The organism is Photobacterium sp. AWH4_225, from assembly GCF_056158405.1.
Genome location: NZ_JBSWTF010000004.1, coordinates 1,095,757 through 1,153,427 on the forward strand (window position 1 = coordinate 1,095,757; position 57,671 = coordinate 1,153,427).

Annotated in this window: 53 protein-coding genes and 1 riboswitch (2 of these 54 only partly in view); of the genes, 32 read left to right on the top strand and 21 right to left on the bottom strand. The window is 49.2% G+C overall.

The window, feature by feature from the left end; genetic code table 11:
- On the bottom strand, window positions 1–735 hold the 5' portion of the coding sequence (locus ACXAD4_RS22200; protein WP_475244160.1) for a carbohydrate ABC transporter permease. Its footprint begins 549 nt before the window's first position; only the first 735 of its 1,284 coding nucleotides appear in the window; the start codon lies at window positions 733–735; the stop codon falls past the left edge of the window.
- A 19-nt stretch (window positions 736–754) separates the two neighbouring features.
- The gene (locus ACXAD4_RS22205; RefSeq protein ID WP_475244161.1) at window positions 755–1,981 is read right to left on the bottom strand and encodes a sugar ABC transporter substrate-binding protein; all 1,227 of its coding nucleotides are present in this window, start codon (window positions 1,979–1,981) and stop codon (window positions 755–757) included.
- Window positions 1,982–2,388: 407 nt separating this feature from the next.
- On the opposite strand from ACXAD4_RS22205, the gene ACXAD4_RS22210 reads away from it, so the two are divergent.
- The 5 genes from ACXAD4_RS22210 to ACXAD4_RS22230 all read left to right on the top strand — a co-directional run bounded on the left by ACXAD4_RS22210 (window position 2,389) and on the right by ACXAD4_RS22230 (window position 8,056).
- Window positions 2,389–3,414 (top strand): hypothetical protein, encoded by a 1,026-nt coding sequence (locus ACXAD4_RS22210; protein ID WP_222551123.1) that lies wholly within the window; start codon window positions 2,389–2,391, stop codon window positions 3,412–3,414.
- Window positions 3,415–3,433: 19 nt separating this feature from the next.
- Window positions 3,434–4,456 (top strand): UDP-3-O-(3-hydroxymyristoyl)glucosamine N-acyltransferase, encoded by a 1,023-nt coding sequence (gene lpxD / locus ACXAD4_RS22215; RefSeq protein WP_222551124.1) that lies wholly within the window; start codon window positions 3,434–3,436, stop codon window positions 4,454–4,456.
- Between the two features lie 17 nt (window positions 4,457–4,473).
- The gene (locus ACXAD4_RS22220) at window positions 4,474–5,595 is read left to right on the top strand and encodes an ABC transporter ATP-binding protein (RefSeq protein ID WP_187460990.1); all 1,122 of its coding nucleotides are present in this window, start codon (window positions 4,474–4,476) and stop codon (window positions 5,593–5,595) included.
- 208 nt (window positions 5,596–5,803) lie between these two features.
- On the top strand, window positions 5,804–7,717 hold the full coding sequence (locus tag ACXAD4_RS22225) for a beta-L-arabinofuranosidase domain-containing protein (protein ID WP_475244162.1): 1,914 nt from the start codon (window positions 5,804–5,806) through the stop codon (window positions 7,715–7,717).
- A gap of 6 nt (window positions 7,718–7,723) precedes the next feature.
- Window positions 7,724–8,056, top strand: coding sequence for a SemiSWEET transporter (locus ACXAD4_RS22230; protein WP_475244164.1), 333 nt, complete (start codon window positions 7,724–7,726; stop codon window positions 8,054–8,056).
- Between the two features lie 95 nt (window positions 8,057–8,151).
- On the opposite strand, the gene pflB is transcribed toward ACXAD4_RS22230, so the two are convergent.
- On the bottom strand, window positions 8,152–10,449 hold the full coding sequence (gene pflB, locus ACXAD4_RS22235; protein WP_475244165.1) for a formate C-acetyltransferase: 2,298 nt from the start codon (window positions 10,447–10,449) through the stop codon (window positions 8,152–8,154).
- Between the two features lie 521 nt (window positions 10,450–10,970).
- On the opposite strand from pflB, the gene ACXAD4_RS22240 reads away from it, so the two are divergent.
- The 3 genes from ACXAD4_RS22240 (at window position 10,971) to ACXAD4_RS22250 (ending at window position 14,978) form a co-directional block, all read left to right on the top strand.
- Window positions 10,971–11,948 carry a LacI family DNA-binding transcriptional regulator gene (locus ACXAD4_RS22240; protein WP_475244166.1) on the top strand — a complete coding sequence of 326 codons (978 nt, stop codon included), beginning with the start codon at window positions 10,971–10,973 and terminating at the stop codon, window positions 11,946–11,948.
- A gap of 169 nt (window positions 11,949–12,117) precedes the next feature.
- Window positions 12,118–13,527, top strand: a complete 1,410-nt coding sequence (locus tag ACXAD4_RS22245; RefSeq protein WP_475244168.1) for a PTS transporter subunit EIIC — start codon at window positions 12,118–12,120, stop codon at window positions 13,525–13,527.
- Window positions 13,528–13,538: 11 nt separating this feature from the next.
- Complete coding sequence (locus ACXAD4_RS22250; protein ID WP_475244170.1) at window positions 13,539–14,978, top strand: glycoside hydrolase family 32 protein; 1,440 nt, start codon at window positions 13,539–13,541, stop codon at window positions 14,976–14,978.
- A gap of 80 nt (window positions 14,979–15,058) precedes the next feature.
- Here ACXAD4_RS22250 and ACXAD4_RS22255 read toward each other — a convergent pair whose 3' ends face one another.
- Together ACXAD4_RS22255 and ACXAD4_RS22260 are read right to left on the bottom strand one after the other, a co-directional pair.
- Window positions 15,059–15,472: a DUF2799 domain-containing protein gene (locus tag ACXAD4_RS22255; RefSeq protein ID WP_475244171.1), complete on the bottom strand. Its 414-nt coding sequence runs from the start codon at window positions 15,470–15,472 to the stop codon at window positions 15,059–15,061.
- A 390-nt stretch (window positions 15,473–15,862) separates the two neighbouring features.
- A complete protein-coding gene (locus ACXAD4_RS22260) occupies window positions 15,863–16,960 on the bottom strand; it encodes an alcohol dehydrogenase family protein (protein ID WP_475244172.1) in 1,098 nt (365 codons plus the stop codon).
- Window positions 16,961–17,144: 184 nt separating this feature from the next.
- Between ACXAD4_RS22260 and ACXAD4_RS22265 the strand changes: the two genes are divergently transcribed.
- The 4 genes from ACXAD4_RS22265 (at window position 17,145) to ACXAD4_RS22280 (ending at window position 20,624) form a co-directional block, all read left to right on the top strand.
- Window positions 17,145–18,047: a LysR family transcriptional regulator gene (locus ACXAD4_RS22265; RefSeq protein WP_475244174.1), complete on the top strand. Its 903-nt coding sequence runs from the start codon at window positions 17,145–17,147 to the stop codon at window positions 18,045–18,047.
- A 50-nt stretch (window positions 18,048–18,097) separates the two neighbouring features.
- Entirely contained in the window at window positions 18,098–19,000 is a 903-nt protein-coding gene (gene murQ / locus ACXAD4_RS22270; RefSeq protein ID WP_475244175.1) for an N-acetylmuramic acid 6-phosphate etherase, read from the top strand.
- 420 nt (window positions 19,001–19,420) lie between these two features.
- Window positions 19,421–19,972: a porin family protein gene (locus ACXAD4_RS22275; RefSeq protein WP_475244177.1), complete on the top strand. Its 552-nt coding sequence runs from the start codon at window positions 19,421–19,423 to the stop codon at window positions 19,970–19,972.
- Between the two features lie 172 nt (window positions 19,973–20,144).
- Window positions 20,145–20,624: a DoxX family protein gene (locus tag ACXAD4_RS22280; RefSeq protein WP_475244178.1), complete on the top strand. Its 480-nt coding sequence runs from the start codon at window positions 20,145–20,147 to the stop codon at window positions 20,622–20,624.
- An 8-nt stretch (window positions 20,625–20,632) separates the two neighbouring features.
- Here ACXAD4_RS22280 and ACXAD4_RS22285 read toward each other — a convergent pair whose 3' ends face one another.
- From ACXAD4_RS22285 to ACXAD4_RS22295, 3 genes are all read right to left on the bottom strand, one after another.
- Window positions 20,633–21,463: a hypothetical protein gene (locus ACXAD4_RS22285; RefSeq protein ID WP_475244180.1), complete on the bottom strand. Its 831-nt coding sequence runs from the start codon at window positions 21,461–21,463 to the stop codon at window positions 20,633–20,635.
- A 119-nt stretch (window positions 21,464–21,582) separates the two neighbouring features.
- Window positions 21,583–22,782: a hypothetical protein gene (locus ACXAD4_RS22290; protein WP_475244182.1), complete on the bottom strand. Its 1,200-nt coding sequence runs from the start codon at window positions 22,780–22,782 to the stop codon at window positions 21,583–21,585.
- Between the two features lie 341 nt (window positions 22,783–23,123).
- Window positions 23,124–23,324: an MbcA/ParS/Xre antitoxin family protein gene (locus tag ACXAD4_RS22295; protein ID WP_475244183.1), complete on the bottom strand. Its 201-nt coding sequence runs from the start codon at window positions 23,322–23,324 to the stop codon at window positions 23,124–23,126.
- 189 nt (window positions 23,325–23,513) lie between these two features.
- Between ACXAD4_RS22295 and ACXAD4_RS22300 the strand changes: the two genes are divergently transcribed.
- Window positions 23,514–24,860 (top strand): magnesium transporter, encoded by a 1,347-nt coding sequence (locus tag ACXAD4_RS22300; protein ID WP_475244185.1) that lies wholly within the window; start codon window positions 23,514–23,516, stop codon window positions 24,858–24,860.
- Window positions 24,861–24,952: 92 nt separating this feature from the next.
- On the opposite strand, the gene ACXAD4_RS22305 is transcribed toward ACXAD4_RS22300, so the two are convergent.
- Window positions 24,953–25,549 carry an HD domain-containing protein gene (locus ACXAD4_RS22305; RefSeq protein WP_475244186.1) on the bottom strand — a complete coding sequence of 199 codons (597 nt, stop codon included), beginning with the start codon at window positions 25,547–25,549 and terminating at the stop codon, window positions 24,953–24,955.
- A 145-nt stretch (window positions 25,550–25,694) separates the two neighbouring features.
- Between ACXAD4_RS22305 and ACXAD4_RS22310 the strand changes: the two genes are divergently transcribed.
- The 8 genes from ACXAD4_RS22310 to gluP all read left to right on the top strand — a co-directional run bounded on the left by ACXAD4_RS22310 (window position 25,695) and on the right by gluP (window position 34,958).
- Window positions 25,695–27,062 (top strand): extracellular solute-binding protein, encoded by a 1,368-nt coding sequence (locus ACXAD4_RS22310; RefSeq protein ID WP_475244187.1) that lies wholly within the window; start codon window positions 25,695–25,697, stop codon window positions 27,060–27,062.
- 65 nt (window positions 27,063–27,127) lie between these two features.
- On the top strand, window positions 27,128–28,438 hold the full coding sequence (locus ACXAD4_RS22315) for a carbohydrate ABC transporter permease (RefSeq protein WP_039466308.1): 1,311 nt from the start codon (window positions 27,128–27,130) through the stop codon (window positions 28,436–28,438).
- An 8-nt stretch (window positions 28,439–28,446) separates the two neighbouring features.
- On the top strand, window positions 28,447–29,271 hold the full coding sequence (locus tag ACXAD4_RS22320; protein WP_475244188.1) for a carbohydrate ABC transporter permease: 825 nt from the start codon (window positions 28,447–28,449) through the stop codon (window positions 29,269–29,271).
- Window positions 29,271–30,362: an ABC transporter ATP-binding protein gene (locus ACXAD4_RS22325; protein WP_475244189.1), complete on the top strand. Its 1,092-nt coding sequence runs from the start codon at window positions 29,271–29,273 to the stop codon at window positions 30,360–30,362. The genes ACXAD4_RS22320 and ACXAD4_RS22325 overlap by 1 nt, the downstream gene beginning before the upstream one ends.
- On the top strand, window positions 30,328–31,866 hold the full coding sequence (locus ACXAD4_RS22330; RefSeq protein WP_475244191.1) for a glycerophosphodiester phosphodiesterase family protein: 1,539 nt from the start codon (window positions 30,328–30,330) through the stop codon (window positions 31,864–31,866). Before ACXAD4_RS22325 ends, ACXAD4_RS22330 begins: the two co-directional genes overlap by 35 nt.
- Window positions 31,863–32,867 (top strand): LacI family DNA-binding transcriptional regulator, encoded by a 1,005-nt coding sequence (locus ACXAD4_RS22335; protein WP_475244193.1) that lies wholly within the window; start codon window positions 31,863–31,865, stop codon window positions 32,865–32,867. The genes ACXAD4_RS22330 and ACXAD4_RS22335 overlap by 4 nt, the downstream gene beginning before the upstream one ends.
- Window positions 32,868–32,877: 10 nt before the next feature.
- Window positions 32,878–33,642 carry an inositol monophosphatase family protein gene (locus tag ACXAD4_RS22340; RefSeq protein WP_475244194.1) on the top strand — a complete coding sequence of 255 codons (765 nt, stop codon included), beginning with the start codon at window positions 32,878–32,880 and terminating at the stop codon, window positions 33,640–33,642.
- 83 nt (window positions 33,643–33,725) lie between these two features.
- Complete coding sequence (gene gluP / locus ACXAD4_RS22345; protein WP_475244196.1) at window positions 33,726–34,958, top strand: glucose/galactose MFS transporter; 1,233 nt, start codon at window positions 33,726–33,728, stop codon at window positions 34,956–34,958.
- Window positions 34,959–35,192: 234 nt separating this feature from the next.
- Here the strand turns inward: gluP and ACXAD4_RS22350 are convergent, their stop codons facing one another.
- Both ACXAD4_RS22350 and ACXAD4_RS22355 read right to left on the bottom strand, forming a co-directional pair.
- Window positions 35,193–37,007, bottom strand: coding sequence for a CocE/NonD family hydrolase (locus tag ACXAD4_RS22350; RefSeq protein ID WP_475244198.1), 1,815 nt, complete (start codon window positions 37,005–37,007; stop codon window positions 35,193–35,195).
- Window positions 37,008–37,016: 9 nt separating this feature from the next.
- Window positions 37,017–38,435, bottom strand: coding sequence for a YfcC family protein (locus ACXAD4_RS22355; RefSeq protein WP_475244200.1), 1,419 nt, complete (start codon window positions 38,433–38,435; stop codon window positions 37,017–37,019).
- A 130-nt stretch (window positions 38,436–38,565) separates the two neighbouring features.
- Between ACXAD4_RS22355 and ACXAD4_RS22360 the strand changes: the two genes are divergently transcribed.
- Entirely contained in the window at window positions 38,566–39,486 is a 921-nt protein-coding gene (locus ACXAD4_RS22360) for a LysR family transcriptional regulator (protein WP_475244202.1), read from the top strand.
- Window positions 39,487–39,597: 111 nt separating this feature from the next.
- Here the strand turns inward: ACXAD4_RS22360 and ACXAD4_RS22365 are convergent, their stop codons facing one another.
- From ACXAD4_RS22365 to ACXAD4_RS22385, 5 genes are all read right to left on the bottom strand, one after another.
- Entirely contained in the window at window positions 39,598–40,662 is a 1,065-nt protein-coding gene (locus tag ACXAD4_RS22365) for a saccharopine dehydrogenase (RefSeq protein WP_475244203.1), read from the bottom strand.
- Between the two features lie 45 nt (window positions 40,663–40,707).
- Entirely contained in the window at window positions 40,708–42,201 is a 1,494-nt protein-coding gene (locus ACXAD4_RS22370) for a Na+/H+ antiporter NhaC family protein (protein WP_475244205.1), read from the bottom strand.
- Between the two features lie 123 nt (window positions 42,202–42,324).
- A riboswitch (Lysine riboswitch) is annotated at window positions 42,325–42,502 on the bottom strand.
- Between the two features lie 428 nt (window positions 42,503–42,930).
- Window positions 42,931–43,140: a transcription antiterminator/RNA stability regulator CspE gene (cspE, locus tag ACXAD4_RS22375; protein ID WP_107298781.1), complete on the bottom strand. Its 210-nt coding sequence runs from the start codon at window positions 43,138–43,140 to the stop codon at window positions 42,931–42,933.
- Window positions 43,141–43,452: 312 nt separating this feature from the next.
- On the bottom strand, window positions 43,453–44,700 hold the full coding sequence (locus tag ACXAD4_RS22380) for a NupC/NupG family nucleoside CNT transporter (RefSeq protein WP_475244206.1): 1,248 nt from the start codon (window positions 44,698–44,700) through the stop codon (window positions 43,453–43,455).
- Between the two features lie 95 nt (window positions 44,701–44,795).
- Window positions 44,796–46,007 carry an adenosylhomocysteinase gene (locus tag ACXAD4_RS22385; protein WP_475244208.1) on the bottom strand — a complete coding sequence of 404 codons (1,212 nt, stop codon included), beginning with the start codon at window positions 46,005–46,007 and terminating at the stop codon, window positions 44,796–44,798.
- A gap of 283 nt (window positions 46,008–46,290) precedes the next feature.
- Between ACXAD4_RS22385 and ACXAD4_RS22390 the strand changes: the two genes are divergently transcribed.
- The 4 genes from ACXAD4_RS22390 (at window position 46,291) to ACXAD4_RS22405 (ending at window position 49,939) form a co-directional block, all read left to right on the top strand.
- Window positions 46,291–47,163 (top strand): substrate binding domain-containing protein, encoded by an 873-nt coding sequence (locus ACXAD4_RS22390; protein ID WP_475244209.1) that lies wholly within the window; start codon window positions 46,291–46,293, stop codon window positions 47,161–47,163.
- 11 nt (window positions 47,164–47,174) lie between these two features.
- Window positions 47,175–49,055, top strand: coding sequence for a bifunctional 2',3'-cyclic-nucleotide 2'-phosphodiesterase/3'-nucleotidase (locus ACXAD4_RS22395; RefSeq protein ID WP_475244210.1), 1,881 nt, complete (start codon window positions 47,175–47,177; stop codon window positions 49,053–49,055).
- A gap of 154 nt (window positions 49,056–49,209) precedes the next feature.
- Window positions 49,210–49,530, top strand: coding sequence for a hypothetical protein (locus tag ACXAD4_RS22400; RefSeq protein ID WP_475244212.1), 321 nt, complete (start codon window positions 49,210–49,212; stop codon window positions 49,528–49,530).
- 190 nt (window positions 49,531–49,720) lie between these two features.
- Window positions 49,721–49,939: a hypothetical protein gene (locus tag ACXAD4_RS22405; protein ID WP_475244213.1), complete on the top strand. Its 219-nt coding sequence runs from the start codon at window positions 49,721–49,723 to the stop codon at window positions 49,937–49,939.
- A 74-nt stretch (window positions 49,940–50,013) separates the two neighbouring features.
- Here ACXAD4_RS22405 and ACXAD4_RS22410 read toward each other — a convergent pair whose 3' ends face one another.
- Complete coding sequence (locus ACXAD4_RS22410; protein WP_281028179.1) at window positions 50,014–50,349, bottom strand: winged helix-turn-helix transcriptional regulator; 336 nt, start codon at window positions 50,347–50,349, stop codon at window positions 50,014–50,016.
- A 104-nt stretch (window positions 50,350–50,453) separates the two neighbouring features.
- Between ACXAD4_RS22410 and ACXAD4_RS22415 the strand changes: the two genes are divergently transcribed.
- Entirely contained in the window at window positions 50,454–51,221 is a 768-nt protein-coding gene (locus ACXAD4_RS22415) for an SDR family NAD(P)-dependent oxidoreductase (RefSeq protein WP_475244215.1), read from the top strand.
- Between the two features lie 42 nt (window positions 51,222–51,263).
- A complete protein-coding gene (locus ACXAD4_RS22420) occupies window positions 51,264–51,914 on the top strand; it encodes a cupin domain-containing protein (RefSeq protein WP_475244217.1) in 651 nt (216 codons plus the stop codon).
- An 18-nt stretch (window positions 51,915–51,932) separates the two neighbouring features.
- On the opposite strand, the gene ACXAD4_RS22425 is transcribed toward ACXAD4_RS22420, so the two are convergent.
- Together ACXAD4_RS22425 and ACXAD4_RS22430 are read right to left on the bottom strand one after the other, a co-directional pair.
- Window positions 51,933–52,406 (bottom strand): arsenate reductase/protein-tyrosine-phosphatase family protein, encoded by a 474-nt coding sequence (locus tag ACXAD4_RS22425; RefSeq protein ID WP_475244219.1) that lies wholly within the window; start codon window positions 52,404–52,406, stop codon window positions 51,933–51,935.
- Between the two features lie 115 nt (window positions 52,407–52,521).
- Entirely contained in the window at window positions 52,522–53,010 is a 489-nt protein-coding gene (locus ACXAD4_RS22430) for a GNAT family N-acetyltransferase (protein WP_475244221.1), read from the bottom strand.
- Window positions 53,011–53,180: 170 nt separating this feature from the next.
- On the opposite strand from ACXAD4_RS22430, the gene ACXAD4_RS22435 reads away from it, so the two are divergent.
- Both ACXAD4_RS22435 and ACXAD4_RS22440 read left to right on the top strand, forming a co-directional pair.
- Window positions 53,181–54,593, top strand: coding sequence for a hemolysin family protein (locus ACXAD4_RS22435; protein WP_475244223.1), 1,413 nt, complete (start codon window positions 53,181–53,183; stop codon window positions 54,591–54,593).
- 175 nt (window positions 54,594–54,768) lie between these two features.
- The gene (locus ACXAD4_RS22440; RefSeq protein ID WP_475244224.1) at window positions 54,769–55,146 is read left to right on the top strand and encodes a DUF2541 family protein; all 378 of its coding nucleotides are present in this window, start codon (window positions 54,769–54,771) and stop codon (window positions 55,144–55,146) included.
- 87 nt (window positions 55,147–55,233) lie between these two features.
- Here the strand turns inward: ACXAD4_RS22440 and ACXAD4_RS22445 are convergent, their stop codons facing one another.
- Entirely contained in the window at window positions 55,234–56,415 is a 1,182-nt protein-coding gene (locus tag ACXAD4_RS22445) for an MBL fold metallo-hydrolase (RefSeq protein WP_475244225.1), read from the bottom strand.
- Between the two features lie 120 nt (window positions 56,416–56,535).
- Here ACXAD4_RS22445 and ACXAD4_RS22450 point away from each other — a divergent pair, with 120 nt between their 5' ends.
- Entirely contained in the window at window positions 56,536–57,144 is a 609-nt protein-coding gene (locus tag ACXAD4_RS22450) for a TetR/AcrR family transcriptional regulator (RefSeq protein ID WP_475244226.1), read from the top strand.
- A gap of 65 nt (window positions 57,145–57,209) precedes the next feature.
- Window positions 57,210–57,458 (top strand): CG2 omega domain protein, encoded by a 249-nt coding sequence (locus ACXAD4_RS22455; RefSeq protein ID WP_475244227.1) that lies wholly within the window; start codon window positions 57,210–57,212, stop codon window positions 57,456–57,458.
- A 79-nt stretch (window positions 57,459–57,537) separates the two neighbouring features.
- Here the strand turns inward: ACXAD4_RS22455 and ACXAD4_RS22460 are convergent, their stop codons facing one another.
- On the bottom strand, window positions 57,538–57,671 hold the end of the coding sequence (locus ACXAD4_RS22460; protein ID WP_475244228.1) for a tetratricopeptide repeat protein. It continues 388 nt past the right edge of the window; only the last 134 of its 522 coding nucleotides appear in the window; its start codon lies beyond the right edge, outside the window; its stop codon occupies window positions 57,538–57,540.

Below are 57,671 nucleotides of genomic sequence, written 5' to 3' on the forward strand. Positions count from 1 at the left end.
TACGAATGCCGGTATAGCGTAAGGCAAGATAAAAATAAGGCGCCAGGCTTTCTTAAACTTGATGTCCTTGTTTTCAACGGCAAGCGCAAGCAGGAAGCCAAAACCAAACGTCGCCACTGTTGCACATACAGCCCAGGTGACGGTCCATGTTGCCACCCCAAAGAAAGTGCCGGACCAAATATCAAGTTCGAAGAGGGCAACAAAATTCCTGAAGCCAACCCAGTCCACCAGGTTCCGTGGTGGGATATGGTTCGGCGCAGAGTAGTTGGTAAACGCCACCATTACCGTAATGGCAATTGGCAGGATGATGAACAGCAAAGTTGCCGCGGCAGCCGGTGACAGCATCATAAAAGCAAAGTGCTTTTCATAGGCCTTTACCAGTTGCTGCTTGAGGCTCAATGTCTCTGGCACCAAATGGCGAGCATCTTTGACGTTGGCAACGTACACCAAGGCAAACAGCCCAATTAAGAGCAGTGACACAACCCCTTCTACCAACATAAAGATGGAATTGTCACCTTGGATAATATCGAACCCTTTACGCTGCTGGGCCACTTCGCCCAGAGTGATCAGCCCTTTTGCTGCCGCCAATAAATCCACGGCAAAATACAGAAAGGCCAATTGGATAAGCAGGAATGTGAACCCCCGTAAATAGGCACCATTTTTTATTTGGCTCCCCCCCATCACAAGGAGGGAGATAGGCGCATTGAGCGCCTCAACTCTCGCAGTTAATTGCATACCGGCTACCTAAGGTTAGTTATTGCTGCATTGAAATCTGCTGTTCGATAATTCTTTCAGCACGGTTCAAAGCACCTTCAACATTGCCGCCGTTATTCCAAATATCAGTGACTGCCGCAGCCATTGGCTGCCAGATGTAGCCCATTTCAGGAATAGATGGCATGGCATCTGAATAGAAACCCTGCTGGATCATCGCCTGGGTAAGCTCATCGGCTTCGTCTGCAACATCATTCATCACAGTTTCAACCGGCGGAATAGCCCCAGTCATCTCAAAACGTTTCTTGGCCATCTCCTCGGAAGAGACGAAGTCAGCAAATAGCTGGGCCGCTCGAGGGTACTCGGTGAAAGCAGAGACAACCGCTAGGCGGACAGTAGAGAATGTGCGCGGGTGGTGGCCATCAAGGGTCGGGATTGGAGCAACACCCAGGTTGATACCGGACTTTTCATAACCAGGCGCGGCCCACGGACCATCGATAATGGCCGCCACTTTACCTTCCTGGAACAAACCACGACGCACCTGCGGGTCACGGATATCGGCAGGGTTTGCGCCATTGGCCGCTTTTAGCTTGAGCATTGAGGTTAAACCGGCAACTGCCCCTTCGTTGGCAATTCCCAAGTCTTTAGCATTGGCACCATTGTCACCGAACTCATAGCCGCCCTTCATGGCAAAAAACATTCGTGACTCGTAATAGTTCTGAACATCCCACAGCAAGCTATATTGCTGTCGGCCAGGCTGATTAAATTCTTTCGCAAACTCAATAAGCTGCTCGAAAGATGTTGGGGTTTCTGCTAACAAGTCCTTGTTATAAAACATAGTGACTGTTGCAAACGAGACAGGGAAGCCATAACTCTCTCCATTGATCTTGGCGGCTGCAGCGGCACTGGAGATAAAGTCGCTTTCGATACGCTCAGCGCTAACTAGGTTTTCCATTACGCCACCGGCAACAACTAGGCGTCCCAGTGTATCGTGCTCGACTTCAACCACATCGCCGACGGCTGTCGTACCGCCATCTTGGATAAGGCGGGTTGTCGTATCAACAGGTGAGAGCGAGCGGAAGGTGAACTCCACATCATAATCATTTTGCTGGTTGAACTGTTCAGCGGCGTACTGCATGAACTGAGAGCTGGCACCATGGTCCGCCCAAATCATCAGTTTTGCATCAGCTTCAGGGACAATCTCCTGGGCCAGTACCGATCCGCTTATACATACTGAGGCAATTAATGCGGGTAAGATGGCTTTATTCATTTTTAGTTCCTTTCTGCATTTCACGATTAGTAGTACACCCTGTACTTCCAATTAGAGCGTATAGGTGAAATAAAGGTCAACCACTCTCTGATAGTGATTTTCTCTTTTTGTGACTGCAGTCATTAATTGGGTGTTTTTTTATATAGGCGGATAAAAGAAGGGCTGCCTATTTACATCGATATTTTCAGTACGCCCCGACAATTTAAATTCCACTTATTCGATAACTCTTAAAAATACCAACGCGAAGAATTATTGAGATCTCGCTCAAACTTCGTAGCCAACAGAAAAGATATAGATCACAGAATTCACAACATTGCAGTGACTAAAAAACCAACATCAATAAACATAGTAGTACACCCTGTACCACCACCAAAAAATTACATTTGTCTAGCAAGGAACTAAACAGAATGAACAAGACAATCTTGTCCGTACTCGTTGCAAATGCGATGTTTGCTTCAAATGCAGTGGCTGATACTTTTTCAACCAGTCCAGACTCTGCAGAGCAAGACTTTTTTGCAACCATCGTTGACGGTACAGGGGGTAGCATTGGGGCTTTCTTCGAGAAAGAAGACAAAAAAGCCTACAACGAAGACGGTAGCCTGATCGGGAAAAATGAATACACCGAGAACAGCATTATTACCGGTTTCCTCTACAACAAAGAACTTCCGGTATCGCTGAACTACTCGCTGAAGCAAATCCAGAATAAATGGCGCACCGCAGACGGCTCCTTCTCCCAAATCGATGACGGCTTCCAGGTATCAACCAACCTGCGCTATAACCGGGGCCTTGGCCGTGGTTTCAGTACCGGCTTGGGCTGGGCGACGGAATTTGAACGCAGTGACCGCAACCAGGGCAACACCAAAGGTGACCTGACACAGGACCAGCATGAGCTCTACACCTTCCTCGGTTATTGGAACAATGACTGGAAAGGGGGTTTCTACTCTGAATTGAGCTACGGCATGACCAACGAGACTAACTCGCTGGACGCCGGGTTATGGGGCGACAAAGATACCACCTACTACAAAGTCCTATTCAAGCCCTACAAAAGCTTCGGTAAGTTCTTCGCTGGCGTTGAATTCTATTACGAAGACAAAGATACCGATGGCCGAGACGGTTCCTTCCTAGAGAACTTTGAAGAGTGGTACATTGAGCCAGAGCTAGCCTATAGCTTCGATTTTGGTGGTCGCCTATTCGTGAAACAGCGCTACAGTGAGAAAACAACGACCCAGACCAATGGCGATAGTTACTTTGGTACAGTGAACAAAACCACGGTCGGTTATCAGCATAACTTCAAAAACTGGTCTGTCAGTGGCGAAGTGGAAATCTTCAATGAAGACAAAGATGCAAAAGCGGAATGGACAGGCAACGAGAAAATCGGCAACGGCCATGAAGAATACAACAAGCTCAAGCTGATGGCTCAGTACCGCTTCTAACCCTACAGGAAACAACATTATGATAAAGGTCACCGACATTGCCGAGATCCTACAAGGCACTGTAATAGGCAATACGGATATCAATGTCGACAGCATTGTCGAACTCGACTCTCCTACCCAAGGAGGATTGGCTATTATCCGCCAGCCCGGTGACCTCAAAAAAGTCGCTTCCTGTTTAGCCGATGTCATCATCGGACCGGAGTCAATCCGCCAGGATACTCAGGCCACTGTCATCGCTATCAACCAACTTGACGCCAAGCTCATCAATCACTTTCTGACTTGGTTCAAGGTGTCGCAATACCGCCTCGACGATCAGGGTAACACCTCGGACATCGAAGGTGTCTACATCGGTAAATACACATCTATCGGTGAAGGCTGCCACTTTAAACCCGGGGTCAAAATCATGAATGGCGTAAAGATTGGCAACAATGTCGCTATTCACGCCAATACGGTGATCAAAGAAGGCACCATCATTGGCGATAACGTCACTATCGATTCCAATTGCTCTATCGGCAACTATAGTTTCGAGTACCTGACCGACGAACGGGGCGATTACATCCGGCTCGAGAGTATTGGCCGCGTGGTCATCGAGGACAATGTCGACATTGGCTGCAACAACACCATTGACCGCGGCACTATCGGCAACACCGTGATCGGTGCCGGCAGCAAACTCGATAACCTGATCCAAATAGGCCACGATGTCAAAATTGGCCGACACTGCCTACTGATATCACAAGTTGGTATTGCCGGTTGGACAGAGGTTGGGGATAACGTCATTATCCATGGCCAGGTCGGCATTACCGGCGGGATCAAAATTGGCCACAATACCCGGATCAAAGCACAAGCTGGAGTGACCCGTTCTTGCCCGGACAACAGTCATCTGTCGGGTTACCCTGCGCGTGACACCAAACAATACCTAAAGACCCTCGCCGCACTGAACTCCTTGATAAAGAAAAGCGAACAACCCGAGCAGCGAGCCCTACATTCCAGCGAACCCGCCCCGCAAGCAGGCTGGTTCAGCAAGATTTTTAATTTTAAATAAGATTTTCGGAGTAATTCATGGCGACGGTAAGCCTACGTAAAGTAGAAAAAGAATACGAAAACGGCTTCAAGGCAGTGCATGGTATTGACCTTGATATCCAAGACGGTGAATTCATGGTTTTTGTCGGTCCTTCAGGTTGCGCAAAATCAACCACCCTGCGCATGGTCGCCGGGCTTGAGGATATCACCGGCGGTGAAATTCGCATCGGGCAGAAAGTTGTCAATGACCTTGCCCCGAAAGACCGTGGGATTGCCATGGTATTCCAGAACTACGCCCTTTACCCTCACAAGACGGTCTTTGACAACATGGCTTTTGGCTTGAAGATGCAAGGCAAGTCGAAAGAAGAAATCAAGCAAAGGGTTACAGAGGCCGCCGAAAAGCTCGAAATCACTGATTTGCTAGACCGCAAACCGAAAGAGATGTCTGGTGGCCAGCGCCAGCGTGTTGCGGTAGGGCGTGCCATTGTCCGCAAACCGGATGTGTTCCTGTTCGATGAACCGCTTTCCAACCTCGATGCCAAGCTAAGGGTTTCGATGCGAGTCAAAATTGCCCAGCTTCACCAATCCCTCAAAGAAGAAGGCAACCCGGCAACCATGATTTACGTTACCCATGACCAAACCGAGGCGCTGACGCTGGGAGACCGTATTTGCGTATTGAACCAAGGCCAAATCATGCAGGTCGACACACCGGCAAACCTCTACAACTTCCCGGCCAATAAGTTCGTTGCCGGCTTTATCGGTTCGCCAGCCATGAACTTGGTAGATACTGCGTTGCGCGAACAGGACGGCAACTATTACATTGAAATGGCCCCGGGGCAGCAAGTGGTGATTCCATCGAACAAAACCCACGCACTCAAGCAACATACCGATAGCAAAGTATGCTTCGGGATCCGCCCCGAACATATCAGCATTGCCAAAAACAAAACGGACCTCAATGTGATTGAGGGTAAGTTGGCGGTGGTCGAAAATATGGGTAATGAAAAATATCTACATTTCCGAGTTGGTGCGAATGTCATTATTGCCCGTGTGTCATGTGTTGATATTTCCACCTCAGATATCGGTAAGAGTTTTTATTTCAATTTAGATACCAGTTTCTGTCATGTATTTGATGGCGAAACAGATGAGAATATATCGCTATAAATAAAAAATAATTGAAAAGAAAGGGAGTTAGACACTCTCTTTCTTTTGCCTCGCAGCAATAAAATTAAATATTTAATAAATTAGCCTAATTCCCAAACATTTATTCGCAGCTTGGATATAGCCGCGAAGGTTCACTTATTGGCATGGGCTACGCATGAGTAAATTTAAGCGGCTTTATCATTCACCCCCAATGAGAAAAGGATCCAACATGGCAAACGCCCGTCCCCTACCCCAGGCTTTTCAATGGCTGACCTGCAAACACATTCGCCCAAGCGGTTGGCTAGCCGAGCAAATGCAATTTGACCTCAACCAAGGTTTTGTCGGTCACCTTGACCAACTAGTGCCAGAGCTGATCACCGAAGATGATATTTATGGCGAGCACCGCAGAACCCTCGCAGACAAAGCCAAGGACGTCGGGTCTATTGCCCAAGATGCCGACTGGGAGGTGCAATACCTGTGGTGGAACGCCGAGACCCAGTCCAACTGGTGGGATGGATTTGTCCGCCATGCCATGTTAGTCGGTACCGAAGAGCAGCAAAACAAAGTCCACCGCTATATCGACCATATCCTTTCAACCCAGGATGACGATGGCTATATCGGAATTTATGCCCCTGACTTGCGCTATCAGACGAAAGGCGAGAACGGCGAATTGTGGGCACAAGCCGCTATGTTCAGGGTGCTCATCGCCTACTACGAATTGACCCAGAACCAAGATGTACTCGATAGGGTGATCAAAGCTGTCGAGCGAACCATGTCGGCATGGCCGATCAATGAAAGCAAGCCCTTCGATGTCACCGAATCCTATGCGGGTGTTGGCCATGGTTTGGTATTTACCGATGTACTGGACAGGCTCTACCAACTCACCGGCAAACAGCAATATCTCGATTATGCCCATTTCCTCTACCGCGATTACTGCCGCTACCCACTGTGCGACATCGACATCCAGCTTGATGCACTGCTTGACCCGGATTACCGCTACCAAGGGCATGCAGTCCACACTTGGGAGCATCTTCGCCCGCTGCTAACGGCTTACTTCGCCACCGGCAGCAAAGATCTCAAGGCTGGTCTTGAAGCCTTTGTCGGTCGATTGCCGGATTACCTCACCCCGTCGGGCGCCCCAATTGGTGACGAATTTATCTTGGGCAAACAGGCCAATGCCACCCAAGTCGGCTATGAGTATTGCTCAATTCATGAGTTGCTCGATGGGTTTACCCACATGCTGCAAAAAACCGGCGAGTTCAGCTGGGCCGATCATATTGAAAATATGCTATTTAATGCCGCGCAAGGTGCCCGCCACCCAGACGGAATGGGGATTGCCTACCTGAAAACCGACAACTCCTATTCGATGCTTGGCGAGGCCGGTGTCCATAGTGATGGCTGTACTGCCCATGAGGTCCAAACCCGCTATAAATATTCCCCAACCCACCAGGAAGCAGCAGTCTGCTGCGTCCCTAATGCCGGGCGAATCTATCCGTACTACCTCAAAGCGATGTGGATGCAGCAAGAAGACACCATCATCAAGCCGCTATACGGACCAAATGAGTTTACAACCGAAATCAACGGCAAGCGCCTGACGATTTCCGAGCAAACCAACTACCCTGCCGACCATAGTATCGTGTTGCTGTTTTCTGCCGACACACCGGTCCAAGCAACACTGCGCTGCCGCCTGCCGGGTTGGGCTAAAGGGGTCAGTGTCAAAGGGGCTAATGTCGAACTGGGTGAAGGCTGGTTCGAGATAAATGAAAAGTGGCAGGGACAAAGGATTGAAATCCAGTTCAATACCCAGCCGCAGCTATGTACTGACAACTTGGGCGACCATTACTTCCGCTACGGTCCGTTGGTTTACGGCTTGCCGATCAAAGCTCTCGAAACCATCGACAAACAGCTGCCTCTTGCGCCATTCCAAGAGCGCTGCTACCAGACGGAAAATGGTTGGCTGCCGGTTGAACTCAACCACAACCCTCACACCGAACTGGCCAGTCACGAGGCAACAGCTGCCCTCCCTTGGGGGCACTACACTCCGCTCCGTACTAACCTCGGATACCAAGGACAGCACTTTGTCCTGCAACCTATGGCCGCGCATATCTTGCGTCAGGTCACTTTCAAACCAAAGGCATGGTAACGCGACATGGATACGAAAACGCTCACAGTCAGCATAATTTGCGGTTCGGTATTGGCAACACTTTCTCTATGGGTAGCGGATTATAGCCTGGCGGCATTGGGCAGTTTGGCGGCATGCTGTACAACCCTTGCCTACCTACCTCAGGTCATCAAGATTATCCGCTCCAAAGATACTCAAAGTATCTCATTGCACATGTATGCGCTGATGGTTTTCGGGGTCTTTTGCTGGTTTATCTATGGCATGAAGGTCAATGACACCCCTGTGATGCTGGCCAATGCAATTACCTTGCTGTTATCAATGGTGATTCTGGTTATGAAACTTAACGAACGCCCACAGTAAATATAAAAAAGGCCTGCTCGAAGGCAGGCCAAACTTAGCTAGCAAGTAGCCAGGTAGTCACAGCTTGTTATTTTTCGACAATGTTTTTTGAGCCCTTACATTTTTTCGGTAAAGGTACGGGTTATCACATCCTGCTGCTGCTCTTTGGTCAGCGAGTTAAAGCGCACCGCATAACCCGATACCCGGATCGTTAGCTGCGGGTATTTCTCTGGGTGCTCGACAGCATCTAGCAACATGTCACGGTTCATCACGTTGACGTTCAGGTGCTGCCCACCTTCAACGCCTCCCCCATGCTCGCCCGCTTCATGATGGAAATAGCCGTCCATCAGCGCTGCCAAGTTTTGCTTCTGGGTCTCGCTATTTTTGCCCAATGCATTTGGCACAATCGAGAATGTATACGAGATACCGTCTTTGGCAAAAGCAAACGGCAGTTTCGAAACAGACGTCAGCGAAGCGACCGCCCCTTTTTGATCCCGACCATGCATCGGGTTAGCACCAGGGCCAAACGGCATACCGGCGCGGCGGCCATCTGGCGTATTACCGGTCTTCTTGCCGTACACCACATTAGAGGTGATAGTCAGGATAGACTGTGTTGGCGTCGCTTCACGGTACATGCTCATCTTCTGGATCTTCTTCATGAAGCGCTCAACCAGATCACAGGCAATATCATCCACTCGAGCGTCGTTATTACCGAATTTCGGGTAGTCACCGTCGATCTCGAAATCCACCGCCAAGCCGTCTTCATCACGGATAGGCTTTACCTTGGCAAACTTAATCGCAGCCAGCGAATCGGCAACTACCGACAAACCGGCGATCCCGCAGGCCATGGTACGTTTCACATCGCGGTCCATCAGTGCCATCAGGGAAGCTTCGTAACTGTAACGGTCGTGCGAGTAATGAATGATGTTCAGTGCCGTCACATACTGGGTTGCCAGCCAATCGAGTATTTCATCAAAACGAGGCATCAAGCTGTCGAAGTCCAAGGTTTCATCGGCAATCGGTGCCTGCTTCGGACCCACCTGCACTTTCGATTTTTCATCAACCCCACCGTTGATGGTGTAGAGCAACGCTTTTGCCAAGTTGGCGCGTGCGCCGAAGAACTGCATGTCCTTACCGACGATCTGCGGGCTGACGCAACAGGCAATGGCATAGTCATCATTGTTAAAGTCTGGGCGCATCAAGTCATCATTTTCATACTGCAGCGATGAGGTATCGATAGAGACTTTCGCCGCATATTTCTTGAAAGCCTCAGGCAGTTGCTCTGACCACAATACCGTCATATTTGGCTCAGGGGCTGGGCCCATGTTGTATAGCGTATGCAAGTAACGGAAGGTGGTTTTGCTGACCAGGGTACGGCCGTCGACACCCATACCAGCCATGGCCTCAGTTGCCCAGATAGGATCGCCAGAGAACAGCGAATCATAATCTGGAGTACGCAGGAAGCGCACCATGCGCAGTTTCATGATGAAGTGGTCCACCAGCTCCTGAGCCTGTGACTCATTGATCATCCCATTGGCCAAATCCCTTTCAATGTAGACATCAAGGAAAGTCGAGGTACGACCCAGCGACATCGCCGCGCCGTTTTGTGATTTGACCGCGGCCAAGTAACCGAAATATGTATATTGGATAGCTTCTTGGGCAGACTTGGCCGGCGTCGACATATCAATGCCGTATTTCAGGCCCATAGTGCGGATATCTTCCAGCGCCTGAATTTGATCGGCTAACTCTTCACGCAAGCGAAGAGTCTTCTCAAGATCTTGGCCTTGCTCAAGGAATGCCTGGGTCGATTTTACTTGCTCTTGCTTGTCTGCCTTTAGGAAATCAATACCGTAAAGGGCGATACGGCGATAGTCACCGATGATTCGGCCACGGCCATAGGCATCAGGCAGGCCGGTAATAATACCGGATTTACGACAAGCCAGAATATCCTTGGTATAGAGATCAAAACACGCTTTATTGTGGGTCTTGCGATATTCGGTAAAGGTTTTTTCTACCATCGGGTCAAGCTGACGACCGTATACCTCACAAGAGGTTTTCACCATGCGGATACCGCCATTAGCAATGATCGCTCGCTTAAGCGGTTTGTCGGTTTGCAGGCCGACAATGGTTTCCAGATCTTTATTGATATAACCAGCATCGTGGGAAATGATGGTTGAAGGTAGGTCGGTATCAAAGTCAACCGGCGCATGGGTGCGGCTCTCTTCTTTGATGCCCTCTAAGACACTATTCCAAAGCGCATTGGTCGATTCAGTAGCGTCAGCAAGAAATGACTCATCCCCTTCATACGGCGTGTAGTTGGTTTGAATGAAATCACGGGTGTTGACCTCGGTTTGCCAATCGCCAGCGGTAAAACCTTTCCATGCTTGAAGCATTTCAGTCGTTGGAATAGTCATAGTTAAAACCTACAATAATAGTGTTCTGAAAGACTTTAATTGTTTAAAATCGGAAATAGAGACAAAGCAAAACCTATCTTGCTATTGATAAATAAAGGCTGGAAAAACACCCTGCCTGGTATTACTAAAACGCTATTTATCAAACAGCTTGATACACAAATTAGATTCGGTTTGTTCACTTCATCTTGATGACTGAATGGTAGGACAAATCGCAATATGATTAAAATGAATGCTTTTCATTTTTCGAATGCATTATTTGCATATATTTATTACTTTTTAATAATCAATACTTTAAATTCAGAGAGATTGTAATGTTCCCTTACGTGAGGAGAGGATGAGATAGCATGAATAAATTAGATAAACCCCAGACTCAACAGACCACGAAATATTCCTTTTATCGATAACCTCCCTTTGATCAAGCTTGGTAGCAACTGGAAAATTACCAATAAGACGGCTTTCCATCACGGTGACAACACTTACATGTTAAGATAGCCGCGACAACAAAAGTAAGAGGATGATCAGTGGTCACCATCAACGACGTCGCTAAGTATGCTGGTGTATCCAGAGGAACAGTTTCCAATGTAATTAATAACGTAAAAGTCAGGGAGAATTCCCGGATCAAGGTCGAGCAAGCAATCAAAGAGCTTGGGTATGTACCGAATGAATTTGCCAGGGGACTTAAGAGCCAACGTAACTCGACAGTTGTCCTCATCCTACCCACTATCTGGAACCCGTTTTTCTCAGAGCTCACGCACTACATCCAACTCGAGCTAAAGCAGCATGATCTCAAGTTACTCCTCTGCAATTCCCAAGACGATTACCGGGTAGAACTCGAATACCTTTCAATGGCAAAGCAAAATAAAGTCGAAGGGATTATCTCTATCTCATACAGTGACATTGACCCTTATCTCGAGTCCAATATCCCAATGGTGAGTATCGAACGTTTCTACAGCGATTCCATACCCCGGATCAGTAGCGATAACTTTCATGGTGGGTACCTTGCTGCCAAAGAATTGGTATCAAGGGGATGCCAGTCTTTGTTACTGGTCGGCAAGTCCAGCAAAAAGAACATATCCGTAGATAAAAGACAACGCGGATTTGTCGCCTATTGCGAAGAGCACGGTGTTCGGTACGAATTATTCTACCGCCGTGAACAAATAGAAGACTTTGAGACCGTAGTCCATGAGTTCTTTTCCGATAAAACGACAGAGACAGCCCAATTTGACGGTATCTTCGCGGTAACAGACCGTTATGCCCAGTACTGTATTGATGGATTGGCTAAGCAAAACATCGCCTGCCCTGACGATATCCAAATCATCGGCTTCGATGGTGCCAAAAGCTATCGCAACGAAACATTGCGTATTTCAACCATCCGCCAGCCCGTTGACCGATTAGCCAAAGCCGCTGTGTCATCACTACTTGGTTTGATAAATAACGAAACCATTGATATGGAACAGGTTTTTCCAGTTGAATTTACCCCAGCTCTAACCACTCGCTAACCAAACCTGCACAATTAGCTATCATTTTACTGTTGATGGTAGCTATTTTTATTTTTCGGCGTTCTGTTATCTAGCGCACATTTCACCCGTTTACATTCCCAAATAGCTCCGTTAATCTTCTTGCCAAGTAAAACTTGGAACGTTCCAAGTTTGAGTTTGAGAGGCAGCAATGAACTACCAAGACATCGCGGGACAGGTCATCAGCCATATTGGCGGCAAGGAAAATATTCAGAACGCAGCGCACTGTGTCACACGGTTACGCCTGGTACTGAAAGATCAAAACAACTTCGATAAGTCAGCATTGGAAGAGATTGACGGCGTAAAAGGCGTCTTTACCAACAGCGGACAACTGCAGGTTATCTTCGGCACAGGCACTGTCGATGAGGTTTACCAAGCATTTTTAGCCGTCGCAGGAATTGAGTCGGCGTCGGTTTCTGATGTTAAGAAAGACGGAACGGAAAACCTCAGTGCCCTGCAACGTGGGTTTAAAGTATTCTCCGATATTTTCATCCCTATCATCCCAGCATTTGTCGGGGCTGCGATTATCCTCGGCCTGAACTCCCTGCTGACAACAGCGTTCTTTGGCATGGAACAATCGCTGGCAGAACGTTCTGAGCTGGTCAATGACTTCTGCGCTTTCTTACGGGTCATCGCTGCCACTTTTGAATTCCTGCCGCTGCTAATCATGTATTCAGCCGTCAAGCGCTTTGGTGGTAACCCAGTATTGGGTATTGTTTTAGGTGGTGCGATGCTGAGCCCGCAACTTGGCAATGCATTTGTCCATGCGCTTAACCCTGAAACATCAGAGCATTGGAACCTGCTTGGTATCCAGACGCCGATTGTCGGTTTCCAGGGTGGGGTGTTCCCAGCGATCCTGACAGCCCTATTTATGTCGCTAGCTGAGAAGAAGTTCCAGAAAATTGTTCCTCAGGTCGTCTCATTTATTTTTGTACCAGCGCTGACACTTCTGACATCTGGCTTGGCACTGTTCCTGCTCTTCGGGCCTATTGGCAATATCTTAGGGCAATGGCTAGGTAGTCTGGCTGACTTCCTCTACAACGGCCTAGGTGCTGTCGGAGCAGGTCTGTTTGCTGCCATTTTGATGCCTCTTTGTGTGACGGGTACTCAGCACGCTATCCAGGCAGTTGAAATGACAATCCTTGCTACAACAGGCTATAACTATATCCAGCCACTTTGGTCTGTCGCTATCTTGTCACAAGGTGGTGCTGCAATTGGTATGTACCTGCTGTACAAGCGCAATAGGGATAAAGAAGTTGCGGTATCTTCATTCGTGCCGACCCTATTTGGTATTTCCGAGCCGGCAATCTTTGCGGTTAACCTTAAACACTCTGTTGTGCCTTTCTTCTGTGCCGTTGCTGCAGCATGGGTATCTGGCGCCTTCATGCAGATGATGGATGTCAAAGCTAACGGCATGGCGCTCACGGTTCTACCAGGAATGACAATTGTCGAGCCAAGTGTCTTTGCCTACTACATCATCGGTAACCTGATGGCCTTCACATTGCCTATTTTGCTCCTTCTTACTTGGAACAAAACCAAAGGCGTCAAGATCAGCGGTTAACCGAGGCAATAATGATGAAATTACTTCCATTCGAAAAATACACATGGGTAACAGCGGCGCACAAGGAATATTTAGAGTCACTAGAAGACTATGTATCCCAAAGCCAATACTTACCAAAGTTCCATATCTACCCGCCAACAGGTTTGATGAATGATCCAAATGGACTGAGCTACTACAACGGTGAGTACCATGTCTTCTATCAGTGGTTCCCATTTGAGCCGAACCATGGCATGAAGCACTGGGGCCATACTAAATCCAAAGATCTGGTAAATTGGGAAGATTGTGGTGTGGCGATCACCCCAGATCAAGAGTATGAACAGCATGGTGCCTATTCAGGCAATGCGATTGAAAAAGATGGCCTGCTGTATTTGTTCTATACCGCTAATTACAAAACACCAAATGGGAAAATACCCAAACAAGCCCTCGCGGTTATGGACAAAGAAGGTAAGGTTACCAAATCAACCAAAAACCCAATCATCGACGGTGCACCCGAGGGGTACAAGGGTGAAATCCGTGACCCTTACGTTTTTAAAAAGGGTGAGCAATATGTCATGCTGCTCGGTGCGTGGGCCGAAGATGATACCGGTCGTATCCTTGTTTACAAAAGTGATGGCGACCTGGAGTCATGGCAATACAGCGGCACGCTAGACTTGGATATGGATTGCGGCTATATGCTCGAATGCCCAGCCTATATGGAGGTCGATGGCAAAGATGTGTTGATTGTTTCCCCGATGGGGCTAAGCCCTCAGGGCGACAAGTTCCACAATCGTTTTGCTTCTCTGTACCTTGTGGGTGAACTTGATCTCGACAATGGCAAATTCATCATCGAGCATAAAAATGAAATCGATGCAGGGTTTGACTTCTATGCCCCTCAGACTTTCCGAGGTAAAGAGGGGCAACCATTGATGTTCGGGTGGTTTGGTTGCGGCGAACAACCTTTGCACAGTGACAAGGATATGTGGAAGCATGGCCTTACGATGCCAAGAGCACTCCGTGTCACAGGCAACAAGTTAGAGAGTTTTGTTGCGCCGGAGCTATTGGCTCATTTCAAAACCAGCATATCTACTGAAAGCACGGCTATAACCGTAAATACCTCTGCTTTTCGATTGAACACTTGTGTACCAAATGGTAACGAAGAGACAATTATCAGCTTTGGCGACAGTAATGATTGCTGGCAGCTAATTGTTGATACTCAAAGTGGTAAAGTCGCCGTTGATCGTGAAGGCTTAGCTATCAAAGTCGATGAAGAATATGGATACCGTCGACAGACTGCTATCAAAGCTGATCAAAATATAGAGATTGACGTTTTTATTGATAACAGTTTTGTTGAAGTGTTTATCAATGGCGGGGAAAAATCCTTCTCCCTGCGTGTCTTTAACACCAAATCTGAAGCAAACATCATTAGCGCAACTAAAGCATTACCGTTAGACGTTTCTGTGTATTGCGGATAAATTAAACCTGAAGCCAGCTAAATAAAGCTGGCTTCTTTCAACATATATCAGCTTATCAACAGGTAGCACGCATCCTGCAATTAATACCCAAAACCAAACCCGTCGGCTGAGCTTTCCCGCTCCATTTCTAACACGAATTCGTCATAGCCAAACTGGTACTGCCTTCTGAACTCATTGCCATCGGGCATACCATCGCAAATCCCGAAATAGCTTTGACCCGAATTACCCAAATTCCATGCGTTATCAACATCGCAGTATTCAGCACGGCCCATTTCATAGCCAACAGAATATTTTTGCTGCGCGGCAAACAAATCACCACTTACCAGCGAAGAGAGATCCCTCACCCGGTGACCTTTGCGCGCATCTTGCTCGCCCAGAGACTGCCAGTCATTGGCTGCGGCGTATGTCTCAACATAGTTATTGGCACTGCAGGCACTCAAAGCCAGCACCATTGAAACGCCCAATAAGGCACGCATCCGTTTGTGGTTGTTCATCTATGAATATCCAAACTAGAAATTTTCTTAAATATAACCGAAATTCCGTAAAGGGTGATTATGGCACAGGGCGGTATGCTTTTGATATCAGGACAAAGTTACCCAACGAAAAGAAAGGATAAACTGGGGTAGAAGCCGCTGCTGGCAGGTCTCCAGCAGCAAGACAATTACGATGGCAAGAATGCTTTAGGCAAAGATAAAAAGTGGCGCGATCATCGACAGAGAGATAGCTGCAGAAAAGATAATCGCAAACGTCATTTTTTCGCTCATTTTGTAACTTCCTTATGATGCGCGTGACAAGTCACTCAAAAACAAAACTTTCAAATGCATGTTATACCACCACACATCATAAAGATACATTTTAAATGTTACTTAATGGCAAACCCTTGATTAATGCTCTGGTACCAGGACCAACTTGCCGACAAACTTCTTGGCGAGGAAATCTTCCTGTGCCTGGTGGATTTGCTCCAATGGATAAGTGTTGGAAACGACTGGCTTGATTTCACCGGCTTCAATGTAGCTCACCAGGTTTTCAAACACATGTCGCTGCTGGTAAGTACAGCCAAAGAAGCTCAGATCTTTGAGGTACAAAGTACGTACATCCAACTCGGTCAGCGGGCCACCGATTGCGCCAGCTACCGCGTAACGGCCACCACGGCGCAATACCTCTGGCAGTTCCGGCCATTGCTCGCCAGCGACCAGATCAAGCACCACATCAACAGCCATAGTGCCAAGCGACTCTATCAAGCTATCGCCACGGGCAATAGTGCGGTCAGCGCCCATCTCAAGTACTTGCTGATGCTTGTCAGCACCGCACACTGCAATAACACTGGCACCACGGCGTTTGGAAAGCTGGACTGCCGCCGCCCCGACACCACCAGAAGCGCCAGTCACCAACACCACATCACCGGCTTTTACATTGGCACGGTCGACCATATTTTCTGCGGTTGAGAATGCACACGGGAATGAAGCCAGCTCGACATCAGTCATATTGCTGTTGACGGTAAATGCTTCTTGCGCCAACGCTTTGGTGTACTCAGCAAAGCCACCATCGCACTCAGAGCCGAAGGTGATACAACGGAAAGATTCATCGGTGTGTGGGTGTTGCTGCATGGCACGGACCATCACCCTTTCGTCGACACGGGACGGGTCAACTTGTGCACCTACCGCCACAATATGACCGGCGACATCTGCGCCCTGGATGCGCGGGAAGGTAAGTGGGATCCCCGACCAACTAGCATCCTGATCATCGATAGTGTCAAAACCGCCTGAACCACCCGTATTGGTGTCAGCCGTCACTTGTTTGGAGTACCAGCCAATTCGGGTATTGATATCGGTATTATTCACCGCGCAGGCACCTACCTTGATCAGCACTTCGTTCTCGGCCAACTCAGGTAACGGTATATCGTTACGCAGCTCCAGTTTATCCAAGCCACCATGCCCGGTTAGCACCACGCCTTTCATCGTTTTTGGCAGTGAAGTTGTCATCACAGTCTCTCCCACATCGTTCAGAATGCCTTTGGCTTTGATCCAAACAATAATAGGAACTGTAGATTTAGCCAAACGAATAAAATTAACCTATAGATTTAGAAATTCTAAATCTATAATATTTTTCAGGCCGTTTCCCTGCTTAGGGATGGCCTACCTTTACACTCCATATGAAGACGTTGAGATGGACACACTGCTAGATCTAGAGCTGTTGAGAACCTTTGTTGCTGTCGCCGAAACTGGCGAGATAAAACTGGCTGCCGAACGGGTATATCGTTCCAACGGTGCTGTCAGCATGCAGATGAAACGGCTGCAGGAAGTAGCGGGTTGCGAGCTGTTGGTACGAACCCATCGTGGTGTCGTCCTGACCGACGCCGGAAAAGTATTGCTCAGCCGCAGCCAGCAGATGCTCGCGTTGAACAACAGTACCCTTGCAACCCTGAGTGGGAAAGACATATCAGGCCAACTGACTTTCGGTATTCCCACCGACTACGCTGCCGATTTTACCCGCCACTTTATGCCGCTATTACAAGCGAAAATGCCCAACTTGGCAGCCAAAGTCGTGTGTGACAGAAGCCGACACCTGAGGAAAAAGCGCCAAGCCGGCACCGTTGATATTGCCATTGTCGCCGGGGAGCCCGGGATCAAAGATGGTATGCCGCTATGGAGCGAGTCGATCAACTGGGTAAAATCACCCAAGCTCGCGTTGAGCCCAGATCAAGCCGTGCCCATTGCCCTGTTTGATGGCGATTGCCTGATCCGCGATCTGACACTGGCAACACTCGAAAATGCCGGCATCCGCTACGAAATTGTCTTTACCAGTCCGGTTCTCGATAATATTGCCGAAGCGGTCTATAACGGCCTTGCCATCTCATTGCTGCCCGAATCTCTGCACAAATTCGGCCAGACCCAGCAGGTGTTACCGACAGAGCCGTTCCACGATATATTTACCCTGAACGAGCGCCTGAGCTTCAACCTGATCTATGCGCAAGGGCAAAACGAGCATACGATAGGAACCATTTCTAGCTGCTTCCTCAATGCCCATCAGCAACTACAATCAGTATCTACACCTACGGCGTTGTCATGACATGAAGTGTCGCCATAAAATATTGAGACCACATCAAAACGGACCCCAGAATGAAAATTGATTTGACTAAGATGGTGACTGAAAGCCGCAACAGTGCCAGTGCCGAGATTGATACGCTATCCACTATCGATATGCTGAAAGTCATCAATCAGGAAGATCAAAAAGTCGCCCTTGCTGTCGAAGCTGTTTTACCTGAGATTGCCCACGCAGTTGATGCCATTGCCGATGCCTTCATGCAGGGTGGCAGATTGATTTATAGTGGCGCAGGTACCTCTGGCCGCCTTGGCATCCTCGATGCCAGTGAGTGCCCACCTACTTTTGGCAGCAAGCCGGAACAGGTGGTAGGGCTGATTGCGGGAGGCCATAAAGCCATTTTGAAAGCGGTCGAAAATGCCGAGGACAACCGTGAAATGGGCGCAGGCGATCTGCAAGCCTTGAGCTTCAACAGCAAAGATGTCTTGGTCGGTATTGCCGCTAGTGGCCGCACGCCCTATGTACTTGGTGCGATGGAATATGCCAAGTCCGTTGGCGCTACCGTGGCCTGTATCAGCTGCAACCCTGATAGCCCGATGAGCCAAGCTGCCGAGATCGCCATCACTCCAGTAGTTGGGCCTGAAGTCGTCACTGGCTCATCACGCTTGAAAGCCGGTACGGCACAAAAACTGATCCTCAATATGCTAACTACCGGGGCGATGATCAGAACCGGGAAGGTCTATGGCAACTTAATGGTCGATGTCGAAGCCACCAATGCCAAATTGGTCGAACGGCAAAAAAATATTGTGATGGCCGCAACCGAGTGCAGCCGAGAAGAAGCCATTGATGCCCTTGAAGCCTGCAACGGCCACTGCAAAACAGCGATTGTCATGTTGCTGGCAGGCGTCGATGCCAGCCAAGCTTCTTCACTACTGGATGAAAATCAAGGCTTTACCCGTAAGGCGATCAGCAATAAGTAAAGCAGAGATCAGCTCAGCTGAGGCAACCTAGAAAAAAAGGAAGGGCAGAAATAAAAATGCCCAGCCGAGGCTGAGCGAAATTTGCGAGTGTCCAAATCAAGACACAATTAGCGAGTCAAATTCTAGCAAGTAGATACAGGTAAACATTGTATCTGCATTCATCATAGCCACAGTTTCCTTAACCAAAACTGGCGCGACTACATTAATTTTAGTTCATCTCCCATAATTGAGACTGGTCGGATGTCGCAGCAAGGAAAAACTATTCACCGCACCCATTACGGCTCCGTGCTACCTATAAAAAACAGATAGATACAGTCATATAATCGCCACTAGCAACAATGTATGGCTTTGTACTAGGTTATTGAGCTCGTGCCATCTAGTCGATAAAATCCACGTCAAATTAATAAAACAGTGTATTTTATGAAAAGCCTAATCCCAGCCCTTCTCCTGCTCTGCCCGCTCAGCAGCCATGCCAGCAGCCAACCCATTACCCACGAAATGGGGGTACGTTTAGGCGGGGGGGTCATGTCTAACAATAGCCACAGTGACGGCGATGCCGGCTTCACTTTCGAGCTTGGCTACAACTACCACTTCAACCGTTACTTCTCGCTCGACACTGGCTACTTTGCTAATAGCGGCGGCCTGAGCTACCTCGGCACACTTGGCCTTACCCAATCGGTTTCCAGCTATACCGGTGGCTTACTTGGTGTAAAAGCGGAGTACCCTGTCACTCGCTTTACTAATATCTATGCCCGTGGCGGCATCAATTACGCAGCAGTTGACCTTGATACCCGAAAGAGCAAGGATAACTGGCATACCAGAACCGAACGCGGTTTTTCACCGTATATTGCCCTCGGAACCGAACTCGCCCTCGGCCAGCATTTTGGCATTAGTGTGGAGTACCAACGCATAGAACTGCCGCATAGTTTTAGCAGCAACCACTACTTGCTGGGGATGAATTTCAAGTTTTAACAACAACATACCGCTTGCAATCACAATATCACAACATAGTTCATTCGAATTTTTAGAACGATTAGCTCAAGTTCACCTGATGTTGTTCATGACTGAAGCTGCCTATTCTATATCCAACAACTCAGGACAGTTACCGGCAATAGGATCTGCCGACAAATTCGAGGACAACATCATGAACACATTAATCAGCAAAACACTTTCTTCGCCAGCCAGCTTCGCCCCTTTAGCCCTTCGTGTACCGGCAGGGATCATTTTCATGGCTCACGGTGCTCAGAAGCTTTTTGGCTGGTTCGGCGGTTACGGCCTTGAGGGGACGGGCAAATGGATGGCTTCAATCGGCTTGGAGCCAGGATTCCTGATGGCTTTGATGGCAGGCGGCGCGGAATTCTTCGGCGGCTTGTTTATCTTGCTGGGGCTGCTTACTCGCCCAACCGCCCTCGTGCTTGCTGTCACCATGCTGGTTGCCATTGTCACCGTGCATTTAGAAAACGGCTTGTTCATCTCAAACGGTGGCTACGAGTTCGGTCTGGCCTTATTGGCAATGTCTGTTTCACTAGTAGTGTCTGGTGCCGGATGCCTGAGCGTTGATCGCTTACTGATGAAAAAAACACATACCCATCACAAGGCTGAGCCTGCTCACCAAAGTATTTAAAATCGCTTTCAGCGAGCCAGAGAATACATATCCACAAGGGGGACTGTGATGACAGCGATAATGGAGGGCGCAGAAAGCGTGCTACAGTCATGGTGATTCTGCGCATGATTGAGAATATATACGCACTTCTTACCTTTATTGGCAACAACAAGGGCACTCGTTTGGTTTAACCTTGATTCTTTTTCATCCTGTTTTTGACTAAGTGCATATGGTAAAACACAAGGACTATACCAAGGGGTATAGTCCTGTAATTCTGTATTGTGGATATCACTGCTATAGGGCTCGGCATAAAAAACGATGAACTGCTCATAGTCCACGTCGACTTTAACTGTATAAGCTGCCTGCTCGTTGGAATTGCTATCAATATAAAAGGTCTTGCTGGAGCTATATTTCAAAGCCTGACTATTAAGCAGCTCGTCATTTAGTTGCTCTAGAGTTTTACTCCATGCGTAAATTCCATCACTCTTGTCATAGCGAATAACCGCCTTGTCAAGATCACACCGTTCACTGCTGACGGATTCAACGGGTAAGTTATATAACTTCTCACCATAGTCCGAAGCAAAACTGTTAAATTGAGTGGGATTGTAATAAACCTCATTTTCATAATTTGCCATGGCATCAAACACACTCCAAAGCTGATATGAGTCATAACCTAACGCCATAAAGCCTTGAGTTATTTTAATTTTGCTTGGAGTTACGGATAATATTTCAGCCAATTGACTACGCCAGTACTCCACCCCTATTCTCTGTAAATCGTTTTCATTGTTACCCGCTCTAGCTGATGTGTATATTGATAACCACAGAGCCAATATAAAAATAACCAGCTTTGTTTTATCCATAGTTAGGCACCTTTTTAGAAGTAATTCATACCATTTTTACTTCATATCGATATTCTAAAAATATAAAGGCTTCACTAAAGAAGCCTTTAATCATTCAGATATTATGGTGCACATCTATCCTACGAAAAGATAGCTGACATAGGAGATTGCAGAACACCCAGAACCTGAGGGTTTCCCAAAGCAATCTTCGTGGTAATTGTGAAATTACCTTGATCGTTGAATTTCACCTCGGTTGTTGTCCCCCCTTGGCCTGATACACTAAAGAATGGCCAAATACCCGCTTTTGCCGCCGCTTCAATTTCTGTACGCTCAGAGGTGTCATAACTGGCGTTGGACGTCATAGTAATCGTTACACCGTCTGCCACAATGAGCGAAGAGGTAAGCCGCTGGAGGAAACCATCAGAACCGAAGGCTTTATCCCACGAGGTCGGACTTTGGTTGTTCCACACCGTATTATCTTTGGTTGTGTAGGCCTTTGCCAACGCCGCACTTTCATACCATGCTTTGAACTCTGCCAATATTGGGTCGTTCGGATCATTAACGGCCAATGGCCCGGCAGTAAATGTCGTCACCTTCTGGAAATCCGCATCAACCTTTACACCGGCAGAAGTGGTTTTGGTGGTAAGCTTGTCATACTTACCACCGCCACCAAATGAAAAAATATCAAAAAACACGGAGGTATTGCCACCTGCCCAAGTATGTTTAACATCGCTGCTCGTGGTTTGGGAATCAAGTGTAAAACTCTTCTGTGCCCCACCAGCTAAAGCCGACTTTAATTGATCTGCCGTTTTATTCCAGGCATATTTCCCACCAGCTGATGCAAATTTATTAACAGCAATATTGATCGGGTTAATGTATATATTTGTCAATCCAGTTACACATCCCGCTTTCCCTGGAGCATTTCTCATCGCCCATGAATTGAACAAATCTGAGACACCTTGAGCTGTCCACTCTTTGGGTTCATTGTTCTCAAAATAAGTACTCCACTTCCCATAATAATCTCCCATACAATTCTGGAAGCTTGAATTAGAGGCTGGGACCAGCGCATCAAGAATCAAGTTATAAGCAGATGAAAAATTATTTGACTGGTTTGGATTATAATAGTTGTTAACTGATTTTGGCGGTACGGCATTAAATACATTCCACATATCTTGGGATGTACTCATTAATGAATTAGGACCTTGATATAGCTGAAATTGATTTGGATCTAACCCTAAACCTGTCACCATGGCGTTATACCACTGTGCGGTTAGTGTATCCATTGCGGAGTTGACAGATGAACTTACACTTTTATCTAACGTCTCTGTTTCCTGTGACATAATATATCCCTCGTAAAAAGTGTCATGATATCAAGTTAAAACTCAAGCAATTTACAATTTTTAAACGACTTAATTAATAATTTAAATCACCTTTAACGAACGTGTAAGTAATGCTATTTAACTGATAGAAAGTATATTGCCTATGTATATTGAGTTACATAAGCTTATTTTCTATCATGCAACTTACTATAAGAAATATAACAAAAGAAAAAATATTATCTATTACACTCTATTACAAGGTATACAGTAATGATTTTACGGGAGATTTATATCTTTCCTTGTAAAAGCTGGACTAAATCGCCCAGCCCTCCACGATTTAGGTCCATCCATCAAACCAAGTTCTAGACATGACCCGTTTCTTTCAAGTGCTTCAAAAGATCAGCCACTTGCCGTAATCCCTCTTCAGTACGGCATAAGTAAGCAGGGCTCACCAAACCAAGGGCGATGTTTTCTGTTTGCAGCCAATCATCGGCTTTTGCGCGGTCGCCAAAATAGGCCAAGGTATCATCATATAGCGCGTCAGGGATCTGTTGTTTGTCCATTCACCTTCTCCTTACCGGTCACTCAGCTCTCAATATTAAACTAGCCTGATTTCATAACAGCATCAGTTAGCGATATCACAATTGACCGACAAAAGTGAAAACCATACTCTTATAGCCAATTAAGATAACGACAAAAACAACAAGCCCAACCTCTAGCTGGCTGCTTGCGTTTGCAACAAGGAAACCTGCATGAGCAACACCGTTGATTTAAGCCTGCTCATTGAGCGCATCTCTGCCGCAGATACCGACGAACAGCGTCAAATTTTCAATGAACCCGAGATCCAACAACTCGAAGCCGGTGCCCTCGCCACCTTGTTCGAAGCCCTGCCGCTCGATGAGCGTATGGAGCTGTGGCGCCAGCTTCCGCTCAACGATCACGTCGATGTCCTTACCGCGATGCGCGGTGACACGCGGGAATGGGTGATCCAGTCGCTGAGTGATACCGAGTTGGATCTCGTGCTCGGCAAACTCGACAACCTGTCATTGATTGAATGGGCCGACTCGCTGCCCGAAGATATCATTGAGCGGGCGATTGAAAAGCTCAGCAAAGAAGACATCGAGCTGTTTGACCGCGCCAACCAATACGATGATGGCCAGATCGGCCGTTACGCCAACCCCAAGGTCTTGTCGCTGCCGCAGGGGATTTCAGCCAAGCGTGCCAAGGTGCTGCTGGAGCGATACGGTTACCAGTACCCCGCTTCGATATACGTGGTTACCCGCGATACCAAGTTTGTCGGTACCGTTAACTACCAGCAGCTGGTCGAGGCCGAGCCGCTGACCAAATTAAGCAGCCTTGCCAATACCGACACCATGGTCTTGGAAGATGAGGCCTCACTGACTGAAGCCGTAGAAGCGGTAGAGCACAGCCAGCAGTTCAGCCTGCCAATTGTTGACGAGAACTTTGCACTAATCGGCGAGATTGATACCCACCTAGCGCTAGAGCTGATGCGGGAGAATTACGAAAGTACCCTGATGGCCAATGCAGGTATGAGCGAAGAAGATGACCTTTTCGCCCCGGTGACCAAAAGTGCCAAGAAACGTGCGGTATGGCTGGGCATCAACCTCATCACTGCGGTGCTGGCGTCGATGACCATCAGCCTGTTCGAAGATGTCATCGCCCAGGTAGTCGCACTAGCTATCTTGATGCCGATTGTTGCCTCGATGGGCGGTATTGCCGGTAGCCAGACCCTGACCCTGATGATCCGCGGTATGGCACTCAACCAGGTCACTGCCGGTAACCGCAGGTCGTTGCTACGCAATGAGCTGGGAATAGGCTTTCTCAACGGGGTGCTGTGGGCGGTATTGATCGGCTTGATGGCGGGGCTGTGGTTCCAGTCGCCGATTATCGGCGCGATTATCGCGGTCGGCATCGTGGTCAACATCATCACCGCCGCCCTGTTCGGGGTATTGATCCCTGTGGTGCTCGACAAGCTCAAGCTTGATCCGGCGCTGGCTGGCTCGGTGATCCTAACCACGGTGACCGATGTGGTCGGCTTCTTCGCCTTCCTCGGCACCGCCAAGCTACTACTGTTGTAGGCTTGTTCACTATTCCGAAATCCATCATTTCCATTTCGAGTGCCGCTATTGTGAGTAGCACTCGATAATTTCCCCCTTTCGCTATCCCGCGCTCATTTTTTCACTTCATTCTCTGGCTCAGTACCAGGCTGAACCTTGCTCGCCGTGTCCTGGTCGACAATCTCGCGAATCGCCGCCAGCAAAGGATGCTGGTCAGTGTACTTCTTGCCGTAATGAAGATTGAATTCATAATCGAAATCATCGGGATTCAAGCCTTGGTTATGCTGGATCAGGGTTTCCAGCTTATCCAACCCCTTGGCCACTTTGGCTTCCAATGTCTCGGCTTGCTCATACTCATCCCATAGTGCCAGGATATGCTGCTGCATCGGTTGATTCAGAGGGGAAATTAGGGTCTGCAAGTCCAAGCGCTCCTGGTGCGATTTATCGATGTTCGGGTCTTGGTCAACCGCTGCAATATCTCCGGAAATGGCCTCGCCCAAATCATGGATCACGCACATTTGCATCAGCTTGGCATGGTCGATTTCTGGCATTTCCTGCTCGAACAACATCGCCATTAAACACAGCCGCCAGGTATGTTCAGCGGTGCTCTCTTTGCGGCCTTGGGTGGTGTGGGCGCTTCTTAATGTGTCCTTCAATTGTTCGGCTTGGCGCAGGAAATCCAACAGACCCAACATGTCATTTTTCTTCATCAAACTGTCACCCGCCTTTAAAAACTCATTAATCCAATCGTCATAAACCGCGTCAATAATACTACCGAATCAAATGTGTACACGTGTTCACATCAGATTTCCTTTTTCATTCTATGAGCTTTTTTACCTTTTTGGGAGACACGCAGTGATACATCCTGGAACGCCACAACGTGCATTGAAGCACGGTCTACTGTGCCTTTCTCTTGCTTATGCAGGCCTCGCCAGCGCAGCAAACTATGAGATTTCGGTTGTTGCCGGCGGTGCAGGTCCTAATGACCATTACCGTACCGACGCCATCGAGATGGCAGCCAACATCCTGATGCAAGAAGCTGATGCGGCAGGCGAAGAACTCAAGATCACCGTGAACAAGCGCAACTATGCCGACTGGGATAGCTTCAAGCAAGCGGTTACCCTGTCTGCCGAATCTGGCTCAGCGCCGGATATCGTGGTAACCGGGCATGTCGATATCGCCCCTTGGGCACAGTCAGGCATCATTGCACCGGTTGAAGACTACGTGGATATGGATGCATGGCCACTGAACAACCTATACCCGAACCTTGTCGATATCTCTTCTTTCAACGGTATGGTTTACGGCATTCCCCAAGACTCCGAAGCGCGTCCTTTCTTCGCATGGAAAGAGTACCTCAAGGGGATTGGCTACGACGATGATGCTATCGAAGCACTACCAGAGCGTATCGAGTCAGGTGACTACACCCTTTACGACATGCTGGAAGATGCGAAAAAAGCCCAAGACAAGGGCCTCGTCGCCAAAGGCTACGGCTTCTACCCGCGTGTCACCAATGGCCCTGACTTCTGGCAGTTCTACACCAGCTTTGGTGGCCAGCTGCAAGATGAAGAAACCGGCCGTTTGATTTTCGACAAAACCGCGATGGAAAAGACTTTTCAGTTCTTTGCTGATGCGGTTGAAATGGGCGTAACCCGCCGTAACCACATTGGTACCCCATGGGATCAGTGGTACGCCGAAGTCGCCAGCGGTAAAGCCGCTTTCTGGCACGGCGGTACTTGGCACTACTCCCGCTACACCGAAGCGGAAGGCCTGGACGACTTCTTTGGCAACGTACAGTTCGGCTTGATCCCAACCGGTGACGCTGAAAACAAAGAACACGCCAACACCCTGACTCACCCAGTTGTTTACCTTGTTACAGAGCAAGACAACGAAGACAAAATGGAAGTGGCAGCCAAGCTGATCAAGATTGCTTCTGAGCCACGTATCAACACCCTACATGCGATTAAATCTGCCCACCTGGCTATCAGCCCTGAGCAGATGAACATCGGCCTATACAGCAACGACCGCTGGACGATGGAAGCGACTGAGCGCCTTCTTCCTCATGCGACCTCAATGCCAAACAACGCTGACTTCGGTGCTTTCTGGAACATTTACTGGAAAGGCCTGGAAGCTGCCTGGACCGGTCAAAAAACCGCTAAACAAGCGGTAGCTGACGCAGAGCAAGAGCTTCGCGGCACCCTTGGCAACGGTGTGATTATCCAATAATCCGACCGCAATCCCTCCGGCAGCTTTATTCCTATAAGCTGCCGGAGGGCAACAGAGAGAGCCCCATGAATCGTTCCAAAACCTTAGGCCCGGTGATGATGTCACCCGCCCTAATCTTTGTCGTTCTATTTTTCCTGCTACCGGTTGTCATGACCGCTGTATTCTCCTTTACCAACATGAGTACAGCGACCGGGATCAGTGGCGGAACATACCAAATTACCCCGTCAGCGCTGCGCTCACTCAGCGCTGACCATGATATGGCCTCACTGGCCAATGAGCTAAGAGAAACCCGCTTTACCGTCGACCAGGCCGGGTTGTCTGATCTCTCCGAAGGCAAGACTGACACGCGTTTCGTCGAACAGCTACAGGTTAACCTGCTGGATCAGTCATTCGGCAACCGCCGAGAGCTCACCCGCGAGATGCGCACGCTGCGCCACAGTCCGCGCAGCGCAAGGGAGCTCAATGCCATCGCCAACCAGTTCCAGCGCTCTGTAGGCACCACCCGTTATGACAGCAAAGAAGAGATGCTGGCTGCGGTCAGTGCCGCCGGGATCAGCCTTGACGAACAAGAAGCCGATGCCCTGCTAAAAGCGTCTTATACCGGCTGGGTTTGGACCAAGGAAAACTACCAGCGTATGACCTCGCTGCCGGATACCAAGACCGCGCTAAGCAATACGCTAATGTACGTATTTACCACCCTGACCTTGTTCAACGTCGGCTTTGCCCTGGTGCTGGCTATTGCCACCCACTACATGCCAAAGAATATCGCCGGCTTCTACCGTGCAGTATGGCTGCTGCCGCGTATCACCCCGCCGGTACTTTACGTCCTGCTGTGGAAATGGCTGGCCTGGGATACCGGTTTTATCTCCAACCTGCTTGGCATGTTCGGTGTGCAATCGAAAAACTGGATGCTCGATACCCCTGCCCACGCATGGACATTTGTCATTCTGATCAACGGCTTTGTCGGCGCTTCAATGGGGATGCTGGTGCTATCGTCGGCGATCAATGCCATTCCGAAAAGCCACTTCTGGGCAAGTGAAGTCGATGGTGCCAACCGCTGGCAGCAGATCCGCTACATCATTTTGCCGCAGCTTCGTTGGCCAATTCTGTTCATGACCTGCTACCAGACATTGTCGCTGCTGGCGTCATTCGATTACATCCTGCTGGCGACAGGCGGTGGCCCGGGTGGGTCTACCGAAGTGTGGGCACTGCGTGCTTTCCACACCGCCCTTAGCAACTATGCAGGTAACCTGCAATACGGCTACGGCGCGGCACTTGCCATGGTACTGGTTGCCATCGGTATGGTGATGTCGATTGTTTACCTCAAATTGTTTGGCTTCAAGAAGATGGTCGCCAAACCACGTATCGAGATCTAGGAGGCGTTATGTCAGATATCCGAACCAGCCGCAAATCTGTCATCGCACTCGGTGTGCTCAGTGCACCGCTGCTGCTGATGTACCTGTATCTCATCATAGATACCTTCTCAAACACTGCACCGGGCGCGTTGCTGCCTTACGAGTTTACCCTGGAGCACTGGCGTTTCCTGTGGCAAGACCTGCCGGGTAAACCAAATATCTGGGGAGTGACCTTCAACACCTTGGTGTTCTCGGTGGTGTCTACTCTGCTGACCCTGTGTATTGCATCGACCTCTGCCTATGCGCTGTCGCGTCTGAACATCCCGATGCGCAGCTTCTTCCTCGGCGGGGTAATGGTGCTCCATTCCTTCCCGACGGTCACGCTGCTGATTGCTATCTTCTTGATCCTGCAATACGTCGGCCTGTACGACACCTTGATCGGGGTGATTTTGGTCAAGGCTTCGCTGGAGCTGCCTTTTGGCATCTGGATCCTAAAAGGCTTCTACGATTCGGTGCCATGGGAGATCGAGATGGCCGCAATGCAAGACGGCGCCAGCCGCTTCACCGTGTGGCGCAAGATCGTCCTGCCGCAAGTGGGCTCGGCACTGACCGCACTGGGTATCTTCTCGTTCCTGGCCAGCTGGAGTGAGTTCATCCTGCCGCAGGTGCTGGCACCGGGAAACGATGCACAAGTGCTATCGGTGTACTTGGCCGGCTTGATTGCCGATGACAATAACTTCGACATGGCAATGTTTAAATCTGTCGGGCTGTTCTACGTACTGCCCGTGATCATTCTTTTCGCAATTTTCCAAAAACAGCTGATGAATATGTACAGCGGAGGCAATAAAGGCTAATGGGTATTCAAATTAACCACTTCACCAAGACGTTTGGCGATACCACCGTCATTGACAACATGAACCTTGAAATTGGCTCCGGTGAAATGATCGCACTGCTAGGCCCATCAGGCTGCGGCAAGTCGACCACCTTGTTTGCCATCAGCGGTATCCACAAAATTGACGGCGGCAGCATTGTTTTCGCCGGCAAGGATGTCACCAAACTGCCGCCGCAGGAACGCAACGTCGGGGTCATTTTCCAGTCTTACGCGCTATACCCACATATGACGGTCGAGCAGAACATCGCCTTCCCGCTGATGATCCGCAAGGAAAGCAAGGCAGAGATCAAACGCAAGGTTGAAGAGATCGCCAAGCTAGTGCGTATCGATAACCTGCTGCACCGCAAGCCTGCCGAGCTATCGGGCGGCCAGCAGCAGCGCGTATCGCTGGCACGTGCCATTGTCAGGAAGCCAGATGTACTGCTGCTCGACGAGCCGCTTGCCAACCTCGATGCCAAGCTGCGATTGGAAATGCGCTCTGAGATCCGCCGCATCCAGCAGGAAACCGGCATTACTGCGGTATTGGTCACCCACGACCAAGTCGAAGCCATGAGCATGTGTGACCGCATCGCGATCATGAACGGCGGCAATATCGTCCAAGTCGATACCCCGAATGAGATGTACCACAACCCGGTCAATGATTTTGTCGCCGGCTTCCTTGGCAACCCGCCGATTTCATTCATTGATGGCGAGCTGTGCGCAGGTCACTTCATCAATGGTGAAGACGGTATCAAGCTGCCACTGGTCGATGGCTACCCAGAAAACCAAGCCGCGAGAATCGGCCTGCGCCCTGAACATGTGATCCTGACAGAAGACAGCAATGATGTGACTAACTGTGCGACGGTTTGCTTCATTGAAAATCAAGGCCGCGAGAACCTATACGATCTCAAACTGGCTGACGGCAATGTCATCCGCACCATCCAGCCGGTGCGCGACGACCTGAAACTTGGCGATACCGTTCACTGGAGCATCAACGCCGAAAACATCCTACTGTTCAGTCCTAATGGAGACCGCCTGTATGCTACGCCAGCAGCGCTTAAACAAGCTAGTTAACCGTGCCAGCGAGAAGCCGCTGTGTATCGCCCACCGTGGTGCCAGCGGCCACAAACTCGAAAACACCTTGGAAGCGTTTGCCTATGCAGCCAGCTTGCATGCCGAGATGTGGGAGATTGATGTCCGGCTAACCCTAGATGGCGTGTGTGTCGTCAGCCATGATGACAACCTGATGCACACCGCTGGCATTGATGCCGATATTTCAGCGATGACCTTTGCCGAGCTGCAAAGCCACAGGCTCTACAACGGTGAGCAAGTACCCACTTTCGAGCAAGTTCTAGCACTGGCTGTTGAAACCGAATGCGGGCTGTATATCGAGCTCAAGGGCGAAGGCGCTGGCGCCGAGGTACTGCGCATTCTAGAGCAACAGACTGCCCCAATTGATTCCAGCATTGATATCGGCATCGGCAGCTTCATTCCTGAGTGGGTTGCCGAGCTGGATAAGCTCGACTGTCCTTACCCGCTATCAGTACTGGTTCGCGTCGGCGATTGCCCGTTCGAGCAGGCTGAAAAAGCCAAAGCTGATATGATCCACCTTTGCTGGGAGCGGGCATCCGATACCCCGCATGAATTCCTTACCCCAGAGCTGATCGCTAAAGCGCAATCGCTCAACCTGCCGATCGTGATCTGGCATGAGGAGCGAGCAAGTGAAATCGAAAAGCTGCTCACCAGGCCAGTTATCGGTATTTGTTCTGACTTGCCAGAGCTGATCACCGGTTACCGCCCAGATGACAGCAACCCGATTGAATTGGTGCTGCACCGTGGTGCCAATGACGTGGCACCGGAAAATACCGAAATCAGCGCCGTGATCGGCTATCGCATGGGTGCTAAGGTGATCGAGCTGGATCTCAATACCAGCAGCGATGGCGAACTGATGGTGATCCATGACCTTACTGCCGATCGCACCACCGACTTGCAGGGACCAATTGAGTCGCTAAGCAGCGAGCAGCTGAGTCAGTGTGATGCCGGCAGCTGGTTTGCGCCAAGCTTTAGCCAGCAAAGCGTTAGCCGCTTTTCAGGTTTCCTCGGCCTCGCCAAAGAATATGACGGTGAGCTATATGTCGAGTTGAAGCAAGCCGATGTCGATCAGGTCATCCAGCAAGCCCTTGCCAGCAATGCGCTTTCGCGTTGCTTTTTCTGGAGCTTCAATAGCGAATACCTCGAGCAAATCAGCCAGCGCTATCCCGACGCCAAACTGATGAAGCGCCGCCAGGATTTTGATTCATTGAGTGCGTTGATCGCCGCTGGAAAGCCTACCATTATCGAATATGACTACCTTATCGATGATTTGAACGAGTTCAGCCAGTGCCGCGATGCAGGCATTAAAGTGATGCTGCGCTATCCCGGGCAAGATATTGAAAAGTGGGTCGAACTTATCGGGTTGCAGCCTGATAGGGTCAACATCGACCACCCTTTTGCTTTTGCCAGGGCCTATGAAAAGTGGTTATCCCAAACTAAAGGGCAAAAGCAGGAGCACAGACTAAAACAGGAGCAAACTGTTTGAGCACCACCAAGTTAAAGCAAGTCACCTCTGTGGATGTTGCCAAGGCGGCCGGGGTTTCTCGCGCCGCGGTGTCACGGACATTTTCCAATAACGGCTATGTGTCCGAGGCCACCAAGGAAAAGGTCCTCGCCGCAGCCAAGGCGCTGGGCTACCGGGTCAATCACCTGGCCCGCAGCCTCAACCGCCAGCGATCCGATCTGATTGGCTTGGTGGTTGCCGATATGGATAACCCATTTCGCAGCCAACAGGTGAACGACTTGAGCGAGGCGATCCTTGCCAACAACCACCGCCCATTGCTGATCCCGACCGCCAAAGGACGAGATAGCTCACAGGTGATAGATATGTTGCTGCACTACAATGTGTCAGGGGTCATCATTACCTCTGATACCCCACCAGCAACCATCTTTGAGACCTGTGCGGAGAATCAGGTGCCTGTGGTGCTGATCAACAAACAAGACAAGCACCCTCTTGTTGATCGGGTGCTGTGCGATAACGCTGGCGGTATCCAGCTGCTTTGGGAAGCATTTGCCGAGAAGCAGTGCAAGCACATTGCCGTGGTGAGCTCAGCAGCCAGCTCTTACAGCATCCGCAAGCGCGAGCAGTTGTTTTGCCAACACGCTGAACAAATGGGCATCCGTGTTGATGTGATTTATGCGCCTAGCCATTGCTACCAGGGTGGGCTGGAAGCCGCTGAAAAGCTATCGGCATTTGCGCCTCAACCCGATGGTGTATTTTGCACCAATGACTACCTTGCCCTCGGCCTAATTGATGGCCTGAAGGACAAAACAGGCAAGCATGTGATTGATGACATGTTCATTGCCGGATTTGATGACATGCAACAAGCCAGTTGGAAGAGCTACCAACTGACAACCATAAAACAAGCCACCGACGAGATGGCGACCCAATCAGTCGAATTGCTGATCAGCCGCATTCAAGATCCAGACCAAGCAGCGCGAACCTGCTACCTGGATGTCTCTCTGATCCGCCGACAATCACTGTAATGGAATAACAATGAATAACGACTTACAACAACGCTATACCTTTGCCTGCCAACTTGCCAAAGAAGCAGGCGCGCTTGCCCACTCCTACCAAATGAAACTGGTAGAAGAAGGCCTAGATATTGATGTAAAAGGCCGCCAGGACTTTGTCAGTGTGGCTGATAAAGAAACCGAGAACTTCATCCGCCAGCAGCTGAGCCAGCACTACCCGCAAGATGGTTTCCTGGGCGAGGAGAGCGGCGAATCTGGCTCAAGCGGTACTGGGACATGGGTCGTCGACCCGATAGACGGTACCACCAACTTTTTGCGCCAGCAGCCAATGTGGTGTGTATCCATCGCCTACATGGTGGATGGCGAACCGGTGATCGGGGTGATTTACGACCCGTGTTATGACGAGTTGTTCTCGGCACAGGCAGGACGTGGCGCTTGGCTGAACAACCGCCCTCTAGAAGTTAACCAAGGTGATAATGCCCTTGTCGGCTTGGTGAACCTTGGCTATTCGGCAAAGATGCCACTGGAAAACTACCTAGCTACCATGACCCGTTTGCTGGAGCACGGTATCGAGCATCGCCGCCATGGCTCCGCCGCTCTGGGCCTTGCCCACGTAGCGGCAGGGCGCTTCGACGGCTACCGCGAAGACTTTATCAATGCGTGGGACATTATGGCGGGTATCGCCATTTTGCGAGAGGCCAAAGCAGACGTCATCTTCAACCAAGTTGAAGGGGGCTATGCGATCCAAGCCTCGATCCCAGCGCTGTCCGACTTGCTCAAAGGTTAACATCACCACTTGCACGGCTGCCCTTCCCTAGAAGCAATTCGGTAGCCGCTGCAACCCTCAAGTGCTTCAGGTCCCGCTCACACATGAAAAGAATATCTACACTCAGCCACCAGCAAAGCTTGTGGCTGATCAGCCTTGTGCCATTTATATGGGGCATGCTCACGGCAACAACCAATTTACTGGTTCCGTACTTAAAAGATGTCTACTCGCTCACTTATACCCAATCTATTTGGGTCCAGGTTATTTTCTCCTCAACACCGATTATCGCCAGCCTGCCAACGGCAATGCTAATTGGCCGGGTCGGCTTCAAAACCAGCTTGCTGCTGGCCCTAGGCCTATCGGCGGTAGGATGCGCAGTGGTATTGATCGCAGGCAGCTTCGCCTCATACAGCCTGACCCTGTTCGCTATTGCGGTTATCGCCGTCGCAGTGACTGCTTTGCAGGTGGTGGCCAACCCTATCATCGCCGACATAGGTCCCGAGTCTGGCACATCGCAGCGGCTGACCTTCAGCTCCACCATCAATGCCCTCGGGGTCACCCTCGCTCCGATGCTCGCGGCAGGGTTCTTATTCCGGGAATATGAACAATCAATGGCCGAGCAAGCCAGCAACCTTTTGGTGCCTTTCCTTGCTCTCGCTGCTACCATCACCCTTATCAGTATTGCCCTAGCCAGGCTTCCCATCACATATCCTGCCACTCCCAACTCTCCACAAAATCAGAACCAGACGAAAAGCCAGCTAATCAAACACCGTCATTTCTGGCTCGGTGTGCTCGCAATATTTTGTTATACCGGCACAGAAGTCAGCACCGGCACCTATCTTATTAGCTACCTAAGCCATGCCGGTGGAATGAGCTTTGCCGAAGCGAGCCGCTTCATTGCAATGTACTGGGGCGGGGCGATGCTGGGGCGACTGGTCGGTACATTCCTGTTCTTGAAAATCAGCGCACGTAAAACGCTCATTTTCAATGCACTGGTGGCTGCCTGCTTTACCCTCACCGCCATCATGCTGCCGGGCAGAAGCAGCGGACTATTGCTGGTTGCCCTCGGGCTATGCCACTCCATTATGTATCCGGTAATTTTCTCGCTGGCAGTCAAAAAGCTAGGCGGTGATATGGCAAAGGCAACCGGCATTTTGGTAATGGCCGGCTGCGGAGGCGCAGTACTGCCTTTCGTTCAGGCACTTCTGGCGGACAGATTCTATATTGCCGATACCTTCTGGCTGACATTCAGCTGCTACTTGGTCATCGCCTTCTTTGCTATCAAGGGATACCAGCCTAAACCTTGTGAAGAAGTAGTGTTTAAAGAAGCGGTTTGAGTTTCGCGGCAAGATTAATCGACTAGTTGTTGAATAATAAGATAAGGGGATCTAATGCAAGGCATGGGTCCCTTTTATCTCTTGCTGTTTAATAAATATGTTAAGCGTAATTTCGTTAAGAACAGAGCCGCAAGTGAAGATTGAGCAGATACCAACCTAAAACTGCAAAATTAACGACTAAACTTAGCTGGGCAAATGACAGTGAAAGCCCCTAATAACATAGGAGCTTATTTTTTAGTTTGGTAGTATCTCCAAGGTCAGCACTGATGGATGACTTTGGCTACAGTGGATGGTGTTTTTTGCAACTTGCTTGGTATACGCCTCTCCTTCTGGTTCACCACTATTTGGGTTGACGTCAAATTTAGGGAAATTGCTGCTGGAAATGTCCAATCGCAATTTGTGCCCCTCCGCAAAGCAATTCTGAGTGGCAAAAGCTTCTACCTCAATTTCGTAGATCACTCCACGACGAAGGAGCTCTGGTTTCTGCCAACTCTTGTGATAGCGACAGCGAAAGATACCATCCGAGATATTCATAGCGAAGCCTTGCGGATAATCTTCACTTGGCGGATAAACATCCACCAGTTTGATGGTGAAATCCGTATCCGGTGCATCGGATTCAATAAAGAGCTTTGCCGACACTTTTCCTGACACAACCAAATCTTCACTGAGTGGTTCGGTTTCAAAAACCAACACATCCGGACGTGACGCAAGAGGAAGGTGATTGCCTTCAGTGCCGTAAAAGCGGGCATCTTCACGTTGATCAAATGCGCCACCTTCAAACACAGGTTTACCCGAAGTTAACGCACCGCCAATGGTGGGAACGGGATTGTTCGGGTCAGCCAGATAGCTTATGTGCTCCTCTGTCACTGGAGCCTGCTGGGAAAGTTGACCTTGTCGGTGCAGATACCAATGCTGGGCCTCTGTGTTTTTCATCGGCCAGCGATCACTGTTTAGCCACTGTCCACCATGCTTAAGTCTTCCAAGTTCACTTTTTTCACCCGAAGCGCCCCCCATCTGAAAAACCTGAACATTGGAAAATGTATGGCTGTCATCATCGAGTAACCAACGTTGGAACCACTTCACACGAAAATCCAACCAGTTGCTGTCAATATTGTGGTCAAATGAGGCGCCCTTCCCGAAATCTACATCACCGCTATGTGTGGTATTCCGATCCCCATGCAGCCACGGGCCCATGATCAGTGCCGTCTGAGAGCGATTTTTTTCACTCAGAACAGTGTAGTTTTCCAGCGTACTTTTAACGTACACGTCATACCAGCTCGACATAAGCAATACCGGAATATCAGCAATGTTCTGGTAGCTATCAAATGCGTAGATGCCGGACTTTTTCCAAAAATCACTAAAACTGCCTTGTTTCCACTGTTCGAGCAAATATTCCTCATATTCAGGCACATGGCGTAATGGCGACTGGCCGGCCTTCCACGGCAGGTAATTAAACCATTCACGGATATCCTCCAATTCCAGAGCCTTTTTCACCACAGGATCTTGTTGGGCCTTGGGACTAACCAGTGCCTGACGATATGCCCATGTCGCCTGCTTAAGCTCAAACGCCCCGCCCTGACGAATACCGCACTGATAGGCATTGGAGAAACCACCTGAATCGAGCACCATACTCGCAAGCCCCGGGGGATTAAGACAGGCCAGTGCCAATTGAGTATGCGCTGCGTAAGAAAGACCCATTGTGCCTATTTTTCCATTGCACCAGGACTGCCCAACTAACCAAGCACAGGTATCATAGCCATCTTCGGCTTCGTTGATGTACTTGGTGAAGGTGCCACTTGATTGATAACGGCCACGACAATCCTGAAAGACACACACAAACCCTTTATCAACAAACGCCTGAGCCATTTCTTCACGTGAGACTTTATGACCATCCAAAGTGACTTCGGAACGAGAAGGCGCCGTTTTGTCGTAAGGTGTTCGCTCCATAACTACAGGCCACGGGCCCTCACTGTTAGTTGGAAAGTAAATATCAGTCGCAAGTGTTTCTCCGTCTCTCGTACGGATTTTGACATTAGTTACTGCTCTCATGGGGTGTCCTTAAGCGTATACGTGTAGGCTAATAGATAGGAAAACCAGAGCACACGCTATGGTGATAAGGAAGAACGGGAAGATGTATCTTGCCCACTGTCCCCATCCTACTTGCGCGGTAGCAAGGAAGATCAATAGTCCGCTGGAAGTAGGGGTAATGATGTTTGTTGCCCCGTTACCCATCAGGAAAGCTAGTACCGTAGTGTGCGGGTCGACACCAGAAAGCTGTCCAAGTGGGCCGAGGATCGGCATGGTTACGGCGGCCTGCCCTGAGGTGGATGGAATCGCTACATCGATTAACAGCTGAGAGAAGAACATGCCATAGGCTGCCAGCGTTGGTTGGCCTTCACCGATGACTCCAGCTAAGTGGTAGATGATGGTATCAAGCACTTTACCTTGCGCAAGAACGATAGCAACAGAGGTTGCCAGCCCAATCAACACGCCAGCGATAAGGACTTTTTTCATTCCATTGATGAAAGCGTTGATGGTGTCATTGGTCGAAAGGCCACCAATGATAGCGAAAATCACACCGAGAGAGATATAGTATGCAGATAACTCGTTGTATTTCCATTTCCAAGTCTGCGAAGCATAAACCAGAAACGCGATCCCCAGACCAAGTATTGTCAGCACAAGTGTATGACGAACTGGCAAAGGCTTATTGTCCCATTGCGCGATGATTTCAGTTGTGCGAGCTTCTTTTCGAATACTATGCAGAACGTACGCAACCCCGATGGTCATCAATACAACATAGACAAAAATACGCATACCCATACCGCTGAAAATAGGCACATCAACCAGAGGCTGAGCGACGGACAGGGCATAAGGGTTAGTAATGGATGCTAAATAACCGACTTTAACCGGAATGGTGACAATCGCCAGACCGATAATTTTTGATAGCCCCAGCCTTGTTGCCATGGCCACCACCATAGGTATCACAAGCAGAAACTCTTTCGCCATTCCCATGAATGTACTGCCCATGGAAAACACCACCATCAGGATTGGCACCAATAAGTAAACGTTACCCCGAGTAGCAGAAAGCGTACGCTCTAGACCTGTTTCAATGGCGCCAACTTTGTCGAGTACACCAAACATACCGCCGATAAACAGCACCATGAAAATCATACCAGCTTGCTTGGTGATGGCTTGAGGAATACTGACTAGCGCATCAAGCAGGCTAACGGCTTGCGCTTCCCCTTCCTGAGGGTAAATGCCAATCAGGTTGAGTGGTGAGACATCTTTTTCCAGCACTTGGTATGTGCCGGGAATGATCAGCTTTCCGTCACGTTCAAACTGTCCGGAATCGAAAAAATAGGTCATCAGTACTGCTACCAAAACGACAGACAGCAGGATGATTACTGGGTTTAAGTTACCTTTTTTCTTTGGTTGTTCAGTAACATTTTGTTGAGCTGGTGATATAGCTTCACTCACTTTAAATCTCCATTTCGTCACATTCTATCCTACAACATTTCTGCAACATATTTTTTTGTGTTAGTGTTTTCAATTCAATGACAACTTGTCATAGGGGTATGATGAAATTAACTTAATCAAATGGAACCAGATGAACATAACGGCGAAACAACTTCGGGTACTCAAAGCTATCAGCCAAGCAGGAACAACCAGTATGGCAGCAGAGCAGTTGAACTTATCTCAATCTGGTGTAAGCCGAATGTTAGCCCAGCTGGAAAAAGAACTTGATCTGGATCTCTTTGAGCGAGATAGAGGGAGATTAAAAATTAAGCCCGAATCGCTCAATTTGTTATCAAACGCACTGCATGTTTTGGAGGGTATAGAGCAACTCCAGACTCAGGCGTCGGAAATTAAGAGGGGACGCAAGGCTAAGCAGGTATTCAAGATTGCGATGCCTTATACCTTTGCAAAGTCAATCGCACCGAAACTTATCAAGCAACTGGTGACGGCATATCCTGACGTATCGGTAGAACTGTTTTCCGGCCATTATCGCTCGATTGAAGAGAGCGTGTATTCCGGTCAGGCCGATGTCGGGTTTACCCGCATCAATAACCATTCAAAATTTCGTTCCACTGCGATCGATTCAGGTATTGCGATGTGTGTGTTTCCCCAGGGCCACCAGTTTGAGGCGTTCCACTCGATCGTCGCTGAAAACTTGCGAGATCAGAAACTCGTTATGATCGGCCGAAAGAGTAGCACTCGTTATGATGTGATGAACTGGTTTACTCGCAGTAATCTGTTTCCGGAGATCGTCGTTGAAGCGCATTCTGTCGATGTAGCCTGCTCACTTGTGGCAGAGGGTATTGGCGTTTCCATTGCTAATAGTACCATGCTCAAAGGGATGGATAATCACAGAGTTCGTGCGCTGCCTATCCTAGACTTGCCTCGCTATCAATACGGCGTAATTCAAAGGCCTGATGATATTGCCAATGAGAGCAAGCAGGTGATCATTGATACATTCTCTGATTTGCTTCAGGAAATGTTGGCTGAACTTCCAGTGCTGGGACGTTAACTATTATGAAGCTTACAGGCGAAGTTTGAGTTAGATTTTATCGATATAAAAAAGGGATCTAACAAACGTAGATCCCTATCACTTATCAACTTAGACGAGCCGCCCCGGTTTTTACTTTACAATGTTCTGCGCTGTCGCGTAGAAGTCACGTGCCCTTGCCCAGACGCCGTTTGGATCTTCACCTTTACACAGGGTCAATAGATGCGGAAGCAGTTGCCCAGCGAAATCTTCGCTGCTTTCTTTTGGCAGTACTGTTGGTAGGTGGTCGACCGCCTGAACATATAGCCCGCTAACATCCGATTCGATAATTGGCTTCGCCAACTTGGTGCTCTGGTTGTAGATGCGGATTGGGTTATCCGGGTTATTCGGATCGCAGCTGACATCGCTGACCATGCTCAGGCGAGGGTTCTCACCCAGGCTTTCCTTGGTAATGAACGGAGGCGTGCCCTCGGCAAGGTAAGCACAGTTAACCAAGATGTCGTAGTCATTGATTGCAGTGAATGGGCCACCGGCTTTGGTTTCTTCGATATCCCAGCCGTCAGCATCGATACCCAGCTCGGCAAATAGATCCAATGCGCCACGGCCACAGCGGCCAAACTGACCGATAACCAATACCTTAGGCTTCTCTGACAGTGTTGCAACCTGCTCGCGCAGTACTGCTAGGTAATGGTCGCGATCCGGGTAGCTGCCCACTGCGCCGAACACATCTTTACAGTGTAAATGGTGGATATAACCCGACAGGCCAATCGCTGCACCAACATAGCCCGCCCAGTATCCGAAGGCACAAACACGCTTGCCCATTTCGTCTTGCAGGAACTCTAGGTCAAGAATTTGGCCGCCACCGGCATTGAAGCGGGATAAGATCTGCACAGCTTCATCCTGCCCCTTGAACGCATGGGCAAAGTAAATGTGCTGGTGCTTGAGCGGGAAGTCATCTTCAGCCAGCTCTTTCAAACCCAAGATATAAGCGTGCTCTGGAGCTTCAGTCCAGCTATGGCCCGCCGCTAGCTCACAGCCCACATCGACATAAGCTTGGTCAGGGAAAATACGGGTATCGCTACGCTCGACAATCACCTGGGCGCCCGCATCAATCAGGGCTTTGGCTCCGGTAGGTGTCAATGCCGTGCGGTGCTCACCCACTTTTACTTCATCTCTTAGCCAAAATAGTGTGTTCATTTTCAATCCTTTTTTTAAACGGTAGCTCGAAATAGCAATCGCTATTTAAGCGGTAACTGGGGTGGCTGCGGCCTGACGGCGCACCATCAAAACAATCAGTGCAACTTGCAATACGGCGGCCAGTACGATGGTGTACGGGCTACGGGTGATTTCGGCAACCATGAAGCCGATGCTGGCGGTTACGCCTGTCAAAATAGCGTATGGGAACTGGGTGCGGACGTGGGAAACATGATCACATCCAGTCGACATCGAGCTAAGAATTGTCGTGTCGGAAATCGGTGATGAATGATCCCCCAGCATACCGCCACTTAGCGCTGCACCAATACAAATTAGTGGGTCGGCGCCCAGCGCACTGGCAACCGGCACTGCAATCGGGATCAGGATGGCGAAAGTGCCCCACGACGAACCTGTCGCTACCGAGATAAAGCTGCCGATAATGAAAATCAATGCAGGCAGCATAAACACCGGCAAGCGATCATTCATCACCTGGCTAATATAGTCCCCTGTACCCAGAGACTTACAGATATCACCCAAGGTCCATGCCAATAGCAAGATAACCAAAATTAGCATGATCCGCTGCATTCCCGACACAAAAGTGTTGAAGGCTGTCGAGGCGGTCATAGTTTTGGTGTAAGCGTAGTAGGCAATCGCCGTTATCGAGGCAATCAGATAGCTGGTGCCAAGCGATGCTCGGATCACCGGGCCATTGATGGTGCCATGCAGATGGTAGTTATAAGTGAACAGCGCGATCAGCGAGCCGAACAGTACCGCCAGGGGCAATACAATCAGCGAGATACGGCCTGATTTCACCTGCTGGTCATCCACAGGCAGTACGCTCTCCTCAGCCTGCTGGCGAGCTTGCCGCTCGGCTTCGGCCATTGGCCCCCAGTCTTTTTTCAGCACCGCGTAGACAGGCACACTGAACAGTGCCAGCAAGGCATAGAGCTGGTAAGGGATCACCTGCAGGAAAGTCGCAAAGCCATCAACGGGCTGGCCCATGTTATCGAATGCGTTCTCAATCAGGCCCTGCGAGTAGACACCCCAGCTGATAATCGGGATCAGCACGCAAATCGGCGACGAGGTCGAGTCAATGATAAAGGCCAGCTTCTCCTTGCTCAGCTTGAGCTTGTTGTAAATTGGCGAGAACATCGGGCCAAGAATAAGCGAGTTGCCCGAGTCGGTAAAAAACACCCCGATCCCGGTTGCCCAGGTGGCGAGCTGGGCTTTCAATGGTGATGACACATAGCGGGTCGCCATGGTCGAAAACGCTGCCATACCACCGCTTTGCTCGACCAGGTAGATAAAGCCGGAAATAATGGTAATAACAATAATGATCTGTGCGTTGCTGCCCGATGCAAGCTGTGTGAACGGCCCATCAGACAAGAACATCAACGCAGTATCGACAGGATGACCCTTGGTTAAGATCAGCATGCCGCTGATCACTGCAACGCCCAGAGCCAAAACAACATGCCGAGTGGTAAAGGCGAGTATCAGCGCCAGCACCGCGGGTACGATGGACAATAATCCGTAATCAGCCATTCGTAGACTTCTCCTAAAAAACAACATCAAGGTATTTGAGTATTTAGAGGAGGGGCGTAAGGAGCACGCGAGCGACAAAGGCTGTACGAAATCGGTAGGCGAACTTACCTGTTCGAAAACAAAAATTGCTGTAGCTCTCCATCCGGGCAGGGCCCGAGATGACAGTGCTGCTCCTATTAAGAACAACCCCAGCAGCTTGGCTGACGACCAAAACCACTTCGGCATTGACTCCTTTCGTTTAGCTTCATCGGCTGTCGACCTTCACTAAACTACTCTTAGGTAATGCGCCTCTACGTTGCAGGCAGTGAATAACCACCCGCTTTGTATTGAATAAAACATAAAAACGCATAATCCAAATCAACTTGACGCCACATTGTGATCAATATCACATTATATATTTTATTAAACACTCAATTAACAAAACATTGCACTACTGGCTACCATGCTTGCAGCAACAACAACCACAAAGGCTATTTTTTGCTGTTAATGGTGGATTTCATATCAGTATTTATCTGGAGTAGTCTTAGCTTTGTCGGGGTTGACCGGAGAGGGCCTGAGAAAGACACAAGGTACCGGTGCTAAAATGGAGGCTCAACCTGCATATTTACCCAGCGGTACCTAAATAAAAAAGTGGTTAAAGGTATGTTGAGGGAGGAGTTGGGGTTCAGATATTGCAGATACAAAAAATGCCGGCCTAGGCCAGCATTTTCTTCTCTAAAGTTCGGAAACTTATAGAGTAACTACGTTCGCAGCTTGAGGACCTTTCTGGCCTTGCTCGATGTCGAAAGAAACTTTCTGACCTTCAGAAAGAGTCTTGAAACCTTCAGAAGCGATAGCGCGGAAGTGTACGAATACGTCAGCACCGCCGTTCTCTTGAGTGATGAAACCGAAACCTTTTTCTTCGTTAAACCACTTAACGATACCAGTAGACTTAGACATGTGATGTCCCTTATGTAAATTCATTTAAACCGCAAGCCAATAGCTACGGTCAGTTAAAATTGAATTATTAATGTGACGATAAATATAAGGGAAACAGTTAGATACAGTACGAAAACGTAATGATATCAGATGGTTTAACTTGTACTTGATGTTGCATTAAATAACTCTTCTCAAATTGAGCCTGCGTATCATAACAACAGAGTGAAAAATATGCAGCGAATTTTTGACAATTTTTCGTATTATTTTTTGAGGGGTTAACTATTCATTCAGTAATCCAGGCCTATCACCACAATGCTACCCCCTCATCAATGGCTAAAAAGAGAAAAAGAAACCTGCTATCGTCGCACTCATCAGATTGGACAGAGTCGCGGCAAAGATGGCAGGCATGCAGAGAGTAGAAATCTCATGACGCCGCTTCGGTGCCATAGTCCCTAACCCGCCTAGCAACATGGCAGCCGCTGCAAAGTTTGCGAAGCCACACAAGGCAAAAGTAATAATGGCTGTGCTTCGGGTAGATAGCTCCGTCACTTTGAGGTATTCAGTAAAGTTCACGTAAGCCACAAATTCATTCAGCACCAACTTCTGACCTATGAAGGAGGCTGACACCATCGCTTCGTCAAACGGAATACCAATAATCAATGCAACAGGATAAAACAAATAGCCTAGAAGATATTCGAGCGACAGTTCAGGCAGGCCAATATAGCTACCTATCCCACCCAGCATGCCATTGACCAAGGCAATCAAACCAATAAACGCCAAGAGCATCGCACCGACATTCAATGCCAGCATCAATCCGCTGGAAGCGCCGGCCGCCGCCGCATCAATGACATTGGCAGGCTTATCTACCGTTACCCCTTCTTGCTCTTGCTCTTTTGAACCGCGCGGCTTTGTCTCTGGTACCAAGATTTTGGCAAACAGCAAACCACCAGGAGCCGCCATGAACGAGGCTGCAATCAGGTATTGCATATCAACACCCATTGCTGCAAAACCGCCCAAAACAGTTCCTGCAATCGAAGCCAGGCCGCCGCACATAACAGCAAACAGTTCAGAGCGGCTCAATCGGTTGATATAAGGGGCGATCACCAAGGGAGCTTCCGTCTGACCGACGAAGATATTGGCGGTAGCCGACATGGACTCGTTCTTACTGGTCCCTAGTAGTTTTTGCAATGCCCCACCCAATACCCGGATGAACAACTGCATGATACCGAGGTAATACAACACAGAAACCAGTGCCGAGAAGAAAACAATGACTGGCAACACGCGCATGGCAAATATAAAACCACCACTGCCAAAGACCTCGAACATCTGTCCGCTGACCAACCCTCCGAACAAAAACTCGATCCCGGCATGAGAGAATCCCAGCACCGAGCTCACTCCACCCGAAACAATCTCGAGCAAATCTTTTCCGATAGGAATGAACAAGACAAATGCCCCAATAATGAACTGGATAGCAAAAGCTCCCAGTACCGTCCGTTTATTGATGGCTTGGCGATTTTTCGAAAAAACAACAGCGATAGCAAGCAGTGCTACCATTCCCATTAAGCTAGTCAGAGCGTCCATGTTTGGCGGCCTTATATAGGGTGGATAGGTGTACAACCTACCTACTCGACATATACAAATACCCCGGGCGCTATAAGCCCGGGGCGGTTTAAATATTAGTGGTTAATCCAGTGCTTTACGGCAAGTTCAGCAACTTGCATTTCGATATCAAAGGGGACCGGTTGCGGAATGCTCTGCAGCGAGTCCCGGTTAAGGGCAATTCGCTCTAAACTCAGTGACTGCAAAGCCAGGCCGAGATCCATAATTTCAATAGGATTTCCGTCGCCCGCAGAAAGATTAACAAGGTTGGCATCCGACAAGACGAACAGTTGCTTGTCTTTGAGCTGGTAAGCCGTCACATGAGGGCGGATCTTATCTTGGCTTTGGCTCAACGCGGCCAAATCCCCAAGGTTGATTTCACGCTGGAAATGACCCGCATTGGCAATAATCGTATTGCCACGCATCATTTCGAAATGCTCTTTACGCAGCACGTTATCGCGGCCGGTAATGGTGACGACCATATCGGCATCCGGCAAAGCTTCTTCCAATGCGGAGGTATAGAAACCTTCCATATGCGCTTCAAGCAATGTCAGTGGGTTGGACTCAACCACGGTAACATGGGCCCCCATACCTCGCAGGCGCTGCGCGGTACCAGAGCCGCAATATCCATAACCAATCACCACGACCTTCTTGCCGTGCAGCATGACGTTGGTGGCGCGCATGATGCCATCGACAACAGATGAACCCACACCAAAGCGGTTTTCGATAATTCGTTTGGCTTGGGTGTCATTGATGATCAAGGTGCTGAATTTATCTGCATGGAAGTCTTCACGCAGGCGGTTGGCCCCTGTGGTCGTTTCTTCCGTGGCACCTAGCAGTGAGGTCTGGAAGCCGCTAAATTCTGGCTCGGTGAAAATGAGCTCGTGCAAGTCGGCACCGTTGTCGGCAATGATGTCCGGCTGGTGTGATAACACTTTGCGACAGTAGTTAATGTGATCATCAAAGCTCTCGTCACGGCGGGAATAAACACTTACCCCATAGTCTTCGACCAAGGCGGCTGCCGTTTCATCTTGAGTTGAACCTGGTGAACCGGTGATCACCACTTTGGCACCACCTTTGGTCAATGCCTCCAGCCACACACCGGTTTTGGCCTCAACATGCAAACAAATGCCTATTGTCAAACCGGTAAACGGCTTTTCTTTTTCAAAGCGCTCTATAATGCTGCGCATAATTGGCATGTGGTTACGAGCCCAATCGACACGTCGGCGGCCAAGTGGCGCAAGAGAAAGATCGGCAACGTCGTGTTCAGGGTAGGTATTCTGTTCCATAGGAGCCTCTGTTGGGAGAACGGTTTGTTGACCCACAAATCTTCCCTGAAATGTCATGCAAACTTAATCAACTTATCAAGAACTGATAGTTTCCCCTCGGTGCAAAATAATGTGATATTTCACATAACCATCATCAAAAACCCAGAATTCCTCCTCTCCAAGCAACTATTTCGTTATACAGAAACTATAAGTTTCCGTAGTGGAAACATTAACGAAACGACGATCACCAAAAAGCAAACGTTTACCTCTTAAAATGCGCATAAGGAATTAACAGGTGAAAACCATGAACCTGAATTTATTGGCCACCTTCTATACCGTGGTTATGAACAACTCGTTTTCAGTCGCTGCCGACAAGCTGTGTTTATCCAAATCCGTGATTAGCAAACATGTAAAACAGCTCGAACAAGAATTGCGTTGCTCGTTGATTCAACGTACTACCCGGCAGATCAACCTGACTGAAGAAGGTCAATTCCTTTACGAACGCTGCGCTGAGATCTTCGACAGCGTTGATAAGTGCTATGACTTCATCGACGAGCGCAAAGATATCGTCAGGGGAAAACTGCGGGTAAAAATGCCAGCGGTGTTGGAGTTCGATGATTTCATCACCGACACCTTTGCCCAGTTACTATCAACTTATCCTGAGCTAGAGCTCGACCTGATTTTCGACAACCAGATTGGTGACTTGATCCATGAACAGGTCGATCTGGTGCTTAAGATTGGCGCACTGGAAGACAGCTCGTACAAGTGCAAGAAAATAAAAAATATCGGGACCTATGTTGTCGCTTCACCGGATTACTTGGACAGACATGGCATACCGGAAAAACCATCAGATTTGATTGGTCACAAATGTATGAACTATACCCACTGCCTGACCAAAGATAAGTGGATGTTCATTGCTGATGGCAAAGAAACCAAAATAGAAATCTCACCATTTCTGCAGCTTGAGAGTGAGTCATTACTCACGCGCTATGCATTAAAGGGCATGGGGATAACAACCACCCTGGATTTTATTACTGAGTCATATATTCAATCTGGTGAGCTTATCAGTTTGCTGGATAGCTATACCTGGAAAACCGAACTGTATGCCGTGTATCCCAACAATGCCGTCATACCTTTGAAAACTCGCAAATTGATCGATTTACTCGCAAGCACATAAAAGGCCTAAGGATGAAAACAGCGTTTATCTCAGCACTCACATTGGGGCTGGCCATCAGCCCATTTGCCAACAGCGAAGAGGTGAAACTCCGATTTATCGGCACTTCAGATCTCCATTCTTATATCAGCCAGTTTGACTACTACAACAACCAAAATAGTCAGAAGTACGGCCTCGTCGGACTGGTCGCTGAGATTGAACACTACCGCAATCAAGTAAAAAACAGCTTTCTTGCCGACACTGGCGATCTGCTGGTCGGCAACCCGCTGGGGGATTATCTCGCTCGGGTTAATCCGGAGTCTTATGCCCGCAAATCGCCAATCATCTGCGCAATGAATGCGCTTGAGTTTGATGTTGCCGTACCCGGCAACCACGATTTCGATTACGGCTTGGATTACCTGCAACTGAGCTACAGCAGTGGCAACTTCCCTTACTTTGCCTCCAACGTTTACCGTGAAGATGGCAAACAGCCCTACTTCGAACCTTACCTGATCGTGCCGCGGGAAGTCGTTTCCGAGCAAGGCACCAAGCACACTCTCAACATTGGCTATATCGGCTTGGTGCCGCCGCAAACCATGCAGCTCAACAGGCAGCACCTCGGAGGTAAAGTCACCATTACCGATCAGCTCGCCGACGCAGAAAAATGGGCTGCTGAGGCGAAAAAAGCCGGTGCTGATGTGATAGTGGCACTCGCCCACTCAGGCCTGAATGATGATGAATATACCGACGGTATGGAAGACATGGTGTGGCACCTTGCAGGTGTCGACAATGTCGATGCGATCCTGTTTGGCCACTCACATAATACCTATCCGGATGAGCGCTATGCTCACTTGAAAGACGTTGATATCGAGCAAGGACTTATCCAAGGCACGCCAGCAGCCCAACCTGGAAAATGGGGGGACCATATCGGTGTCGTCGATATCACCCTAACTCAGCAAGACGGCCAATGGCAGATGAGTGACGGTCGTGCCTTTGTGGTATCAGCCAACGAAATAGAAGAGACAGAAGAGCAAAAGGCGCCGCTTCATGCGTGTATTAACAAGCAGCACAATGAGGTCATCAACGCATTTGGCAAGACCGTTGGTCAGGTCAGCAAAGGCTTAAATAATGATTTCAACCTGCTTGGCAATGACACGGTTTACCAAGTCGTTAGCGAATCGCAAAAACACTATCTAGCACCTTACTTAAATCCAACTGACAAAGTGCTTTCAGCGACGGCCCCGGCTATCCACCGCAAAGACCCAGCTTACTTCCTTGATATCGGTAAGGGCGACATCAACAAGCGAGATATTGCCTCCCTAGTCTATTCTTCAACCCTTGCAGCACTTGAGATCTCTGGTGCGGAAGTGAAGGAATGGTTGGAAATGTCAGCCGCGATGTATACCGAACCAACAGCGGAAGGCAACGACATCGTAAAACCAGACTCGCTGACCTTCTTGTACTACACCATTGACGGCATCGATTACGATATCAACCTCGCCAAGCCATCCACCTACAATCAGTTCGGCAATAAGATTGCCGATGGCGAAGGCCGCGTCGAGAACATCACTTACCAAGGGCAACCAGTTAAAGCCGATGACAGCTTTGTGATCATCGCCAGCAGCTATGCGCCGTTCTTTGCCAGAGAAATGAAACTCGGCCGTGAATTTATCGATATCGACTCACCGAACAGCCGAGATGTACTCCAAGCCTACCTGGCCCAACCGGAGCAGAACATTACCGTTCGCAACAACTGGCACCTCGTGGGCGAGAAAGGCAAAACCTACATCTTTGAAGCCAAGAACAATCCGCAGACACTCGCTGGTTTTAGTAAGAGAACATCACTGAGTATTGAACACAGTGACAGTCACAGTGACAGCGACGAGAAGTCCAATACCTACAAGATCACTTTCTAGGCCAAACCTACTTAACAGCCTGGGCTTCACTCAGGCTGTTCCCTTCCTTATCTCCACGAACACATTTCGAAACACTTCCCAAAGGCATTTTTCAGCATCTATTCAATCAGCGAAGCTATGATGGACACGAAGTATCCATAGGAAAAGTAATGTTATGAGTGTGTTCGACCTGATCGCTGAAAACCAGATCCAAGACTACAACCGCCGCAAGGCCAATGGTGAAGTGAAGGAATCACGCACGATTCAACCGAAAGAAAGAACCAGCTTCGAGTCCCACCTGTTCAAATCCATTATTGGCTGTTATCAAAAAGCCGCAGAAAAGTCAGAAGGTGAACGTCAGGCACTCGAAGAGCGTGCCGAAAGTCTGAGGATGCAGCTGTTGATCGGGTTGGAGCAAAAAGGGATGCGCATTACTGCCCAATCCATGGCAAAAGAGCTGATGGCTAAACGTCAGGCTATTTTAGGCAGCGCTTAAAATAGCTAAATATGTCTTTTTGTAACAGCAGGTTACGTCATATTAATTCCTGCTGAGGCATTGATCTCAAATATACAAAACTTCATTGCAACGCCACAAGATCAATTGATAAACCTGATGCATATCAAGTTTTGCGCTGCGCTCTTCTGGTTAATTAATAACCAAGCAGAGCGGTCAGGAGGACGATGTTATGAAAGTACCTATTCGATGCCCAGAATGTAATAGCACCTCGGGACTCAACCGGGTAAGACGTAAATGGCACGAAAAATCACTGGTTACCACGGGACAAGAAAAACTGCAGTGCCCGAAATGCCTTTCATTCTTTATGCGGGGGATTGGTCAACATGAACTTCTTTATGTCGGCACCCACGATTCGGTGAAGAAGAAAGAGCCTGTGTTTGAGGTCTAACTTCTCTCTTATAAACTTGGCAAGCTCATCCAACAGCAAAAGCGCCGATCATATCGGCGCTTTTTCATTTCAGGCTAACTCTCAATTTCCTGCTGCAGCTTTTCGAGCTCTTCGAGTATCCGCAGAAACTTCTCGCCAAACGGGGTGACATGGTACTCCACACGCGGTGGTAGCTCGTTAAACACCACTTTGTCCAAGATACCGAACTCGACATTCTTCCTCAGGCACTCATTGAGAACCTTAGTCGACAGTCCTTCTACCGCGCGAACCATTTCTCCCGGCCGGTTGATGCCATTTGCCAGTAACTGATACACCGTCAGTGACCACTTGCACCCGTAAATCGTCTCTACCATCCGCGCTGCACGCTCGGGGGCGGATTTTCGCGAAAAAAAGTTTTCCTGTGTTTTCATAAAGATGTACCAAAAAGTACCTACCCTACCGAATTGTACTGACTATTCAGCAGGTTAGTTGTGAACCTAAGATTAGCTTATCGCACACAGGCAGGAGAAAACAAATGACCTTTTCCCACACAGGCGCAGCACTTATTATCGGCGGCACCAGCGGTATGGGCCTTGAAACGGCCAAACAGCTCAGCAAACACAACATAGATGTGATCATTGTCGGCAACAATCGCGATAAACTCGACCAGGCGGTCAGTGAACTCAATGACCTAGGCGGTAAAGCTACCGGCCTGCAGGCCAACCTCTATCAGTCACAAGATGTCGACAAACTGATCGATGGTATCAACAGCCATGGAGCCATCAGCTACCTGGTCAACGCAGCGGGATACTTCAACCCTAAAGCATTCATTGACCATTCCATGGCCGATTATGATACTTATATGGAGCTCAACAAGGCGACATTCCGGATCAGCCAAACCGTAGCGAAAAGCATGATTGAGCAGGGTGGCGGCAGCATCGTAAACATCGGCTCGATGTGGGCCAAACAGGCGATAAAAGCGACACCATCATCGGCTTACTCGATGGCAAAGGCCGGGCTTCATGCCCTGACCCAGCATATGGCAATGGAACTTGCAGAGCACGAAATCCGCGTCAATGCCGTCTCGCCAGCAGTGGTGAAAACGCCGATATACGGCGCGTTTATCGAACCGGAGCAGATTGATGAGGCCTTGTCAGGGTTCAACGACTTCCACCCAATCGGCCGGATCGGCACCCCGGAAGACATTGCCAACAGCATCTGTTTCTTGCTATCAGATGAGGCCAGTTGGGTAACCGGCGCTATCTGGGATGTCGATGGCGGCGTAATGGCCGGTCGAAACTAACCTTTTGAGAAAACCTATTAATAAAACGGGGAGGGAGGCAGCATGCTCAACATGGATTTTCAACAGCGATTGGTGATTGGCACCGAGAAGATGGAGTGGCAGCCCAGCCCGGCGAATGGGGTGTGGCGAAAACCATTGGAAAGGGAGGCTAAAGAGTCGGGCCACACCACCAGTGTCGTCCGCTATGCCGAGGGCTCATCATTTGCCCCCCACCCTCACCCGATGGGCGAAGAGATCTTTGTTCTCGAGGGCGTTTTCTCAGATGAAACCGGCGACTTTGGCCCCGGCACTTATATCCGCAATCCGCCGGGCAGCCAGCATGCGCCATTTAGCAAACAGGGATGTACTATCTTCGTCAAACTCAATCAGTTTATGGCAGATGATAGTCAGCAGATCCGCATAGATACTAACCAAACACCCTGGCAACCGGGGATCGGTGGATTACAGGTCATGCCGCTGCATGAGTTCGGTCATCAGCATACCGCTTTGGTGAAATGGCCTGCTGGCGAGCGGTTCCAGCCCCACCGCCACTGGGGCGGGGAGGAAATTCTGGTGCTGTCCGGTGAGTTCAAAGACGAGTTCGGCAGCTACCCCAAAGGTACTTGGTTGCGCAGCCCACACCTGAGCGAGCACTACCCTTTTGTCGAGCAGGAGACAGTCATTTTGGTAAAGACCGGGCACTTGCCGGGCTGAGTATTTGGGAGATAGGAACTAACCTATCAACCCGATACGCTCCAGCTCATCATGCATTTCCTGGTGGGTCATATTTTCGAAGTTGCAGGCTGCTAAATTGTCGATACGCTTTTTCATTGACACAGAAGCAAGGTGGCACTGCTCTTCGAATTGCGTTTCATCGTCAACAAAATCCATCGGGTTATTAAGATCCCAGTACACCCTCACCCCATCAGCTAACCAGATAGGGCCTTGCTCACCATGCTGGATATCGCACACAGAAATCACGATATCCGGATGAAAATGGACAAACTCTTCCCATGACTTGCTGTGATAGTCCTTGGCATCCAACCCCATATCATTAAGGTACTGCTGGACAAAGGGGTGAAGTTCACCGGTTGGGTCACTGCCGCCGCTGACCACCTCAAACCTTGGCGGGAGAAAGCGTTTGCCGATAGCCTCAGCCAGAATACTCCGGCAAGAATTATGCTTACAGACAAATAAAATTTTCACTGCCACCCTCCGCATACATTTCCACAGTATTCAGTGTAGAGAGTTGGTTAGTCTCAAGTGTGACAGTTTTCTTGCATGAATCCGAATAAGCAAACCGAGATTACGGCCTAAACAGTTAACCGTTTTGCAGTTTATAATGATCAACATCTTGCTCAGAATAGCAGTAACTAAAGCCAAGCTTTTTGAGCACATTCACCGAACCAACATTGTCAGGTTCAACACCGGCAATAAAGCTAGCAGCGCCTTCATATTCCGATAAATAAGTCACCAACCCTTGCATCGCCTCGGTCGCAAAGCCTTTGCCCCACTGCGTTTCATCGAGCACATAGCCTAGGCGATAGCTGTTTTCCGGTTCGGGAAATACAAACAGATATCCGATCGCTTGCTGTTGCTCGGTTAGCCGCAGGACAGAGCCTGTCTGCGCCATGCCCTCAAGCCAGTTATCGACATCCCCGGCAGTGCGAAAATTCTGGCAGGCAGGCGGCAGGTGGCGGCTGACCGGCTCGGTGAACATGGCCATAATTTCAGCCTGGATACCCGGCATGGTGCGATCCAATGTTTTCGCCGTTAGCCTCTTGGTTGAGAAGTTCATCTCGATTTTCATTTCTTTATTTCCTTTTATTCCCTCCCGACATCTTAATCAAAAAAGCTGCAGGTGAAGATAAATATTTCTCCATGTTCATCCTTCAGATGAGTCGCTATGTTCCAACTTGTTAACCCGATCTATATCTACATTCAATACAACACATATGCTTAGAGGCGGGAGCCTCGAACATGAAGGAGAACCTCATGGACGTGCTTATTTTGGCCGGCCTTATCCTGCTCAATGGCGTATTTGCCATGTCGGAAATTGCCTTGGTCACTGCACGAAAAAGCCGCCTGCAAAAACTGGCAGGCACTGGCGATAAAGGCGCGGCAAGTGCGATAAAACTTGGCGAAGAGCCGACTCGCTTTCTGTCCACTGTACAAATTGGCATTACCGCCATCGGTATCCTTAACGGGATCTTCGGGGAGGCCGCCCTCGCAGGGCCATTGGCTCAATACCTGCAGCAATTTGGCCTTGCCGCCAAAACCAGCTCTGTTGCAGCAACCACCATCGTCGTTGTCGGTATCACCTACCTGTCTATTGTAATTGGTGAACTGGTGCCCAAGCGTCTCGCCCAGCTCAACCCAGAAGGTATTGCCCGTATCATGGCCCGCCCTCTGACAATATTGGCGAGCCTATCAAGACCTTTTGTATTCTTGTTGGCAACTTCTACCGAACTAACCTTGCGGCTACTAGGCAAACACAACGCAGACAACCAAGGCGATACCCTGACCGAAGAGGATATCAAGGCGGTGCTGGCCGAAGGCTCGCAAAGTGGTGTCATCGAGAAGCAAGAGCATGCCATGGTCAAGAATGTGTTTCATTTTGACGATCGCAAAGTCACGTCACTAATGACCCCGCGCTGTGAAATCGTGGCACTGGATCTCGACAAGCCCAACGAGAGCAACCTCAATTACTTGGTAGCCTCTAGCCACCAGCACTTTCCGGTGATCCAAGGCAACATGGATAACCCCAAAGGGGTCATCACTACCAAACAATTGCTGCAGTACCACATCGCCAGACCACGCAGCCCGATGGAGCATTACCTGTTGCCACCTGTTTTCATCCCCGAGAACTGGACCGGTAACCAATTGCTGGAGCACTTCCGCCATTCGGGGGATGTGATGGTGTTTGTGGTCGATGAATACGGTGACGTTCAGGGGATAGTGACGCCCAAGGACATTCTCGAAGCCTTGGCCGGTGAGTTCAAAACCCGTGCGCCGGAGGATATCTGGTCAGTCGAAAATGAAGATGGCAGTTGGTCGATGGATGGCCTGATCCCTATTTTGGTAATGAAGGACTTACTAGAGCTTGACGCCCTGCCCGATGAAACCCAGCACGGCTACCATACCTTGAGTGGCATGCTGATGTGGAGCCTGAGCGGGCTTCCATCTGTCGGAGACAGTGTGGACTGGGAAGGCTGGCACTTTGAAGTCACCCAAGTCGATGGCAACCGGGCCGATAAAATCACCGTGACGCGGATACCTTCAACTGAAACCGATACCGAAAAAGATGATCACACCAACGACGGTGAGGAAAACCTACCAAACATCACAGAAGAGGCCTTACAGGCACAGGAGCAAGCAAAAAAAGAACCCTAACGAGCGATATTTTACACCGCCCTGTCTTTACGCATAAAAGTCAGGCGTATATTCCGCTGCCCCTTATCAAATCACGGCTACACCATGTAGCTAAGCAGGGCAAACAACCGGTGGGCGGTATCGCCCGCCACTGTACTTGGCTTAACAGCGCCGCTGTTATTTCTGAACAATATCAATGAAAAAACATACTATCTTTCTGGCAATGAGCATTGGCTTGCTCGGCGTCTCTTCGTTTGTCTATGCCGATGAAAAAATCACGCTGGGCAGAACCATCTTATTAGGCAAAAGTGATCATGGCGCACAGATCCCCTTGCTGGTATGCCGCCGGGTGGATGCAATAAAAGTAAAAGCCGATCGAGATATGCGACTAGAACGAATCGTGGTGACCTTCAACAATGACGACACCAAGACCATCCATTTTCACCGCAAACTAGACAAACATGACCAAACAGACTGGCGCAAGTTTGCCTATACCCGCTGTGTGAAAAATCTCGAAGTGTTTGGCAAGGCCAAGGAATCTTCGGCTGGAGTTCGGGTTTACGGCCGACAGTAACATCACCTCGATCCAAAATACAAAAGGGCAGTCGCTACAACAACTGCCCTTCTTACGCGATACTATACAAACGGTTTTAGCGAGCGATTACTCGGTCCGGTAAGCCAACTGGGTCATCTCCGAGGCTTCCTGCCACTGCTCAGTGCCCTGCCACCAATATGAAGTCTGGAACGGCTGTGACATATCCAAGCTCTGGCCAATCAAAGGCGTCACCAATTCCACTTCATGTACTTGTGCCTCGGCAATCAAATCATTGACTGGCTCATCCCATTTATGCAGGAACAGTTCATACGTTGACCAATGGACAGGGAATAGCTTGTCACCACCCACATCCAAATGCGCCTGCATGGTATGAGCGGCCTGCATATGGCCCCAACCTTCTACCGGATAACCCTTGCCATCTTTTACGTTGGCGGCAACTTCGATAAAGGTCATATCAAACGGCCCCAAACGCTCGCCAATTTGCTTGAAGTGTTCACCGTAGGCCGAATCACCGCTGTAGAACACGCTGCCTGCTTCTGCCTGAATTACCCATGAAGACCACAATGTTGTATTGCTATCAAACAGGCCTCGACCTGAATTATGGTTAGCCGGGGCCGAAGTAATGCGAACAGTCCCGACAGCGACACTTTCCCACCAGTCAAACTCTTCGATGTTACCCGGCCTCACGCCCCACTTCTCAAGGTGGCGGCCTACCCCCAGCGGAACAAAGAATCGGACGTTTTTATCGGCATAGAAACGTGCCGTTGCTTCTTCCAAATGATCATAGTGGTCGTGGGAAATCAGGATCACGTCTGGCAGCGGCAAGTCTTCACGGCTAACCGGTGCATCGACATTGCGCGAGAACATTCTGGCAAATGCCGATGGCGACGCATAGTCGAATACCGGGTCCACCAACATACGCACGCCGTCAGCCTCCAAGAACAGCGATGAATGGCCTAGCCAGGTCACACGCAAAGCGTCACTCGGGGTTTCCAGCTGTGGTGTATCTACCGCTTGGAACTGCAAACGTTGTTGAGGCTTATACTGATCGCGCTGCATGAAAAACTTCCACATTACAGAAAGCATACCCTCTTCACTCTGAACACTTGGCATGTTAGTAATAGCTTTACCATCTTTGAACTGAGGCGAGCTGGCAATTCTTGCTTCACGGATTTCCTGACTGCGCACATAGCTGCCATCGGTATCTGCAGCATTTCCACTGTTGTAGGCCACAAGGCCGAGGGCACCCATAACGGCAACCAGAGATGCTTTCAGTGTAGTTTTCATTTGTCGCTAGCCTCAAAAGTAAACGATGGTGTATACTTTTAATCATAGCTATTAAATTTAAAAAGTAAACACACCCGTTTACCTTTAAGTTCTACGTCATCACGCATTTGGATAATTTTTATGGGTAAAGTCGCTGAAATAAAACAGGAAAATATTGTCTGTGCCGCACTGGAAATTTTTTCAGAAAAAGGGCTCGAACAAGCCAGTATGGAAGCGATTTCGAAGAAAGCCGAAGTCTCCAAGCGGACGCTTTACAAGTACTACCCAACTAAGGAAAGCCTGTTCGAGGTGATTGTCGAGCGGCTGGTTTCCAACGTGAAAGTGATCAGCTCGATTCCGTTCAACCCTGATCTCAACATCCAAGAGCAGTTAACTCACATCGCCCAAAAAGAAGTGGAGCTACTTTGCAGTCCTTGTTTCATGGCAGTTGCACGAGTGGTCATGAGCGAATGTATCCGCTCGGAAGACTTAGCGGCTTTGATGGTAGAGAAATTCCAGCCTATTGATGGCTGCCATGGCTTAAGCCAATGGATCCAAGACGGCATTGCAGCTGGCAGGCTTGAGGTTGCCCATCCAGAGATTGCCTCGGAACAATTTATCGCCAGCCTCAAGGCCACAATTTTCTGGCCGCAAATCATGGCCCACATGCCAGCACCCGGCCCAGAGGTTCAACAGGCAACTATCGAGTCGGCGGTAAAACAGTTTACGGCGGCTTACGAAGTTAACTAACCCCTTACGCACAAAGGCGGAGGGGCTTCTACACTTGTTGTGATATCAACAACAAGGAATTAGCCATGTATCGAGTTTTCGTTTGCCTTTTTGCTCTTACTCTAAGCTCAGGAGCAGCTGCTGACGTAAAGATATCCGGTGACGGATTCGAGCTAAGTAAAGACTGCCTGAAACTGGAGTCTGATAACGTCAAAATCACCTCGGAAGAGTGTGAACAATGGAAAAAGAATCAAGAAAACCGCAGTGTCCACGGTGATGACAACCCAGGCAAAGGAAACAAGAAAGACAAGAAGCCAAAGAAAGACACCTACTGAATACTACTTCAACGCTACTGGGTGTGTAGCCTCCCAGTAGCACATCGTGAAACCCCAAACATCCCGCACTTTTACTCAGCTAAAATTGGCTGAGCTTATCAACGCCCACATGGTTTAAAACATATGAAGCACTAGGGTCACCGTATGAGGCCCCTTCGTTGAGCCAATAACGAACTTGCGACTCGTCGACTTGGCCTAGCTCTCCTTTAGCCT

Coding starts and splice junctions, on each gene's coding strand:
- ACXAD4_RS22320 (WP_475244188.1), top strand. CDS start 28,447: ATGTCAGATATCCGAACCAGCCGCAAATCTGTCATCGCACTCGGTGTG.
- ACXAD4_RS22275 (WP_475244177.1), top strand. CDS start 19,421: ATGAAAAGCCTAATCCCAGCCCTTCTCCTGCTCTGCCCGCTCAGCAGC.
- ACXAD4_RS22255 (WP_475244171.1), bottom strand. CDS start 15,472: ATGAACAACCACAAACGGATGCGTGCCTTATTGGGCGTTTCAATGGTG.
- ACXAD4_RS22295 (WP_475244183.1), bottom strand. CDS start 23,324: ATGGACAAACAACAGATCCCTGACGCGCTATATGATGATACCTTGGCC.
- ACXAD4_RS22380 (WP_475244206.1), bottom strand. CDS start 44,700: ATGGACGCTCTGACTAGCTTAATGGGAATGGTAGCACTGCTTGCTATC.
- ACXAD4_RS22210 (WP_222551123.1), top strand. CDS start 2,389: ATGAACAAGACAATCTTGTCCGTACTCGTTGCAAATGCGATGTTTGCT.
- lpxD (WP_222551124.1), top strand. CDS start 3,434: ATGATAAAGGTCACCGACATTGCCGAGATCCTACAAGGCACTGTAATA.
- ACXAD4_RS22435 (WP_475244223.1), top strand. CDS start 53,181: ATGAAGGAGAACCTCATGGACGTGCTTATTTTGGCCGGCCTTATCCTG.
- ACXAD4_RS22445 (WP_475244225.1), bottom strand. CDS start 56,415: ATGAAAACTACACTGAAAGCATCTCTGGTTGCCGTTATGGGTGCCCTC.
- ACXAD4_RS22415 (WP_475244215.1), top strand. CDS start 50,454: ATGACCTTTTCCCACACAGGCGCAGCACTTATTATCGGCGGCACCAGC.
- ACXAD4_RS22225 (WP_475244162.1), top strand. CDS start 5,804: ATGGCAAACGCCCGTCCCCTACCCCAGGCTTTTCAATGGCTGACCTGC.
- ACXAD4_RS22365 (WP_475244203.1), bottom strand. CDS start 40,662: ATGAACACACTATTTTGGCTAAGAGATGAAGTAAAAGTGGGTGAGCAC.
- ACXAD4_RS22300 (WP_475244185.1), top strand. CDS start 23,514: ATGAGCAACACCGTTGATTTAAGCCTGCTCATTGAGCGCATCTCTGCC.
- ACXAD4_RS22395 (WP_475244210.1), top strand. CDS start 47,175: ATGAAAACAGCGTTTATCTCAGCACTCACATTGGGGCTGGCCATCAGC.
- gluP (WP_475244196.1), top strand. CDS start 33,726: ATGAAAAGAATATCTACACTCAGCCACCAGCAAAGCTTGTGGCTGATC.
- ACXAD4_RS22385 (WP_475244208.1), bottom strand. CDS start 46,007: ATGGAACAGAATACCTACCCTGAACACGACGTTGCCGATCTTTCTCTT.
- ACXAD4_RS22230 (WP_475244164.1), top strand. CDS start 7,724: ATGGATACGAAAACGCTCACAGTCAGCATAATTTGCGGTTCGGTATTG.
- ACXAD4_RS22205 (WP_475244161.1), bottom strand. CDS start 1,981: ATGAATAAAGCCATCTTACCCGCATTAATTGCCTCAGTATGTATAAGC.
- ACXAD4_RS22420 (WP_475244217.1), top strand. CDS start 51,264: ATGCTCAACATGGATTTTCAACAGCGATTGGTGATTGGCACCGAGAAG.
- ACXAD4_RS22285 (WP_475244180.1), bottom strand. CDS start 21,463: ATGGATAAAACAAAGCTGGTTATTTTTATATTGGCTCTGTGGTTATCA.
- ACXAD4_RS22305 (WP_475244186.1), bottom strand. CDS start 25,549: ATGAAGAAAAATGACATGTTGGGTCTGTTGGATTTCCTGCGCCAAGCC.
- ACXAD4_RS22260 (WP_475244172.1), bottom strand. CDS start 16,960: ATGACAACTTCACTGCCAAAAACGATGAAAGGCGTGGTGCTAACCGGG.
- ACXAD4_RS22370 (WP_475244205.1), bottom strand. CDS start 42,201: ATGGCTGATTACGGATTATTGTCCATCGTACCCGCGGTGCTGGCGCTG.
- ACXAD4_RS22390 (WP_475244209.1), top strand. CDS start 46,291: ATGAACCTGAATTTATTGGCCACCTTCTATACCGTGGTTATGAACAAC.
- ACXAD4_RS22405 (WP_475244213.1), top strand. CDS start 49,721: ATGAAAGTACCTATTCGATGCCCAGAATGTAATAGCACCTCGGGACTC.
- ACXAD4_RS22280 (WP_475244178.1), top strand. CDS start 20,145: ATGAACACATTAATCAGCAAAACACTTTCTTCGCCAGCCAGCTTCGCC.
- ACXAD4_RS22330 (WP_475244191.1), top strand. CDS start 30,328: ATGCTACGCCAGCAGCGCTTAAACAAGCTAGTTAACCGTGCCAGCGAG.
- pflB (WP_475244165.1), bottom strand. CDS start 10,449: ATGACTATTCCAACGACTGAAATGCTTCAAGCATGGAAAGGTTTTACC.
- ACXAD4_RS22290 (WP_475244182.1), bottom strand. CDS start 22,782: ATGTCACAGGAAACAGAGACGTTAGATAAAAGTGTAAGTTCATCTGTC.
- murQ (WP_475244175.1), top strand. CDS start 18,098: ATGAAAATTGATTTGACTAAGATGGTGACTGAAAGCCGCAACAGTGCC.
- ACXAD4_RS22350 (WP_475244198.1), bottom strand. CDS start 37,007: ATGAGAGCAGTAACTAATGTCAAAATCCGTACGAGAGACGGAGAAACA.
- ACXAD4_RS22360 (WP_475244202.1), top strand. CDS start 38,566: ATGAACATAACGGCGAAACAACTTCGGGTACTCAAAGCTATCAGCCAA.
- ACXAD4_RS22340 (WP_475244194.1), top strand. CDS start 32,878: ATGAATAACGACTTACAACAACGCTATACCTTTGCCTGCCAACTTGCC.
- ACXAD4_RS22400 (WP_475244212.1), top strand. CDS start 49,210: ATGAGTGTGTTCGACCTGATCGCTGAAAACCAGATCCAAGACTACAAC.
- ACXAD4_RS22220 (WP_187460990.1), top strand. CDS start 4,474: ATGGCGACGGTAAGCCTACGTAAAGTAGAAAAAGAATACGAAAACGGC.
- ACXAD4_RS22440 (WP_475244224.1), top strand. CDS start 54,769: ATGAAAAAACATACTATCTTTCTGGCAATGAGCATTGGCTTGCTCGGC.
- ACXAD4_RS22245 (WP_475244168.1), top strand. CDS start 12,118: ATGAACTACCAAGACATCGCGGGACAGGTCATCAGCCATATTGGCGGC.
- cspE (WP_107298781.1), bottom strand. CDS start 43,140: ATGTCTAAGTCTACTGGTATCGTTAAGTGGTTTAACGAAGAAAAAGGT.
- ACXAD4_RS22325 (WP_475244189.1), top strand. CDS start 29,271: ATGGGTATTCAAATTAACCACTTCACCAAGACGTTTGGCGATACCACC.
- ACXAD4_RS22455 (WP_475244227.1), top strand. CDS start 57,210: ATGTATCGAGTTTTCGTTTGCCTTTTTGCTCTTACTCTAAGCTCAGGA.
- ACXAD4_RS22430 (WP_475244221.1), bottom strand. CDS start 53,010: ATGAAAATCGAGATGAACTTCTCAACCAAGAGGCTAACGGCGAAAACA.
- ACXAD4_RS22450 (WP_475244226.1), top strand. CDS start 56,536: ATGGGTAAAGTCGCTGAAATAAAACAGGAAAATATTGTCTGTGCCGCA.
- ACXAD4_RS22410 (WP_281028179.1), bottom strand. CDS start 50,349: ATGAAAACACAGGAAAACTTTTTTTCGCGAAAATCCGCCCCCGAGCGT.
- ACXAD4_RS22315 (WP_039466308.1), top strand. CDS start 27,128: ATGAATCGTTCCAAAACCTTAGGCCCGGTGATGATGTCACCCGCCCTA.
- ACXAD4_RS22265 (WP_475244174.1), top strand. CDS start 17,145: ATGGACACACTGCTAGATCTAGAGCTGTTGAGAACCTTTGTTGCTGTC.
- ACXAD4_RS22250 (WP_475244170.1), top strand. CDS start 13,539: ATGATGAAATTACTTCCATTCGAAAAATACACATGGGTAACAGCGGCG.